At 40.1% G+C, this 53,186-nt stretch carries 40 protein-coding genes (1 of these 40 only partly in view); 23 read left to right on the top strand and 17 right to left on the bottom strand.

What is annotated here, in order from left to right:
• The first annotated feature begins 196 nt into the window (after positions 1-196).
• Entirely contained in the window at positions 197-1,753 is a 1,557-nt protein-coding gene (gene tyrR, locus HUS61_RS04775; protein WP_175082036.1) for a transcriptional regulator TyrR, read from the top strand.
• A 66-nt stretch (positions 1,754-1,819) separates the two neighbouring features.
• On the opposite strand, the gene HUS61_RS04770 is transcribed toward tyrR, so the two are convergent.
• Positions 1,820-2,308, bottom strand: coding sequence for a hypothetical protein (locus tag HUS61_RS04770; protein ID WP_175082037.1), 489 nt, complete (start codon positions 2,306-2,308; stop codon positions 1,820-1,822).
• Between the two features lie 109 nt (positions 2,309-2,417).
• Here HUS61_RS04770 and HUS61_RS04765 point away from each other — a divergent pair, with 109 nt between their 5' ends.
• The gene (locus HUS61_RS04765) at positions 2,418-2,948 is read left to right on the top strand and encodes a thioesterase family protein (protein WP_054561929.1); all 531 of its coding nucleotides are present in this window, start codon (positions 2,418-2,420) and stop codon (positions 2,946-2,948) included.
• Positions 2,949-3,009: 61 nt separating this feature from the next.
• Here the strand turns inward: HUS61_RS04765 and HUS61_RS04760 are convergent, their stop codons facing one another.
• From HUS61_RS04760 to HUS61_RS04720, 9 genes are all read right to left on the bottom strand, one after another.
• On the bottom strand, positions 3,010-4,254 hold the full coding sequence (locus tag HUS61_RS04760) for a DUF642 domain-containing protein (RefSeq protein WP_175082038.1): 1,245 nt from the start codon (positions 4,252-4,254) through the stop codon (positions 3,010-3,012).
• Positions 4,255-4,500: 246 nt separating this feature from the next.
• Positions 4,501-8,577, bottom strand: coding sequence for a poly-gamma-glutamate synthase PgsB (locus HUS61_RS04755; protein ID WP_175082039.1), 4,077 nt, complete (start codon positions 8,575-8,577; stop codon positions 4,501-4,503).
• Positions 8,567-12,841 carry a hypothetical protein gene (locus HUS61_RS04750; RefSeq protein ID WP_175086983.1) on the bottom strand — a complete coding sequence of 1,425 codons (4,275 nt, stop codon included), beginning with the start codon at positions 12,839-12,841 and terminating at the stop codon, positions 8,567-8,569. The genes HUS61_RS04755 and HUS61_RS04750 overlap by 11 nt, the downstream gene beginning before the upstream one ends.
• Positions 12,826-13,569: a hypothetical protein gene (locus tag HUS61_RS04745; protein WP_130166985.1), complete on the bottom strand. Its 744-nt coding sequence runs from the start codon at positions 13,567-13,569 to the stop codon at positions 12,826-12,828. The genes HUS61_RS04750 and HUS61_RS04745 overlap by 16 nt, the downstream gene beginning before the upstream one ends.
• Positions 13,559-15,823, bottom strand: coding sequence for a hypothetical protein (locus HUS61_RS04740; RefSeq protein ID WP_175082041.1), 2,265 nt, complete (start codon positions 15,821-15,823; stop codon positions 13,559-13,561). Before HUS61_RS04740 ends, HUS61_RS04745 begins: the two co-directional genes overlap by 11 nt.
• Positions 15,810-18,923, bottom strand: a complete 3,114-nt coding sequence (locus HUS61_RS04735; RefSeq protein ID WP_175082042.1) for a poly-gamma-glutamate biosynthesis protein PgsC/CapC — start codon at positions 18,921-18,923, stop codon at positions 15,810-15,812. Before HUS61_RS04735 ends, HUS61_RS04740 begins: the two co-directional genes overlap by 14 nt.
• Positions 18,923-20,815: a hypothetical protein gene (locus HUS61_RS04730; RefSeq protein WP_130166988.1), complete on the bottom strand. Its 1,893-nt coding sequence runs from the start codon at positions 20,813-20,815 to the stop codon at positions 18,923-18,925. Before HUS61_RS04730 ends, HUS61_RS04735 begins: the two co-directional genes overlap by 1 nt.
• A gap of 9 nt (positions 20,816-20,824) precedes the next feature.
• Positions 20,825-23,038: a CapA family protein gene (locus HUS61_RS04725; RefSeq protein ID WP_175082043.1), complete on the bottom strand. Its 2,214-nt coding sequence runs from the start codon at positions 23,036-23,038 to the stop codon at positions 20,825-20,827.
• A 333-nt stretch (positions 23,039-23,371) separates the two neighbouring features.
• The gene (locus HUS61_RS04720; protein WP_054561921.1) at positions 23,372-24,025 is read right to left on the bottom strand and encodes an OmpW family protein; all 654 of its coding nucleotides are present in this window, start codon (positions 24,023-24,025) and stop codon (positions 23,372-23,374) included.
• Positions 24,026-24,260: 235 nt separating this feature from the next.
• Between HUS61_RS04720 and HUS61_RS04715 the strand changes: the two genes are divergently transcribed.
• Together HUS61_RS04715 and dapE are read left to right on the top strand one after the other, a co-directional pair.
• Positions 24,261-25,679, top strand: a complete 1,419-nt coding sequence (locus HUS61_RS04715; protein ID WP_130166990.1) for an MATE family efflux transporter — start codon at positions 24,261-24,263, stop codon at positions 25,677-25,679.
• Positions 25,680-25,749: 70 nt separating this feature from the next.
• Positions 25,750-26,928 (top strand): succinyl-diaminopimelate desuccinylase, encoded by a 1,179-nt coding sequence (dapE, locus tag HUS61_RS04710; RefSeq protein ID WP_130166991.1) that lies wholly within the window; start codon positions 25,750-25,752, stop codon positions 26,926-26,928.
• A 50-nt stretch (positions 26,929-26,978) separates the two neighbouring features.
• Here the strand turns inward: dapE and HUS61_RS04705 are convergent, their stop codons facing one another.
• The gene (locus HUS61_RS04705; protein ID WP_130166992.1) at positions 26,979-28,697 is read right to left on the bottom strand and encodes a lysophospholipid acyltransferase family protein; all 1,719 of its coding nucleotides are present in this window, start codon (positions 28,695-28,697) and stop codon (positions 26,979-26,981) included.
• Positions 28,698-28,820: 123 nt separating this feature from the next.
• Here HUS61_RS04705 and HUS61_RS04700 point away from each other — a divergent pair, with 123 nt between their 5' ends.
• Together HUS61_RS04700 and HUS61_RS21605 are read left to right on the top strand one after the other, a co-directional pair.
• Positions 28,821-29,741: a glyoxylate/hydroxypyruvate reductase A gene (locus tag HUS61_RS04700; RefSeq protein WP_175082044.1), complete on the top strand. Its 921-nt coding sequence runs from the start codon at positions 28,821-28,823 to the stop codon at positions 29,739-29,741.
• A gap of 97 nt (positions 29,742-29,838) precedes the next feature.
• Complete coding sequence (locus tag HUS61_RS21605) at positions 29,839-29,973, top strand: hypothetical protein (protein WP_258535966.1); 135 nt, start codon at positions 29,839-29,841, stop codon at positions 29,971-29,973.
• A gap of 62 nt (positions 29,974-30,035) precedes the next feature.
• On the opposite strand, the gene smrA is transcribed toward HUS61_RS21605, so the two are convergent.
• The 3 genes from smrA to HUS61_RS04685 form a co-directional block, all read right to left on the bottom strand.
• Entirely contained in the window at positions 30,036-30,617 is a 582-nt protein-coding gene (gene smrA, locus HUS61_RS04695; RefSeq protein WP_175082045.1) for a DNA endonuclease SmrA, read from the bottom strand.
• 137 nt (positions 30,618-30,754) lie between these two features.
• The gene (locus HUS61_RS04690) at positions 30,755-31,000 is read right to left on the bottom strand and encodes a hypothetical protein (protein ID WP_054551958.1); all 246 of its coding nucleotides are present in this window, start codon (positions 30,998-31,000) and stop codon (positions 30,755-30,757) included.
• A 100-nt stretch (positions 31,001-31,100) separates the two neighbouring features.
• Positions 31,101-31,544, bottom strand: a complete 444-nt coding sequence (locus HUS61_RS04685) for a hypothetical protein (protein WP_175082046.1) — start codon at positions 31,542-31,544, stop codon at positions 31,101-31,103.
• A 150-nt stretch (positions 31,545-31,694) separates the two neighbouring features.
• Here HUS61_RS04685 and HUS61_RS04680 point away from each other — a divergent pair, with 150 nt between their 5' ends.
• The gene (locus HUS61_RS04680) at positions 31,695-32,078 is read left to right on the top strand and encodes a response regulator (RefSeq protein WP_054561914.1); all 384 of its coding nucleotides are present in this window, start codon (positions 31,695-31,697) and stop codon (positions 32,076-32,078) included.
• Between the two features lie 95 nt (positions 32,079-32,173).
• Here HUS61_RS04680 and rpsT read toward each other — a convergent pair whose 3' ends face one another.
• Positions 32,174-32,434 (bottom strand): 30S ribosomal protein S20, encoded by a 261-nt coding sequence (gene rpsT / locus HUS61_RS04675; RefSeq protein ID WP_054561913.1) that lies wholly within the window; start codon positions 32,432-32,434, stop codon positions 32,174-32,176.
• 243 nt (positions 32,435-32,677) lie between these two features.
• Here rpsT and murJ point away from each other — a divergent pair, with 243 nt between their 5' ends.
• The 15 genes from murJ to HUS61_RS04600 all read left to right on the top strand — a co-directional run bounded on the left by murJ (position 32,678) and on the right by HUS61_RS04600 (position 51,765).
• Positions 32,678-34,258 (top strand): murein biosynthesis integral membrane protein MurJ, encoded by a 1,581-nt coding sequence (gene murJ, locus HUS61_RS04670; RefSeq protein WP_282658888.1) that lies wholly within the window; start codon positions 32,678-32,680, stop codon positions 34,256-34,258.
• A 73-nt stretch (positions 34,259-34,331) separates the two neighbouring features.
• A complete protein-coding gene (gene ribF / locus HUS61_RS04665; protein ID WP_062564282.1) occupies positions 34,332-35,258 on the top strand; it encodes a bifunctional riboflavin kinase/FAD synthetase in 927 nt (308 codons plus the stop codon).
• Positions 35,259-35,283: 25 nt separating this feature from the next.
• Positions 35,284-38,109, top strand: coding sequence for an isoleucine--tRNA ligase (ileS, locus tag HUS61_RS04660; protein ID WP_175082047.1), 2,826 nt, complete (start codon positions 35,284-35,286; stop codon positions 38,107-38,109).
• A 9-nt stretch (positions 38,110-38,118) separates the two neighbouring features.
• Positions 38,119-38,619 (top strand): signal peptidase II, encoded by a 501-nt coding sequence (gene lspA / locus HUS61_RS04655; protein ID WP_175082048.1) that lies wholly within the window; start codon positions 38,119-38,121, stop codon positions 38,617-38,619.
• Positions 38,616-39,056 carry an FKBP-type peptidyl-prolyl cis-trans isomerase gene (fkpB, locus tag HUS61_RS04650; protein WP_055020954.1) on the top strand — a complete coding sequence of 147 codons (441 nt, stop codon included), beginning with the start codon at positions 38,616-38,618 and terminating at the stop codon, positions 39,054-39,056. Before lspA ends, fkpB begins: the two co-directional genes overlap by 4 nt.
• Positions 39,056-39,985 carry a 4-hydroxy-3-methylbut-2-enyl diphosphate reductase gene (ispH, locus tag HUS61_RS04645; protein ID WP_062564284.1) on the top strand — a complete coding sequence of 310 codons (930 nt, stop codon included), beginning with the start codon at positions 39,056-39,058 and terminating at the stop codon, positions 39,983-39,985. The genes fkpB and ispH overlap by 1 nt, the downstream gene beginning before the upstream one ends.
• A gap of 38 nt (positions 39,986-40,023) precedes the next feature.
• Positions 40,024-41,049, top strand: a complete 1,026-nt coding sequence (locus HUS61_RS04640; RefSeq protein ID WP_175082049.1) for a sensor histidine kinase — start codon at positions 40,024-40,026, stop codon at positions 41,047-41,049.
• A complete protein-coding gene (locus tag HUS61_RS04635; RefSeq protein WP_181447710.1) occupies positions 41,046-41,756 on the top strand; it encodes a LytTR family DNA-binding domain-containing protein in 711 nt (236 codons plus the stop codon). The genes HUS61_RS04640 and HUS61_RS04635 overlap by 4 nt, the downstream gene beginning before the upstream one ends.
• Positions 41,757-41,937: 181 nt before the next feature.
• Positions 41,938-42,492 carry a type IV pilus modification protein PilV gene (gene pilV / locus HUS61_RS04630; protein WP_062564361.1) on the top strand — a complete coding sequence of 185 codons (555 nt, stop codon included), beginning with the start codon at positions 41,938-41,940 and terminating at the stop codon, positions 42,490-42,492.
• A 1-nt stretch (position 42,493) separates the two neighbouring features.
• The gene (locus HUS61_RS04625) at positions 42,494-43,483 is read left to right on the top strand and encodes a PilW family protein (RefSeq protein WP_062564286.1); all 990 of its coding nucleotides are present in this window, start codon (positions 42,494-42,496) and stop codon (positions 43,481-43,483) included.
• Positions 43,471-43,953 carry a pilus assembly protein PilX gene (locus tag HUS61_RS04620; RefSeq protein WP_175082050.1) on the top strand — a complete coding sequence of 161 codons (483 nt, stop codon included), beginning with the start codon at positions 43,471-43,473 and terminating at the stop codon, positions 43,951-43,953. Before HUS61_RS04625 ends, HUS61_RS04620 begins: the two co-directional genes overlap by 13 nt.
• A gap of 15 nt (positions 43,954-43,968) precedes the next feature.
• On the top strand, positions 43,969-46,995 hold the full coding sequence (locus HUS61_RS04615) for a PilC/PilY family type IV pilus protein (protein ID WP_258535967.1): 3,027 nt from the start codon (positions 43,969-43,971) through the stop codon (positions 46,993-46,995).
• A 447-nt stretch (positions 46,996-47,442) separates the two neighbouring features.
• Positions 47,443-47,955 carry a pilus assembly protein PilX gene (locus tag HUS61_RS04610; protein ID WP_175080204.1) on the top strand — a complete coding sequence of 171 codons (513 nt, stop codon included), beginning with the start codon at positions 47,443-47,445 and terminating at the stop codon, positions 47,953-47,955.
• A gap of 12 nt (positions 47,956-47,967) precedes the next feature.
• On the top strand, positions 47,968-51,186 hold the full coding sequence (locus HUS61_RS04605) for a pilus assembly protein (RefSeq protein ID WP_175082051.1): 3,219 nt from the start codon (positions 47,968-47,970) through the stop codon (positions 51,184-51,186).
• 153 nt (positions 51,187-51,339) lie between these two features.
• Positions 51,340-51,765, top strand: coding sequence for a type IV pilin protein (locus tag HUS61_RS04600; protein ID WP_175082052.1), 426 nt, complete (start codon positions 51,340-51,342; stop codon positions 51,763-51,765).
• A gap of 6 nt (positions 51,766-51,771) precedes the next feature.
• Here the strand turns inward: HUS61_RS04600 and HUS61_RS04595 are convergent, their stop codons facing one another.
• Complete coding sequence (locus HUS61_RS04595) at positions 51,772-52,311, bottom strand: GspH/FimT family protein (protein ID WP_175082053.1); 540 nt, start codon at positions 52,309-52,311, stop codon at positions 51,772-51,774.
• A 72-nt stretch (positions 52,312-52,383) separates the two neighbouring features.
• Positions 52,384-52,932, bottom strand: a complete 549-nt coding sequence (locus HUS61_RS04590) for a GspH/FimT family pseudopilin (protein ID WP_175082054.1) — start codon at positions 52,930-52,932, stop codon at positions 52,384-52,386.
• 138 nt (positions 52,933-53,070) lie between these two features.
• Here HUS61_RS04590 and HUS61_RS04585 point away from each other — a divergent pair, with 138 nt between their 5' ends.
• A protein-coding gene (locus tag HUS61_RS04585) for a P-II family nitrogen regulator (RefSeq protein WP_054551748.1) crosses the window boundary here: on the top strand, positions 53,071-53,186 show its 5' end (the start). The gene runs 223 nt beyond the window's last position; 116 of the gene's 339 nt are visible here — the first part of the coding sequence; the start codon lies at positions 53,071-53,073; its stop codon lies off the right edge, out of view.

The raw sequence follows: 53,186 nt of genomic DNA, 5'->3' as shown, positions 1-53,186 counted from the left end.
GCCAAGGTCGCCGAGAATGAAGATACGGTAATGATGTATATAAAAGGGCAGCCTTACATCCAATTAGATGGTGGAGAATGGACCAAGTACCCGACTAATTAAGTTATTTGTCCAAAATTGTTTACAATAGACTACCCAGCTGCAGGGAGTTAGCGTATTATTCTCATACTATAGGTTCCCGTTTTTTGAGGATGTAATGCGTTTAGATATCCACTGTGCTGACCGAATTGGTATCGCACAAGAGATTCTCAATATCTTGGTTAGTTACCAAGTTGATTTAAAAGGCATCGAGGTAGATTCGGTTAATTGTCGAATGTACGTGAGCTTTCCGCCTATTGAGTTTGAACAATTCCAAAAAATTATGCCATCTATCCGTTTGATAGATGGCGTGAAAGACGTTCGTACAACTGCATTTTTACCTTCTGAGCGAGAGCATAATGAGTTAAATACATTACTGCGTGCATTGCCTGACGGTGTGATATCTATTGACGCTAAAGGCTGGGTGCGTTTATGTAATTATGCTGCGTGTCGCGACCTGCAATTATCTGAAAGCGAAGTGATTGGCGCTAACATCAATAATCTGCTTAAAGGCTTTAATTTTACGCGTTGGTTAGAAGGCAAAGAAGTACTTGGCCAAACAACCCGAGTTGAAGTAGCTGGCGAAGACTTTATTGCCGATATTCTACCTATTTCAGTCCCCCAAGGTGCTGAAGGGGATGTATTAGCCGGTGCCGTTATCAATATCAAATCACAAAGTCGCTTAGGCCAACAAGTCAGTGCGTTCCGTCGTTATGGCCAAGAAAGTTTTGCAACCATACATAACTTTAGTACTGCAATGCGCCGTGTGGTTCGTGAAGCGCGTAAAATGGCACAACTTGAAGCGCCAATCCTGATTACTGGTGAAACCGGTACAGGTAAAGAGCTACTTGCTCGTGCTTGTCATTACGCATCAAACCGCTCAGTAAAACCGTTTATCGCTTTGTCGTGTGCTTCGTTGCCTGATGATGTCGCTGAGTCTGAACTATTTGGTTACGCAGGCTATGAAGAAAACGCGGCACCAAAACGCGGCGTTTTAGAGCAAGCTGATGGTGGCACAGTGTTTTTAGATGAAGTTGGTGAAATGTCGACTCAGCTACAAACTAAGCTACTACGTTTTTTACAAGACGGTACCTTCCGAAAAGTCGGTGATGAAAACGAAGTAAAAGTAAATGTGCGTATTGTTGCCGCAACACAAAAAGATTTACCAGCGATGGTACAAGAGGGAACATTTAGAGAAGATCTTTATTATCGAATTAATGTTTTGACCTTAGAAATAGCCCCATTACGTGATAGAAAAGCAGATATCGGCCCGCTAGCAGAGCACTTTATTCAAAAGTATGCTCAGCAAAATGGTCATTCTGTGCCTGTGATGTCTGAGGATTGTTTACGCTTTTTACAAGATTACCCATGGCCGGGTAACGTGCGCCAATTAGAAAATGCGATTTATCGTGCTGTGTCGTTGTTAGATGATAACGAATTGCGTATTGAGCATCTTCAGTTACCAACGTTTACCCATGATCTAGGCTATCTGGAGTCTGACTTTGAAGGAACCTTAGACCAAGCGGTAAAACGTTTTGAGGCAACTTTACTTCGCAAGCTTTATCCTGCTTATCCAAGCTCTCGTCAACTCGCTAAGCGATTAGGTTTGAGCCACACGGCAGTAGCAAATAAGCTGCGCGATTATGGGATTAACCGCAAAACAGTAAAGGTTTAATTATAAAGCTTAATTAAGCAAAAAAGGCTTAGGTAAAACCTAAGCCTTTTTCTTTTCGATTAAAAACTATTGTTTGGTACCCATATCCTTGGTGACACCATCGATAGCGATATTTTTAATACCCTCATCGTCGAACTTGATCACAATACTGATGTTATTGCGGGCAAAAAAGTAATCACGGTTATCTAGGCTAATTACGTAATCACCTTTTACAGAATCGCTAAATTTGCGCTTTTCGAGTTTTAGGGTGTGCTCAGCAATTTGCCAGTTGAAGCCTTCAATGAAGCCACTGTTAAATTCTTGCACCCATACTTGTTGCTCGTCTTTGCTGAGTGTTATAGCCACTGAATATGATTCTGGCAGAGACATGTCATAGCTTTTATCACCAATAGTGAACTTTTCAGAACCTTGTTGCCAAGCGAAACCAAATTTAAAGGCTTTCTCAATACCCGTTGGATATTTTAAAGTACCGTCACCTGGAAAGTTGAAGTCAGCAAATGCTGAGCTGGTGAAAAAACTTGCAGTGAACAAAGTTACCAAACTAAATAATTTCATTAGGTTATTCTTTTTTTATACTAATATATGCACAGATTAGAGCAGAATATTCGCCTTAGCAATATGCTGTGATACACTTTGTGCACTATCAACTGGTTAGACCTTTGCCGTGAACCTCTATTTTCGACTAATACTGCTGTTTTTTAAAATTAAACGTAATCGTGATTATCAACAATTGTTAGACACGATTGATATTGAATTCAAAGCGTTACCAACCGATTGCGATATCAATTTTCATCTAACTAATTCTCGTTATTTAGCGATGATGGATCTTGCCCGTACTTGGATGACTGAGCGAGTAGGCTTGTTAAAGCACATAATGAAGCGCCGCTGGTTTCCAATCGTTAATGCAACTGCAATTACCTATATTCGCGATATTAAGCCAATGCAAAAGTACACAGTTAGCACTCGCTTGGTTGGCTGGGACCATAAATACTTTTACATTGAGCAAAAGTTTCACTCAGAAAGAGGTTTGCATGCAATTGCTTATGTGCGTGGTGTATTTAAACGTAAAAAAGGTGTTGTGAGCGTTGAAGAGATGCTTGAAGTTGCGGGCTTTAGCGGAGTTGCACCTATTTTGCCAGCAGAAGTGATGCACTGGAAAGAAATGTTAGAGCAAAAGAAGCTCACTAATAAGTGATACCTAAGATTAGCTAAAAAAAATGCCAGCTAAGCTGGCATTTTATGGCTTTAAACACAGTTTACTCTGCTGCGCAAACTGCTTCACTAACAAACGTTAAATCGTTTACGTGTGCCGGACCATCCATTACGAATGTCGCTTCAGCGGTGTTTTGATCTAAGGTGTAGATTTTTGCATTCTCGCCGCTTTCTCTACCTGAAATATAAATTGTACCATCATCAGCAATCGCAATACCTGACGCCCAATTAACACCGTGCTCACCGATTCGGGTTAATTCAAGGTTACCTTCGTCCACTGTGTAAAGTGCTTGACCTGTTAACACGTAAAGTACGTTGTAATCACTTGAATAAGCGATGTCGCCGTCTGCAAATGTATCGCCTTCATACGATAGTTTACCTAATACCGTTTTTTCACCTGTAGTTAGGTCAAAATCATACATGTATGTTTTGCTTGTCGCACGTAAAGACAGACCATCTGCAGTCACTGTTGAGCGATAAATCGGGAATGATGTCGCATCTGCAACTTCAGCTTGCGTATCAGTGGCTAAATCTAGGCTATAGATTTTTGACGCTTTGCTGCTTTTATCAAGTTGCTCCATGAAATAAAGCACACCGTCATTGCTAGCAATATTTGATGCTGTATTGCTCAGGCCAGCAACTACAGTTACAGCGCTTGATTCTGGATTGAAGTGATATACATAGCCTTCAGTTTCAGAGCCAAAGTTATTAATACCGTATAAACCAGTGGTAACAGCGCAAGGCTCAGCAACTTCAGTAACAACTACATTGTCAATAAATGCACCTAATGAATCTGATGTACCGGCACCTGCAAAGCTTAGTAATGAGCTGGCACTGTCAGCTTCAACAGTAAAGCTGTATTTAGTCCAACCTTGAGTGCTGCTATTAACAACTGCTAATGACTCGCCATTCCAAAAAACTTCAGCTTTATTTGTTTGTTCATTGCCAACTACACGCGCAGAGTAATAAAAGCTTAATTCGTACTTTTTACCTGCAGTTGTAGCAAGCGCTTGTGTGATGCTGTAATTAGATCTTGAATCAAGCTCAATGTGCTGCTCACCATCTTGTGCTGGTACAATGCCAAGTTTATTCGTTTGAATTTCAAATCGAGCGTTACTGCTACGAGTCCAACCAGGAATTTCGTAAAATAACTGCCATTGACCATTGTGATCGGTCACTGTATCTGTATTTTCAAATGATCCGTTTTCTACTAAATTTGTGCCAGCCATTGCGATCGTTGATGCAATAGCTAAAGGTAAAATTGCTAGTTTAGTAACCAAGCTTTTCATGACACTCTCCGTTAGGTGATTAACATAAAATTAATATTGAATAGTATAATTTTACTGCTTTAAATGGCTTTTGTTCAATTAAGGAACAAGCCGGATTTGCGGTGATTTTACGTTTAATCGTTTAACTTTATGATTTGTAAAAGCTTGTTTTTTGATCGGAAATTTCTGATTTTTCAAGATTTTTTTATAGCTCAAAAAAACCAAGCCCGTAAGTATTGGGGTTTGGTCTTGGGTCTAACCATAAAGTTAGTCTTGATTTGACTTGTTCGCGAACCATCCAGACTTTTGATTGCGACTAAGTTTACCGAGTAGCTTAATCGCTTTTTCTAAAGTGATACGCTGATCTGCAATATCGCGATAAATTTGGTTTGCGCGCTTTTTCCGTTTTACTGCAGCACCGGCATCTAAAAATGATTCAATTAGTTGATTGAAGTATTTCACAAGTAAGGCTTGTTGTTGCTCCTGCTTTTGGTTTGATTCATCTTCTTCAAGTTTTTCTAACAGGCTAGATATTTCAGCCTGGCAAAACTCATTTTGCGCAAGGTGAGTTTTCTTTAAAGTTGCTAAATGTTGTTTCATATAGTCTATTTCAATGAGATTGAACGAAACAATCATATTTAAGTTTGTAAGTGCGGTACGAAACTCTTTAGCTGAACACTGTTCAGTAAATAAGTGGCGAATTGTTTGATGTATTTTCTGCCACTGTTGCCATGCGTACACGTAGTTTAAACCCGCACCTTTTATGTTTTGCATGCCTACAATAACCTGATGTGTATTTGGCAGAGCTAAATCGGCGGTTGAAATAGTAAGTTCATCGGCAGATAAATTACTATTTTCATGGACTGTTATTTTAGACTTAGTAATAGTTAATAGGCGCTCTTTTATTTCATTTGCATTTTCAGCTATGTTTTCTTGTAAAGCAGCAAGCGCATTTCGTTGAAAGTGGTGGCGGAAATAACTCAAAATAACACCTACTTGTGAGTCTAAAATATCTCCGAGAATTTCTTTTACGCAGGCTTTATTGAGTGTCCCTTCACTCAGCGACATTAATTTATCTGCATTGGTTTGCCCATATGCATAGACAAAGCGGGCATGGAGCTGCTCTGCAGTAAATAAGTTCAGTTGTACCAATAGGCTTTCAAGTTCTTCAATATCATTATTTTCAATGAGCTTATCAATTCGCTCTGTTAATGCATTAATAAAATAACTATAAAAGCCATCTACATTAGTACCTATCACTACAATTCGGTCAAACCTTAAGTCATGGCTCAAAATATTAGCGAATACTTTCGAGCGAGCGACACGATCATTACGGTTATTAATTAATGCAATGACTTGTGTCTTAGGGCAATCATTGAGCTCATAAAGGCTGAGTCTGCGCCAATTCTCAAGCGTTGCTAAGCGCTCATTTGCCGACATACTATTTACAAAAGACTGCTCTATAGAACCTATTGGTGCCCTAGGAAACTGCTGTAATACGCCGATATCAGGAATAATTCGCGCAGAGGTTTCTTTAAATACATAATCTTTGCTGAGGCCAATGTGTTTGGCCATTTTACAAACTAAAGCAATATTTGCAGGATGCTCTTGATATGGATAAAGAGCTCGAATATCTTCGGTAATTTGTAGGCCGTCAGCCCAATGAACCTGAATTAAATTTGAATTCTTTTGCTTCGCATTCGCCTCAAGTATAGGGGCCATGTTTTGCTCGCTGGTGAATACTAAGCTGTTTTCACCAATAAAATGGCTTGTTTCATTAGCAACATCGATACCTGTTGGTCCTAAAATGTCTTCATGATCCGGGTAGGCGTTAGTGATAGTTGAAAAGCTATCTTGCATCCAGTTGCGCAAAATTCTGACATAACGCGGAGTTAACCCCATGCATTCCCATAAAAAAACATCCGCATTTACATTTTTGGCAAAGTGTAAAACGTCACTTTGTTCCCAAATACTGGCTTTATCAAAGGGTCTAAATAGAGGGATTTCGAACTGTTCACCACTGGCTCTGGCATAGATCATGGTCGCTTCACAGCCTGTGGTTTTACTAACAACTTTTAACGTGAGGCTACTAAAAAGTGCGGCTTTTAAACGCTCAGTTCCTGACTTTCCTCGCGTTCCCCAACCACCAATTGAAACCGGAATGTGTGCTCTGTCAGACTTTATTTGACGACTAATTTTCAAATGCCTTGCCCAAAAGTAGGCAATAAAGCTGAGCACAAAGAATATAAGCTGGCCTATGCTATTTTGGTAAATTGAATAAGCATACTCTTTAAAGCTTGACCATAGATTAAACAGAAATGGTGTAATTGCGAGTTTGTTATATAAACTACTGATACTTGTTTCTACCGGGAAGTTTGTATCAAGTACGCTACCATATGGCTGAAAATCAAGTGTAAACCCTTTACTTTTTAATATCTCTAAAAACTGTTTTTGTTCAACTTCTGAGCCATTTCTCAGTTCGTTTAATTTTTCATAGTTAAACGATATCCAGCTATAGCAGTAAAGCCTTTTAAATAGGCTCTTCGGTGGGGTCACTATGAGAATACCATCCGGTGTATAGGTTTTTGCTGGCGTTTTTAGGTTGTCTTGAGAAAGGCTGCTCAAAAGAAAGTCGAGTAATGGCAAGTGTTCACGAGCACTAAATTGCTGTTCATCAAAGCGTGGTTCGCCAGGGACTTCTGTTTGACTAATTTCAGCCACGGTACTACTAGGTACATGCATAAATGCACTTGGTTTTCTTGCATGCATGTGGTTAAAACTCTGGCGTTTATCAGTACTCGGCGTTTTGAATTCATGCCAAAGTCGCCAAAAACGAAAGCCTCGCTTGTAGCCATATTGTACTTGCCATGATTTCTTTCGCGAACTGACATTGTAGGCTTCATAATTTTGCGCTTGATTACTTAATAACCTGCCGAGTAACTGCTCATTCCAATCAGCTAAATCTAGATTTTTGTGGGCGCTCAGGTCAACTTCAAGTTGTGCTACTTGCTGCTGGTGCACAAAGCTGACAAGTTGTTCCCGTACACGGCTGATAATGCGACGAATAGCGAGACTTGGCTCATCTTCTAGGCGCTGATTTAAAAATTCCACAAATGATTTAAATAAACTATTAGCTTGCTGATCTGTATGGCAATCCACTTGCAGGTTAAACATAATGCGAGGACTTAACTCGAGTAATAAGCGCTTTTCAGCAAAGCTAGCCGTTGCTATTAATTGTTGTTGCCAAACTTTGAATCCTTGCTGATGCTCACTGAAACGTGGATCGGCTAATTGCTTAATCAGAGTTAACCTAACAGCCTGTTGAGTCTCATTTTGTAAGCCCTCTAAAATAAGCTGTTGAGAGCATGGCCATGGCAATACAGCACACAGCTCATAGACACTTTGCCTTACTCTTGGGTAGCGATGTTTGGCGAGTAACAATAATAGTTTAATGTTAACCTCACTGAGGTTAAGCTGTTTGCTAAGAATGCCAGCAAAGGCACTGAGTAAAAATAACTGCCTTCGGTCAATTTGCTCATTTTCAGGTAGCTCTAAATCAATATGAGAGCGCATATAGTAGCGTGTGAATGTTGGCCTTAAATTAATTAAAATTTCTAAGATATCGACTTTTGCAGCATGCGGGGTTGTTATTTTTTCAAGAGACTGTAGTAAGTTTTCTACTAATTCGGCATTAAACTCAGGATCATCTACATATTCACTTATTAGCTGCACTTGGTTTGCCAAAGCGCGAAAAATTGAGTTGCGAATGGCTTCATTGTCAGTTTTTTCTAATAACGACAAGAAAAAGCTTTCTAAATTTAGAGTCAGCCATGATTGCGCAATTTCGTCAGCGTGGCTACGTAAATAGCGATTCGCTAAATCCCCAAGTTTACCAATTAAAAATTTCAGTGATTGTTCAAGCTCAGAGGTTTTATCTTGATAGCGATTAATCATCGCACCTTCATCAAACCAGCGCTGAAAAGCTTCTTGATCTTTTTTTAGCTGCAGTCGGTCTGCCCCTAAAGTGTATGCGTAATCAAGAATGTGAAACTCACGTTCTGCTTTTAACTCTGCATGGCTTAAGCGCTCTACAAAACGGCGATGGTCGGTATCAAGTTTAAGCAACTGATTCTGCAAGGTTTCAATCTTGTGAGTTAGGAAAGCAATCGCTTGTAATAAAAGCCAGTCATCTTCATCGTCGTCAGGTTGATTTTTTATTAGCTCCCATTGGCTTAATTCATCAACAAGTTCATGATACTTCTGACGGTATAAGTCTAGCCAAAAACTAGCTATATCAGCAAATAGCAAGGTTTCTAGGCGTTGTTTAAGTTGTTTACTGCTCATAATCACTGTGCTCTAGCAAATGGTTAAGTTGAAGTGCGGGGAAAATAATTTCATCATGAGCAAAAGGTGCAAAGCCGGTGTGCTGGTTATTACCTGATGAAAACTCTAGACTAATATTATGATTGTTCCAGACCCAGTCTTGCTGCCAGCTTAGTTTCAGCCAGCCATTTGTAAAACTGCCTAAATTGACTTGTTTTTGCCACGCAAAGCGAGTGATGTATTGCCATGTGGCTGTAGCTCTATGCTCATCGGCAAAGCGATAGTAGCTATCTAAACCAACTTGAAAAATGTGGCCACGATAATACTGATTCCAGCTTGAGTTGAAACGTAAGTAGTCTAGGCTTATCCAATCATCGTTAGAGCCAGAGGAAACACCAAAGTTAAGGTAGTTATCAACCCAAGGTTGATAACGGTACTGGTAATAACTCAACCAGCCAGATGCATGATTTTCACGGTAGAAGTTGAAAACGCTCGAGTTTAGTTGCTCATCTGCTAAGTAATCATCAAGGTCTGCGCTGCTATAGCGAATGTAAGGCGTTACTTGCCATTGGTGACGGTGCACAGTATCGCGCTGCCAAGACTGACCAATACTGATACTTGCATCTAATGCATACTGTAAGTCAAAACTATCATGGTTTGGCTGCCAACGTGAGTTGATTTGTGTGTCGATATACCATGGGCTGTTTTCATCTTGCCAAGAATGGTAACCATTTAGGGCAAAAATATCAGCCTGGCTATCGCTCATAGAGTAATAGCCCTCTAATTGATACCAGTGGTTATCATCATTGAGGCGTAAGCGGGCACCTATATCTATTTCTTTACGGGCAGGTATATCTTCGGCACTTTGGAAAATTGTTTGTTGATCGTAGCGAATAAATCCCTGCCAATTTAATTCGTCACTATGTAGGTTTATCTGCTCATTGATAATAGAGGGCTTTTCTGGCGCTTGATAAGTGACCAGTTCAGGCAACAGGGTTTTTGCCTGTGAGTAAGGTGAAATTTTATTGCTTTGCTCACTTAGCTGCCAGCTATACAGGCGAACGTATTGTAATTTATCCGCAGTCACTTCAACCTTACCCGCAGGGTGGAAGAAACGTCTTTCTGTTCGCTTAAATTCATTCATCTGTTCTAACTTAATGAGTCTGTCAGCAGGTAATTTGGCCATTAAAGGCGTATCAGGTGTCACTGTGTAAAATAGTAACGTTGTCGGCAACTCTAGGTGTTGCCAGCGACCTGTAACATATTGTTCAGCCTCAATTGTTAGATGCTGCGATAGATACGGGTTCAACCACCTGACAGAAATGATGTTGTTATCCAATTCACGTTTGTTAAATGTGAAAGGAATGCTTTGCTGCTCTGTGACTGACCAGATCTTTTGATCATTTGCTAATTGTAATGACAGGTTAGCAACATTTGCACGAGCCAATTCAGCAGTAGAAAAGTTAAATTTAAAGCGAATTTGTTGCCCTTCAGTTTGTGCTAAATCAATGTGTAATGTGTGGAAAGGGCGCAGCAGTATGCCTTTATTGGAACCTGCCTGCGTATTTAGCAATGTAAAACGATCTGCAAAGCTACTTTGTGCTGTACTTTGCATGTCAAATAATCGCGTACCAGCAAAGTCGAGCAAACTATCTAATGGCTGCCATTGACCATAACTTTCTATTCTGTTTTGTAAAAAGGTCGACTTAGAATCCGCATCTAAGGTTTCTAAGCGCTGAAGAAGTTGTGTGTATTGGTTATTGGTAAGGCGCTTTTTACTAAGTAAATAAAGCCCATTTAATAAAAGTTCGGCTTGTGTAGCGTCTGCAGAGTAGATAAGCGACATAATATCATTTGATGGGGATTTATTTGCGGCGTCAGACACATAATCGAACTGACTAAATAAAGAGTCTGGAATGAAGCTCACATCAAGATAACTCGTATGGTCAGCTGTTATTTTTAGCGCTTCACCAGCTTTAAGGCGAATTACTAGTGTGGCTGCAATTGAGGCCGCTTGTTGGTTTTTAACAAACAAAGTAGTTGCGGGTATATCACTAAAAATAGGCATGAGTTTATGCTGATATTGACTCTCAGCCATAAGCCAAGCAGTTTGATACTCACCGTTCTGCTTGGCTGCTGTGCGAGCCTTAATAACTAAATTAATAGGTGTTTGGGCTGTAAAGTGCCATGGCATTGTTTGTGTGATGATAGTATTTTGATATTTCCCCTGGCTGTTAATAAAGGTTTCTTGCATACCTGCTTTTACTAAATAACGCGCTTCATCAATGAAGGGAGTGGCACTGAGAGTTTGATAGTTAAGCGCTTTAAAGCTTTCAGACACTTTAGTTGGCACAGTTGATGAGTGAGCCAGCCACGCAGCCAAACGATGTTTTTGCTGTTTTACCGCTAAATTAATCAAAACTGGCGGGCACTCATTTATGCTTGTTAAGTTACCTGCACACAGTGCAAATAGTTTAATATCTTGACGTTCTGTTTGATAACTATCAATCAAGGCTTTTGCTGCAAATTGCTTCAGCTCTAATTGCTGTGTACTTTTGTATAGGCCTTCTAAATAACTATTGGCTAAGTGGAACTGTTGCTGTTTACGTAAAATTGCGACTCTAAGTTGCCAAGCTTGTATGGCAATCGTTGTATTCGCATTTTGGGTCAGAGGTTTTAAAAATGCTAAGGCATCGAGAGGGGCGCTACTAGCTAAATCTTTCGCTGTTAATAATGATTGTTCGGCATTAAATGCAGAGACGTTTTTACGTGCTGGCGCGTAGGGCTCGATGGCCGCTAAATAATCAGCATGTTGTTTGTGTAGGTCATCTGCAATCAGTTTTGATATCGCAGGGCTTATATTCTTAGCATTAACTGCTTGTTGATATATCACTTCGTCGCTGGGCAGATCAGCAAGCGTTCTTGCATACAGCGCAAACTCAACTTTATTTGATTGACTACTTAAGCTTTGAATTGTTAATGACTGACTGCTCAGTGGCACAGAGATAAATAATGTTTGAAAGTCATTTGTTGCTTTTAGGTTTACTAACCAACTATTTTCACCTGCAGATAGTTTCAATTGGCTGTCTTTAGTGCTCCTTGCAATTAAGGTTAACCAAGGTGTTGCACGTTTTTCACTTGATATATCAAATAGCTGTGCAGATTGGCTCAAAGTGGCTATAAGGCGGAGCTGTTGATTTATACGTGGATAAAACTGATCGTCTACTAAGCGTTGCTCAACGAGTTCAGTAACCATACTATTTTGAGACTCAACTGCGTTCAAAGTGCGATAACTACCCTTAAGCTGAGATTGCCCAGTCATCATAGATAGCAAGTTGGTACGGCGTTTTAAGGCAAGTGAGTTATTTGCTTTAATTACATCATCACTAAACACTTGCAATGAGTGGTCGCGATAAACCGCCGTAATTGCATCATCAGCGATTTGATACCAGTAGGGTAACAGTAATTTTTCTTGTTCTTTTTCTGCTGCCTTATCATCATAAATTGCGCGGTGACTTTGCTCCAGTTTGATAAATGCATCGGTTTTACTTTTTATCGTTAAGTATTGTCCGGCAGCGATAGCTAGGTACTCAGTATTTTCAAGGCCTAGCGACTGTTCTTTATATTCTAAGGCTTGGCTATTAATGGTATTGATTTTAGCAATCAGTTGTTTGTCGACATACGCATATATAACGCCTTTTTCATCAGGCTGTTGCATATTTTGGCGAACAGATAATTTAAGCTTTTTTGCTGCCGAGAAAAACAAGGTGACTTCGTCATCTTTGCTTAGTTGATAATAACGTTCACTGCCATTGCGGTTTTTAGTTACAACTGAGGGCTTAGCAAGCGACAAGGCTCGTCTAAAGCTATCTACATTTTGTGGTATATGACCAATCATAGCGCTGAACGTGGCACCCTCATCTAGGTGATTTTGGATGGCGACAATTCGGTTATGGCTCACGGCGGGGAGTTGGCATCGCTTCGTATCGCATAATAAGTCGCGATGCACTTGTAGGCGTTGTTGTATGTATTGGGTATTCCCCGCACTAATAATGAATTTATTAAGAAGCTCAGGGTCAATGTCTAGCCAATGCCCTTTAGGAAGCCAAAGATAGCGATGTTGCTTGGCACTAAAGCTCATATCTTGGCTGGTGGTATAGGGCGCGAGCTTTGGCGAAGTTTGCAGCCAAATTGCGGGCTCAAGAACACCTCTATTTGTATCAACAGCGTATGCAGTCTGCATTGAAAGCAGCAGTAAAATAATAGCAATTATGAAATAAGGCATTGGTTAAACAACTTAAATAGCTGGTTATTAGAAACTAATCGCTCACGCAACTGGCGACTTAACTCGATATGGAAAAACTGACTGTTGTTAGGAGCCAGCGATGCAAGAATATTGGTGGTGCCTCCAAGTTCTTTAACATCAAGGCCATAAACCATAGCTGTAATATCTAGCTGTTCATTTAAACAGGCTGTGATTGCAATCGTTCGCTTGCTAGGTATTGCATGACCATTACTTATAATTGCATCAGCTTTTTTACCCTCTGGAGTCTTCCTTTTTTCTTTTGCGTAACCATGGATCTGATAAATCGAAAATGACTCAACATGTTCAGAGTATGCAAGAATAAAGGCATTACTCGCGCTTGGTTTATACTTACCAAAGTCAATAAGTTCTCCATGCTCATCACGGTCGTTGCGGTGTTTAGTGTTGCTTAAAAATACTTGGCAGTGTGCATATAGTGCCTTTGCAATAGTATGTGTGTGTTTGTCATGAAAGCGATGTGGTGCATAAGCAATGCACTTTTCACCTTGCTGTTTATAATGAATTTCACCACCGGAATTTAAAGATTCATTTGCAAATAGAGCACCTTGGTTGGCATTAAAGTGTCTGGGAGTCTGTTGCTGATCAACAAGCCATAACTTTAAGCTCAAGGTAAGCTCATTTAAACTAGGTGTTGCGTAGCATGTAGATACAAAGAGCCAAACTATAATCATCATTATTTTAGTTTTCATGGTTCCACCACCTTACTTTTTGCTCCTGCAAAGGATATTCCTCAAGTATAGAAACCCACACCGTGTCAGTTGTTTGTAGTGTTAGGGAATGTAACTCAGCAATGTCATTAGTGATTGTTTGAGTAACGCTGGGATAGCTTGTTAACTGACTATTTTTTGGGTGAATTAAAAAAGCATCGAGTAATGCCGATTGATTTAGCATTAAGCGTTGTTTAGCGATGCTGTATTCACTGGTCAGCCCTGCTTTGTAGTCGGCATTTTGTGTAAGCGATAACTCTACAGGTTCGCTGCTATTTGAACGAAACACTTTAAATACTAAGCTCATCGGGCGCTGTTGCTTTGTGAAATCAAGTGTCAAAGGGGTATTTTTATCAAGCTGGTAAATGCGTTGCTTTATCCATGGGCGATCTCCATACCAATTTTGGTAAATAGTTTTCGCCTGTGACTGTAATTGTTGTAATGCCTCGACCGATAGCTCAGACACCGCGACTTCTTTGCTGCTTTTGTTAGTTAAGCGATAAACTAAACTATTGTCCTCAGAGTCGTCATAAGGTGAATAGTTATTTTTGTTATATAAGCCAAAGTTAAACACCTGCGGAGGTAACTTCGGCATAAAATAGCGATCAGGACTTAGCACTAAAGCGACATTTGATAATGGCAGCTTTGCAAAGAGCTCTTTAGATTGATAAAAAGTTGTCACTAAATCCGGCTCTTTTGGCGGAGTAAAAGTACGGATATTAGTAAAATGTGCTAGCTGCGTTAACTCATAATGATTTGCAGCTCTTTGTTCATACCAAGCGGCTATATCGTAAAAACCATTGATTGGCTCAGGTAGATATTGATGAGAAATTGTTCGTTGATAATTGAAATCTGCTAACCGAGATTTTAATCGAACGTAGACATCTTTTTCAGCGCTAATTTTCAGATGATGAGCATTATCTGGGGTACGTAAATAGTAACTATTTAGCATACCGACACGCTGTCTTTGAGTTGTATCGGTGATCAATCGGTCGAAGTCTGACACTTCACCTTTTAAAGTCACGGTGTAATCTTCTATTGCTAGGTTACGTTCATCATAAATAACCACGTTAAGCTGACTACTTTGCAATGCACGAACGTCAATATTGAGATTACTATTTGGCTCTATATCAAAATCTACACTGGCAAATTCGTTCACCAAATAGCTGCCTGCATAACTCGTTAAAATTGGTGTGCTTGACGCTGTTCGCCAATTAGTCAGTAATGGTTCTTCACTACAAATGGTGACCAGGCCTGGATCAATAAGCTCTGTTTTATAGCTATTTTTGCTATCGGTTGGAGATACACTAATCGGTATTGGCGCCTTGAACTGATGCTTATCATACCAAGTTAGCGATGGTAATAGCTGCTCTGAGTTAACGGCGAAAATAAGGCTGTCAGTCACATCAAGTGTAATACTGGCACAAAGGCCAAGTTCAGTGTAATAAGCGCCTAAGTCATGCTGCTGCATGCTAAAGTCATATGTAGTGACATTGTAAGGCAGAGTTTCATACAAAATGTCAGATTTAAAGTCGATACCAGGGATCCCTTGAGGTGCAATTTTTTGCCACCAAAATGCCATCGCATTACTAATTTCAGCGCTGGTTAGTGTGTTTTCACCCATAGTTAAATAGTCAGTGGCACGTCTTCGCCTTTCTAGAGGGCGTTTAAGCCAGCTGTTGAGTGGGTCGATATTTTGCTCAGGAGTTTTTGCATGAACACGGACAACCACGCCTTGTAGTGATTTTTCTTCTGGGATCAGCGTTAAATCAAGACTTTTGGCATTTGGATAATGAGTGATTGGCAAATAAAAAGACTGTCCAGAAGCAACGTTTAGTGATTGTTTATTCTCTATTATTTGTTTGATCTGTTGTTCTTCACTATTGTTAACTAGCTTTGAAGCGTGATGGTAAATTTTATCTAAAATCACATTACCTTTATCGTCATAAAGAACGTATTTAATTGCGTAATTGACCGGTAATTCAAGAAACACAGATTGGTCAAACACGGCATTCGAGAGAATTCGTAAAGAATGAGTTCGCTGATTAGAAAATGTAAATCGCAGTGGCTTTTCGCTACTTAACCACTGTACATTAGATCGCGTTTCGGTATTGCTACGTGCATCCACGGGCTCTGCTGAGTCTAGCCACACTAAAAAGCTGCGCCCTGCAAAAAGTATAGCGAAAAGTAATGTCAAAATAAGTAATAGGGCGAATAAGCGTTTAATTAAATACACGCTGACCTCCTCCCATTAGCAGGTTAAATGCTTTTACATCAATCAGTTGATTGTTTGTCGGGTTATAGATCGCAAGGATGTTATTGTTCTGCTTTATCATTAGTGCGAATTTATCAAGGTGTTCCAGCTTGATGGTTTGTAAACTACAAGCGGGGATTTGGAGGCAAAAATCTCGCAATGATGTGAGACGCTGATTAGCGACATAGTTATTTACAAGGGTTTGTAGCTGTTGCTTCTTGTTAACATCCAACGGTTGCCAGTTAAATGGCGATAGAGTGGCAAGGTTTATTACCTTAACCTTAGAGTTACTCGAAATAGCTAATAAACGCTGTAACACACTACTTTGATCCATCGAAAACTGTTGTTTAAAGTCTGAAGCTAGCCACAAGGTTGCCAGCTCACTATTGGCATTAAACTGCTGGTAACCGGATTGCGGAGAGCTACCAATCTCGAGACCGCGAGTGGCTTGTTGCCCCATGACTGTTTGATAATTGACACCTAACGCATTGAGTTCATTATTAATTTGCTTCATTAATGGAATCGCAGTATCGCTTATTTGTGTTGTTGAGAATGCGATTGCATTTGGACGTATCCATGAAGGTGCGCTATGGCTGCGAATTTGAATATTCAAGCTAGGCTGGTTTTGTGTAAATCGTAAGAAGCTTTGGTGAATAATATTGAATAAAGAAGCAACATTATCTGCAGCTAATACATTTGCTTGTGGATGTGCATAAGGGTGCGCTCCTGCAACGAGTAGGTTAGCAGCGTTCGACTTAGCAAATAACTCACTGGCAAAGCTTAACGTATTACTTTCAAATAAAGGTCTAGGGACACTTAAGGTAATTGCTTCGTGCTCGGTCAAATTAAATAGGAATATGCCTTGGCCTTGTTGTAATGCAGCAGGAGTATCTAGCGGGCTCAGCAGTAAATAACGGCCAGTGTTGTTTTTCACAAGCCTTAATTGATAGCTTAAAAGCTGTGCGGTGCCATTAATTTGTTTTAGCTGATTTAGCATATCTTCAGTCAGCGCATCATTACCAATGCGAGCAATCAGCTTGTAAAGTGGCGTTAAGACTTCAAACTCCCAAAGTGCGACCTGACTATTAGAAAGTGGTTGATAGTCAAAACTGCCTTTTTTGCTTATGTGAATCGAATAAATATCAACTATTTGATTAATTTCTTCATTTAATTCATTCAACTGTAGATTACTGTAATTGAAATTATCACGGTATATACTGGCTAAAATATTGGTGTAATTATCACCATCTAAAAACATTTCGAACATTGAACCAGAAAAGCTTGAAGAAGGTAGGCTGCTACTCGTTGCCGTGCCAAAAGAGGTTGTTTCACTGCCGACAAAATCATGTAGCTCGCGCTGACTTACTGAGCTTGGTAATTGGTTATAGATCCAATATTGGCTGTTTGCATGTGTTGTTTTGTCTGAAAACAAAGTAGCAGTATGGCGGTTGGCCTCTCGAATTTGCAATATCTCTGTACCTTCCAATGCAGAGATAAACGCCTGATAAAATGGGCTTTGTTGATTTTCTTTCGCTAAGGTCTTTTGTGGCGTTTTACTTGTACCAAATACCAAAGCTTTACTTTGTAGCTGTTCGAAAATCAGGGCCGCAGAATCACTGGCTAAACTTTCAGTAATTGGAAATGGCACGGTGACTAATAAAGGGGTTTTAGGTTGTTTGTTTAAAACAAACAGTCCGCGTTGCCTATCTTCAATTGTATCAATCAGATAAATATAGTTTTCATCACCTTGCAGTAAAAAGCCAATGCTAGAAAATAAAGGTGAGAGCTCAGCGATATCTTGCTGTTTAATGATTGCCTTATTAAGCTGATAAACAGCATACTTAAACTCAGCAACGGCTTGATTTGCTTTATAACTACTTACACTAACTTTATTACTACGACTAGTATAAAGGTAACTTTTATACTGACTAACTTGCTGATTAAGCGTAATATCATGTTGAATTTCAGTTTCGGGTTTAAGGTTCGGCTTAGATAGTATCGAAGGAATTAGCATAACAATAAAGCCAACGATAATGGCAAGTACACCACCCACTATCGAAGTTTGTAATGTTGCTCTGACGACAAGACCTAAGGCGTTTTTTTGATAAATCTTTAAAGCAAGTAAGGTCGCTAACATATAACCAAACGCGAAAGTATCGGTCACTTTTATGGCAGGGAAATACCAGACCACAATGTAGTTAAGAATTAGTTTATAAATAAAGCCGATAGTGAAGAACAGCATCAATAATCTGGCACCTTCAATATTGGCGTGTCTAAGCCTAGTAAAATGAATAAGTGACCCGCCAACGGCCAAAATAATGGCTGTTTCAGCAAATGAAGTTAGTAATTTACTCGGTTGAGTAAGTTGAAGGGCAAGAAGTGCTGGTAGCATGATACCGTTAAACTCCCAGCCGTACTTAATATTCGCCCGAGAGGCAAGAAAAGCGGTAATAACTAGGATGATATAGGCTTTGGGAGCCGCAATAATCGACGCAGCTACTGCTTCGTACATAATACCCAAGTTAGCAATACTAAAGTTAGTGAAAGGCATGAGCACAAAACGTACGAGAATAAAGGTAATGAGTAACTGAACAAAGGTTACTTTTAAGCCATATTTAAAGCCCCCGTTCCACATTACATTGGCTGTTAAAGCGATAATGATCAGACCAAGAGAGTAGAGCTGTGAAGCATAATCAAAGGTGATATCCCAGCGACTTAATTGGTTTGCAATTAACGGCCAAAACAAGGTATCCATACATACTCGAACTAGGATACTTATCAATATGATGGCAAAAAAACGATCACGACCAAACATTTGGCTATAGCCAAATTTTTCCATCATATAATGTGCGCTGAAACGCATTAAGGCATATACAACAATAGCTTCAATGATAATAACTGCCGCAGAGGTCGGGCTAATTATTAATAAAGGAACGATATAACCGGGTACTACAAGGCCTGTTAATGGAAAGCCGAAGCGCAAGTTAAGTAAGCATACAACTGCAGTGCCTACCCAAACTGTTGTAATAACAGATTGACCAAGGCCACTACCTGCAGGGAAGAGTGCTAACACAAAATCCATTAACCTTGCCCCTCATTACGAGCTACATGGTTATCGATAAATTCAAATAATATACCTGATACTTGAAAAGGCTCACCGGATGCCGCTTGTGAGCTGTCAGTGTGTAGGGCTTTAATATTTAAGGTATAGTCTTGTTCGCCAAACTTAGCTGGTAAGGCTACTTCTGCTTTGTTTAGAGTGATATAACGCAATTTCCCTTTAGCAATTTCAGCGTCTAAATCACAGCTCTTGCAAAGTAGGTCTAGTGCCGTCATTTCAAAAATCGCAAGTTGGTGCTGCTTGGCAAATTGTTCAAGGGATGCGTTTGTTTGAATTACTTGACCAAACAAATTAAATAAAACAGTGGCAGAGCGGGTATGATTAAATACCATTTCTAAGGTTGTTAGCTTTTGTTCCATTTCATTAATAGATTGTTTAACCTGCTCACTAATCGGCTCATGTAGCTTTAAGGTTAGTAATTGATTTAATAAGCTATTGTTACTCGCTTGAGTGGTTTTAAATATATGATAATGGAAAAGCAATTCAGCAACTTGCGCTGCGAATTTATTGACGTTTTTTTCAAACGCTTGCTGATTGAAGTATTTGTTAGGGATAACAGATAGTGCCCAAAAGCCGCGGACGTCACCGGCATAAACCAAGGGCGCCATAAATTCGATTTCACCTTCTTTAATATGTGTAAAGAAGGGGCGGGTAATTTGTACAACCCCTAATGATTTTAACGCTTTGCTGTAAGGAGTGCGCTTGTAATCACGACGCATCTCTTGAATATCATCTAAATTACAATTTATCGCACGAATTTCAACAACACGATGATCATCTTCTTTTCGGGCAAGGAAAATTGATTTTTCTAAGTCTAGCTGCTGGCTAATTAATTGAATGATTGGATCCCACGGCGAGGCTTGCTCAATAAAGCTTTGTGGGATAAAACGGCCCATCATTTTTTGCTGAATATTGTTCACAACAGTGTTCAGCTCGTTATCTTCAGAGATCTTTCGAACAACAATTACCCAAAAAAAGGTGATAAATGTCAATACTGTGTATTGTCCGATTGGGATGAAAAGTTGATTAAATTCTATGAAAAAATAGCCCAATAAGCACCATAGCAGCACGCTATTTAAGGCAATAATAAAAGAATATATGAGCGACAGTTTTTGAAAGCTAAAGAGTAGGACAAAAACAAGCGCAAGCTCAATAAAAATAGTCAGTAAGCTATTTAGTTGTTTTACAGTTGTTTGTTTATCAATACTGTCAGCGAGATAGGCTATCAGTAATAAAGGATCATTTAAGCCGTCGACTTTTGGGGCGTGAATAAAGACATTAAAAGCGGCCGCTTTTTGACCAATTATAATAATCTTATTTTCAAGTTGCTCACTCATTACGTCAACATTTAGCACCCGTTCAGCACTAAATTTTGGCAGCGCAGTGACAGCTAAATCAAAGTCAATAAGTTGAACGTGTTCTGCATCATAATTAAATATTTGCTGCCAAATACTTTTGCATTCAAGCTCATTTGATTGAGGAATGCGCATTTGGTAAGTAGCCCAATTATCAATTTGTGGTACGCAATATTCTCCCTCAGCGTATGGGTAATAGACATTGTCTAGTTTTGGTGCGACTAATGTTTCATTAGCCAGCACTACAATCGCGCGAGGTTGATATTCAACCAATTTTTCAACGAGTTGCTGGTGGTTGTCTGTTAAGCGGTCGCTGGTAATAAGTACAACATTAGTTTGTTGAGTGTGGCTTAGTGACTCTAAATTTTGATAGAAAAAAGCATTGCTCGCCTGAAAGAGGTTGAACATATTACTTAACAAGACCACACAAAATAAGCTTAAAGTAAGCCAAAATGCGCGCAAGTTTTTTAAACGCAACAATTGTTGAACAGCAGACACATCTCCTCCTTAATCAAGTAATGTGAACGTAATTTTTACACTCGTATCATCACTTGCTGAGATTTTTAAAAAGTCAAAACCGTGCATTTTCTCGGTTTGCCATAGTCCATTATCTAAGCTGATAGCATCTTGCCAGCTAATTAGTGCAACATTATCTAAGCGAGAGATTGCTTCACCTGTACTTGGTGCATAATGTCTAAATTGCAGTTTCACACCTCTTGGTGGAAGTTCTTTTGGTCCTAAAGTGAACTCATCTGACGGTAAACTAAAGTCATGGCTAAATGCATGCCATGCTTGGTCACCGCCTTCACTTACATCTATTTTATGTTGTGAAAAAGTAAGATCGTCTATTTCGGTTGTATAACTTAATAGAGCATCAATTTTTCCACCATTTTCTGATTGTAAATAACCATAAAATGAGAAGTCTTTACTCAGAAGTGGATCGCCATTTTCATCTGTTAGTTCCATCACTCGCATTGTATGTCTAAACGGTATTATCGATGGCGTATTATCGAACTCGTCACGACTTGAGCAAAGTGCTTGAATGCCAGCATAAGGTTGGTCTGTACATGGAAAAACGCTGTCACTGGTGTGATCCCAGCGGCTTACTTCAAACGCCTCGCTGTCGTTATCCCAATCTTCAAAATCACCAAACACCATTATGTCGCGGCCAAAGACCATACTACTGAGTTCGCCACTGGTTACTTCGATCTCTGATACGAATGCGGCTGATGAAGGGGCGTATTGTCGCAAGTCAATAATGTCACTATTGCTATTTACCTCAATAGTGACGTCTGTCGTGCTTTTTGTTGCCTGATTTTGACTAAAATAGACTTCACCATAATTATCACGAGGAATTAAAGTGATATTGTCATCAGAAAACTCAGCAAGGCGTCTTAATAAGTAGTGAGTTAAAAAACCGGTTGTAAAGCGTGGTTTATAATCTTCAACAAAAATAGGATAAGCAAAAGCCCGGTTGACGGTTTGCGTTTCTGTGTTTAAATCGACCATCACAGCAACACCGAGTAAGGTATCAAGGCGAGGTTGGTCAAATACGAAATTACCAAGACCGAGTACAGCAGGAATATCGTTACAGACAGCAAAGCCTTGCGCTACATGGGGGTGGTGAGCAATAAGGAGATCTGTATTTTGCTTTGATAATGCCTCAAACCGGCTGCCAATATAGCTTGAAGGAGAATAGGTGTATTCATCACCTCCGTGCATTTGGGCAATGATAAATTGTGAAGAATCCTGTTTTTCTAGTGAAGATTTAACTGTATCCGAGTTGGTTAAATTTGCAGCACCGCCTTTTTCAGTATCAGCAATGTAGCTGTATTCGTGTTCTGTACCTGTGATTGAAGTGGCGGCAAAAAGCACGAGCGTTACATCTTCAAGTGTTTTACTCACTGTGGTCATTGCTTGGGTTTCATCAAGTCCTGCACCGCTATGTAGTAAGCCAGCATTGCTTACTTCAATGAGGGTATCTTCTAAGCCGGATTGCAAGTAATCGTAGATATGGTTATTACCAAGACCAACATAGTCTATGCCTATCTCGGTTAGCCCTTGCAGTGAATCGGGTAGACTAAAAAAGCTAAACTCTTTGGTTGGATGGACGGTTGCTGGATTAGTCGTCACTGGCGATTCTAGGTTAACTGATGCAAAGTCAGCATTTTCAAATAGGGCTGCGACATCAGCAGTAATTGCAATGCTGTCTGGCCCTGCTGTATCTGGATGGATCAAGGCATCAGTTACATCGGGAATAGACGTGCCCATGGTTTTTAAATTGGGATCTAAGTAACGACGGCCAAACATGGTATCGCCAGCAAATAAGAGGCTTTTACTGCTCGATGCTTTAGTTTGGAGTTGAACTGTAGTTGTCGATGAGTCTGGTTGATTAACGACAATACTTGCACGCGGAAAATATCCGGTTTGCTCAATCATAATCGCATGATTGCCATAAGCAAGGTTACTAACACTTATAGTACCATCACTATCAGACTGATAGCTTTGCCCAGCTAAGGTAACACTGATATTGCTTAGAGGTGTTTGACTTTCATCGGTGATCGTAAAAGAAATATTTGCACTACCAGCAAGCAGCTTTTCGCGATCGCTGATTGCGACCTGCGTTTGCTCATCTGGTTTATCTTCGTTCGGGTCTTTTACTTTACATGCAGTGAAATTAAGACACGTAAGCAGAACTAAAGAATTAAAAAATATTTTCAACTAACGCCCCTCGTTATCACGCAATTTACATTCTATACGTCAAAATTATTATGGTTATTTTATAATTGCTGGCTAATAGGGACAACAATTGACCAGCTCTGAAAATTCAGATATTGCATGCGCTTGGGCATCGTCTTGATGATATTTTGTACTGGTGACTTAATAACCAATGATAAAGGTGTAGCTTAAGTTTTAAGTGTAGTTCAAATTTATTGGTTGGCAGAATTTGTCTTAAAATTTAGACAAATAGCAATTTGGTATTAGGAAATGAATGGAAATAAAAAAGGCCAATAAATGGCCTTTTTGTGCGTATGGGCTTTCACAAAATGAAAGTTAGAATTTGTATTTCACACCGAACATAGCAACAACTGGGTCGATTTCTACAGTTGAAGTTAATGCTTTTGCGCCGTCAGCATAAACGGTAGCGTCTGTATCGATGTCGATTAGTGAAACCATGCCATGTAGGCCCCAGTTTTCACTCATCATGTAGTTAAAACCAGCTTGAGCAGCAAAGCCAAATGAGTCATCTAGTTTAACTTCTACATCGTCAGTACCTAGTGTTGCTTTTAGTGCAGCTGAAGGCTCTTCATCAAAGAAAACAGTATAGTTTACGCCTACACCCACAAATGGACGGAACTTATAAGTTGAGTCTAAGAAGTGGTATTGCGCTAAAAGTGTTGGTGGTAAATGTTTGATTTTCGCAATTTTGTTACCTGCTAAACCACCTGCACCTTGAACATCATGACTAAAAGGTGTTGCTGCTACTAATTCAATTACCCAATTGTCATCAAGCGCATAATCTACAGTAATACCTAGCTGAGTATCATCATCTGCACGTAGACCTAACGTTGGTGCTTCATTGATTTTTGAGCTGTCGTTATCAGGGTTTACATTTATTGCACCTACGTTCACGCTTAAGTTTGCGTTTGCAACAGGAGAGAGTGCTAATAGTGAAGTAAGTAATGCAATGCTTAATTTAGTTTTCATGTTGTTCTCCGCGAACTACTTGTCTTATTTGGTTGAGGCTATTATTACTAACTTGAAGCGGACAAAACCTGTTCTAGATCAAAGTTTCAAAAATGTTTGAACTAAGTGAAGCCATTTATTGATTTAGATTAAGTTTTTAAACAGGTACAGCAAAAAAAAGATTGACTCTTATTGACTCTATATTCAGTTGCGGCTGGTAAACTAACAGGGTTATTTGCTTAATTAGGTGTTTTTCATGGCTGATCCGCAGCACTTATTTCTTCATGGCTCGATTTCAAAAGCGTTACTTAAATTAGGTATCCCGATCATCTTAATCAATATTTTGCAGTCTGCTTATCAGTTGACCGATGCATTTTGGGTAGGGCGCTTAGGGGCAGAACAAGTGGCTGCCGTTTCTGTCAGTATGCCAGTTACCTTTTTGGTGATTGCTATTGGCTCTGGTTTGGCAATGGCGGGCGCTATTTTATCCGCTCAATACATGGGAGCTGGTCAGCAAGATAAGGTAAACCATGTTGCTGCACAAACTATGTTAATGGTGACAATTACCGCAACCATACTTGGTTTAATAGGCTATGTGCTTTCTCCTTACTTTTTGACTTTATTAGGTGTTGAAGATCAAGTGTTTGGTGATGCGCTTAAATTTATGCATGTATCTTTTATTGGCGTTGTGTTTGTATTTATTTATGCCATGTTTCAAGCCTTAATGCGTGGCATAGGGCAAACCAAGGTACCGCTTTATATTGTAAGCGCTACTGTATTACTCAATTTTGTGCTCGACCCTTTACTGATTTTTGGTTTTGGTGACTTTGCTGGATTTGGCGTAATGGGGGCTGCACTAGCCACACTAATCACGCAAAGCTTAGCGGCTGCAATCGGGGTATGGGTGTTTTTGCGAGGCCGCCACGGCATCCAACTTAAACTCTCAAGCTTTAAACCAGACTGGCAATATATGAAACAAGCCTTCTTTTTAGGGGCTCCTGGCTCGGTTGAACTTTCTGCGAGAGCCTTTGGCTTAATCATTATGTCGTTTTTGGTTGCCAGCTTTGGTACACACACCATTGCCTCTTATGGTGTTGGTTCTAATATTTTACAAATGGTGATGATCCCTGCAATGGGTCTTTCAATGGCTGTTTCAACCTTGGTTGGTCAAAACATGGGGGCAAGAAATCCACAGCGTGCAGCACAAATAACACGTTTAGCCTCGCTGTGGGGGTTACTAGGCCTAACTTTAGTGGGCGTTGTAGCTTATCTGTTTGCTGAATACTTTGTGGCTTTTTTCATTCCTGATGATGAGTCTGTGATTGCTGGTGGCGCAGAGTTCATTCGCGTTATGTGTTTAACTTGGGGCGGAATAGGCGTGCAGCTTTGTGTGGTTGCTGCATTTAGGGCTTCAGGAAACATGCTTAATGCAATGGTTGTGTCACTACTTTCGCAATGTGTTATTCAATTTCCTGCAGCGTATATTTTGTCTAAGCATACCTCACTTGGACCGCAGGGAATTTGGTATTCCTTTGCTATTACAAATGTGCTTGTGGCGATCATTACTTATCTTTGGTTCGCAGCTGGTCGTTGGCAACGAACACAACTAACCAAAGAAGACAAAGATATTGCCAAGGTAACCCAAGAAACCCTCATCGAAGAAGGAAATCATTAATTTAAGTTTCACACTGCGGTCATAAACTCTCGTTGTAATAACCTAAGCTTTCTAACTGACTAGGGTTATTATGAGTTTGATATCAAATGCAGAGTTAGCAACCCACTTCTCGGTGCAATCAGATGTGGTAGAAACATTACAAACCTTGCTCCGATTTAAATCGGTAACGCCTGCTCAAGCGGGTGCAATTGATTGGCTTGAAGGTAACTTAAGCCAGCTCGGCTTTGACTGTGAAGTATTTGGCTTTAATCATGTTACTAATTTAATTGCTAAAATCACCTTTGGTGAAGGCCCTATCGTTGCTTTTTCTGGCCATATTGATGTGGTCCCTGCTGCAGAAGGTGATTGGCGAGTTGAACCTTTTAGTGGCGAGATAGTCGATGGCAGTGTCTATGGCCGTGGCGCAGCAGATATGAAAGGCGGTGTTGCAGCTATGCTTTGCGCAACAAAACGTTTTTTAGCGCAAAATAGCAATAAACGCGGCACATTTTACTGGTTAATAACCTCAGATGAAGAGGGCGAGGCTGAATACGGCTCCTTATTGATTGCTGAGCGGTTAGCCAAACAAGGTGTTGTACTTGATGGTTGCTTAGTAGGCGAGCCGACGAGTCATTTGCATGTGGGTGATACCATTAAAAATGGCAGAAGGGGAGCATTGTCTGCTCGATTATCTATTCAAGGTAAAGCTGGGCATGTTGCCTATCCAGCAAACACTATAAACGCAGCGCATTTAAGTGCAGAGGTAGTGAAGCGCCTAACGGCAATTAGCTGGCACAAAGATGAAGCTAGTTCGGCTACAACACTGCAAGTGACCGGAATTAATATTGCCAATGTGGTAGATAATCTTGTTCCTGCTCAGTGTGAGCTCACGTTTAACGTACGTTATAGTCATGGCTACAAAAGTAAAGACGTTAAAGAAGAAATTCAGTTTGCATTGGCAGATCTAGCATCGCAGCTAACGCTTGTTTGGGAACGCCCGTGTGAATCATTTTATACCCTGCATCAAGCAAGCAATTGCTTATTGCAGCAGCTTGAACAAGCCGTGCATGAAGTAACTGGCAGCTTCCCTATGCTAAGTACCAGTGGTGGCACATCAGATGGCCGCTTTTTTGCTAATGAGCACACACAAGTGATTGAATGTGGGGTGCGAAACCATACCATTCATCAAGTTAATGAGCATGTTCCTATCGCAGATTTAAAAACTATTGAGCAAATATATTTAGCTGCACTTAGAAATATCTTTAATTAAAAAGAAAAAAGTCGGCGAGCATGCCGACTTTTTTAGCTATTTTATAACGACTATTCGCGTGTCTGTCCTAAGTATCGTTTGGCCTTAGTCGCTTTCACTTTATCTAAGTCGACAAGCACTAAACCATCAATGCAGTTATTAAACTCAGGGTCGATGCTAAAACTTAAAAACTGCACACCTCCTGGCTCGCAAAGCTCTGTGTATTGTTTAAATAGGGTTGGGACTTGCGCGCCGATATTGGCAAGTACATGCTTAAGTTCAACAAAGTCTTCTTTAATATCATCCCCAGCAAATAACTGAGCACATTGTTCTTTTTGTGATTCGGTATGGCGATATTCATTATTGGGGATAGCTAACACTTGTTTTGCACCATAATAATGTTGGTAATAGTGAACAAGTAGCGATTTAGCTTGCTCGGGGAGCGCGTTAGACACGCTGACTGCGCCAAACAAATAGCGGTATTGCGGGTAGCGGCTCACAAATGCGCCAATGCCAAACCACAAATAATCTAGGCTCTTTCTGCCCCAGTATTTGGGTTGCACAAAGCTGCGACCAAGCTCAATGCCCTTTTCAAAATACGGCGCCATATCACCGCTGTAGCTAAATAGACTGTCGGTATATAAACCTTTGCGGCCATGTTTTTCTATAATGTCTTGTGCGCAGGCAAGTCGGTATGCGCCGACTAGTTCAAGTTGCTTAGCATCCCACAGTACAAGGTGTTGATAATCCATGTCGTATTTATCTATATCTCGGCGTTTGCCACTGCCTTCACCGACTGCCCGAAACGCAATTTCACGTAGTCGTCCTAGTTCACGGAAAATTGGTGAGCTACCACAGTATTGGTATAAGTAAATTTTCATACCATCAGAGGTTTCACCTAATAGCTCACACTCTTCGATGGCTTTTTTAAGGTCTTTCGTTGCTTCTGGACTGGCAATAGGGGTTTGTGTTTTTAAGGGCAGAGGCTTTTTAGTGATAAGTCGATACAACTGCTTTCTTATCAGCTGAGCTATTTCTTTGTCTTTTAAATTCTCGATTAAATATGACTCAGGTGGGATGGAAGCGCCAATTTCAAACTCTAATGATTTTTGTCGCTGTTTGAACATCTCTTTGACTAACAACAAACTGGCTAAGGGTTTGTAGATCATTGAGGTGCCGTAGAATAATGGGCTGTTTTTCGCTTTAATGTAAATTGGCAAAATAGGTGCGTTGGCTTTCTTTGCCATACGCAAAAAGCCAGTATTCCATTTACAGTCTTTAATGCCCGTTGGACTTAAGCGTGACACCTCACCTGCAGGAAAGATTAATAACGCACCGTCTGATTTTAAATGCTTTTGGATATTAGCAAGTTCTTTCTTTTTACTTGTACCAGAGAGGTTATCAACGGGAAGGAGTAACGAGTGCATCGGAGTGATTGACATCAGCATGCGGTTTGCAACGACTTTTAAGTCGGGGCGCACACTTGATAAGACTTTTATCAGCGCTAATGCATCAAGAGAGCCGATAGGGTGGTTAGCGACAATAACGACATTACCTTCACTAGGAATATGTTCCATTTGCTTTGGCTTGTAGCGCGTGTCAAAGTCTAGCTCATCAAGTACTTGCTCTACAAACTCAAGTCCTTGTAAATGTGGGTATGCATCACCAAAGGCAACAAACTCTTGCTCATGTAATAAATAACCCAGACCTTTCTTTACTAAGCCTTTTACTTTTGGTGAATTTTCTAACTGTGGTAAATTTGCTTCTATTACTTTATCAACACTGATCATACAAACCTCAAACATAAACGCTTTCAGCGATGAGATTAGGGTAAGAGTTCGCTGTGACAGTTAGGTTGCAGTTGTGTGACTTTTTAAAGAGCGCTTCGAGTACGAGGCAAAATGGAGAAGACAATGATTTTACTTGTAGCTGTAACAGGCCGAGATTGCAGCCAATTAATTGCTCGATTACAAGCGTTATTACCAGAGGTTGACGTGCAGCTTTGGTCTGAATGCACCGACTACGAAGCTGTAGAGTTTGTACTGGCTTGGAATGCCCCTGCTGATTTATGGCCTAAGCTGGTAAATTTAAAAGCAGTTTCTTCATTTGGTGCAGGCGTTGATAGCATCGACTTAACGAAGATAGCGGCGCACGTCCCCGTTGTTAGAATTGTTGATGATAATCTTGCAAATGATATGGCAGAGTACGTGTTGACCCATGTGTTGGCACACAAGCTGAGACTCAAAGAATATTATTTAAAACAATCAGCCAGTACTTGGAAGCCAAAGCGAGCGTATTCACATCAACATGTGGGTATTTTGGGTTATGGTGAACTAGGTAAAGCCTGTGCTAAGCGTTTACTCGCAAATGGCTTTAGAGTGAGTGCTTGGTCTAATAGTGAAAAACACGATGCTGAAGTAAGTACCTATTACACACAGCAGGGATTAGATGACATGCTTGGTCAAATTGATTATCTCGTGTGCTTGTTGCCACTTAACCAACACACTCAGGGTATCATTAACAAATCACTGCTAAGTAAATTGCAAAATCATGCGGTGCTTATTAATGTTGCCAGAGGTAAGCATGTTGTCGATGAAGACTTGCTTGAAGCACTTGATAGTGAGCAATTACGAGGCGCTACCCTTGATGTGTTCAGCGAAGAGCCTTTACCTAAGTCGCATGCTTACTGGTCTCATGAAAAGGTGACCTTAACACCTCACTGTGCTGCATTGTCAGATTTAGAGACTGTGACTTTGCAAATTGCGGGTAATGTCAAAAGATTAATTGAAGGTAAAAATCTAATAAATCAGGTTGATAGAACAAAAGGTTATTGACACATTACAAATTAGTTTAATATACACCTTGTTAACATCTGTAACTTTGCTATTCTGTTGTTGCTCAATAAAAAAACAACAATAAAAAAGAGGCGTTATGAAATCTAATCAAGGTGGAGCTAAATTTAGTCTAGTCGTAGTGTCAGTAATCGTTCTTGGTGTTTCAGCATGGTTTAATCAAGCGAATGCGTCGGAGCAGCCAGCTCAGGCTATTGAAGTTAGCCAATCATAACCAACCAATCATAGTTAATATGTGCAGCATGTTTTTGTGCTGCACTTCAATCACTTATTCTATCAACTTCTTTTTGAATGGATTTCTCTGTTCTCGTGTTTCTTCTCGTCTGACTTTTTAATCATCACATACGTCGCACCGCTACCACCATGATGCTTAAGGGCGCTATGAAAGGCTAAAACCGCTGGAATTTCTTGCAGCCACTTATTGGTATAGCTCTTTAAAATACCCGGCTGTGATTTATTTTTGATACCAATACCATGGCGAATTAGTACGACACGAATATTTCGTTTATGGCAGTCATCAATAAAATTAAAAAGCGTACTGCGCGCTCGTTGAAGAGGCTGGCCATGCAAATCAAGCGTGGCATCGAGTTGATATTTAGCTAAACGCAGATTTTTATATACTTGGCCTTGTACGCCATCTTTTTTAAATGCCAATATGGCATGAGGATCTAATAGCTCAACGAATTCAGTACGTAAGTAGTTTTCATCAATTGCTAAATCACACTCAGCTGCTTTACGTTTTTCTTGTTGCGCTAAAGAAGGGCCCTGTTTCGTAGAATCAAACTGAACAGTGTCATGCTTAAGAGGTTTTACGTCTTCCATTGATGAGAGAAATAAGTCGAAGTCGTTTGATGACATAAGGTACCTCCAAATAATCTATATGGTATCTCAGTTCAATCATTTTGTAAGTAAAAAAAAGCCCAAGCAGAGGGCTGCTTGGGCATAAAAGCTGATAGATGGGATAGCCTATTCTATCAATTTATCTTAGGAGAAGATTAACCTTGATTGATATTCAATTGGCCAAATGTGTAGACCTTGAATAAATAAAATGTGTTGATCAACACCAAGCTCATATTTGAGATAACGCTTGATGACATCAGATCTAAACTAAACGATAAAAATAATAAACTACACGCGCTAATCGCTGCAAAACGCAGTAATGTAAGCTGGTTAATAAAAAATGCACCTAGTCCTAGTGCAAGTAACGTTAAGTTTAAAAGCCAATCTAGCTCGTTTAGCATGGTCGTATCTGATCGTGTCTGTGTTGAAAAAGGAGCGCCATTATGGTGATCTTTTACACAGCTTTCAACCAAGTAATTTTAAATTTTCGGATTAGATTTTTTAATCCATTATTAGCTTTTTCATGGCAGCAAAAAAACCACTTTGCTCTGTCACGCGATACTTCTGGCAAGTATCTGGTTTGCGCTTATCCTGGCACAGGTAAATAATGTTGCGGCTTAGGTCTGCACGGGGGCTGAGGGTTGAATCAAATAAGTTTGCACCATAACCAAAAACCCCTGGCCAAAATACACTTTGCGAGACCATACCTAGCTTTTCATAAGTGATTAACACAGGTTTGGGCGTAATTAGCAGAATTAATACAACTGCTGCGAGCGCATACCAGCGTGTTTTGCTTTTTTTAAGCTCAATTTCAGGTGCACTTTGCTGCGCAGCTTGTGCGCGTGCTTGTTGTTGGGGGACTGGTCTTTGGCGCTTTGCTTGTGTTGGTTTTTTTCGTTCGGGGGTTTTACCAAGCAAAGATTGTTTTTTTATTTTATTAGACATAAAGCTTATCTGGCCTTTTTAATATAGGTCTCTATAATGAGATTATAACGAAGTTTTTGATATAATAGTCAAATTCAAATCACTTATAGCTTAAATGCGTTACACTCTTAAGTGCAATGAGTGTTTATCTTCATAGTTAAGAGGAATAGTATGGATACGCAGCTTTCAATTCTTATTGTGGACGACGTAGGCACGGTTCGCAGTTTTTTAAATCAAACATTAATGCACCTAGGTATCGACAATGTGCGTGAGGCTTCTACGGCCGCGCAGTGTTTAAGCGCATGTAAAGAAAAAGAATTCAATATTATCTTTTTAGATATTGAATTACCCGATGGGGATGGTAAAGAGATTATCTCGCAAATCAACGAAATCTCGCCTGAAGCAAACGTTGTAATGGTTTCGGCTCATTCAACAGTAGAAAACGTTAAAGAAGCGATTGAGAAGGGCGCTAAAGGCTTTGTGGTTAAACCTTTCACACCTAAGAAAATTGCCGCAATGTTGAAAAAGTTCTACCCAGAGCTCGAAATTGTCTAGCTAATTAATTATTGGGCATTTAGAAAGTGCCTAATTAAATTACAGGTAAAAAAAAACCGGCAAAAGCCGGTTTTTTCATATTCATCAAAAACAAATTATAGCGCTTTGATTTTAGCTGCTAAACGGCTCTTATGACGAGCTGCTTTGTTCTTGTGGATTAGACCTTTAGTTGCGTAACGGTCTAGGATAGGTGTTGCAACAGCGAATGCCGCTTGTGCAGCTTCTTTGTCGCCCGCTTCAATAGCAGTAACTACTTTTTTGAAGTAAGTACGCATCATTGAACGACGGCTTGCGTTATGTTGACGATTTTTTTCGCTCGTAATAGCGCGTTTTTTTGCAGACTTGATGTTAGCCAAGGTTTGCTCCTAACAATCTTAAAATAAGCTTAATTTAAAGGCCGTGGAATATGCCTGTTTTTATCATGAATGTCAACGAAATTTTGACATCTCAAGAAAAACTGCTCCTTATAACGAACATCAATTTGCCGCTTTAGCAGTTAATATCGCTATTGTAACAAAGGGTCGGGTTCGAGCCTAGTGCTTTAAGGATATTTTAGGCATAATCGCCCATCTTAGAAGTTTTTTTATAATGGGTTTAAGGTGGCAAAAGGATTATTTCGTTCTGGGATGATTGTTAGTGCAATGACGATGATCTCGCGTATTTTAGGGTTAGTACGAGATGCTGTTGTGGCAAATCTGCTAGGTGCCAGTGCTGCTGCGGATGTGTTTTTATTTGCCAATCGAATTCCTAACTTTTTAAGACGTTTGTTTGCCGAAGGAGCCTTTGCCCAAGCTTTTGTGCCGGTTTTATCTGAGATAAAAGAGCAACAAGGCGATGATAAAGTCAGGCTGTTTGTGGCTCAAGCAGCTGGTACCCTAGGTACTATTTTATTAATCGTTACCTTGTTTGGGGTGGTTGCCTCTCCAGTCATAGCTGCTTTATTTGGCACTGGCTGGTTTATCGACTGGTGGCAAGGAGGCGAAAATGCCGAAAAGTTCGTACTTGCTAGTGCACTGTTAAAACTGACTTTCCCTTATTTATTTTTCGTGAGTTTGGTTGCTCTAAGTGGTGCGGTTATGAACGTATATAATCGCTTTGCTGTTGCGGCATTTACCCCTGTGCTGTTGAATGTATCAATTATCACGTGTGCTGTTTTTCTGCACGATAAATTTTCGGTGGGGGCATACGCGCTTGCCATCGGCGTGTTTGTAGGGGGCTTAGTACAGTTATTGTTCCAGTTGCCATTTTTGTATCGTGCCCGCATGTTGAGCCGCCCTAAATGGGGCTGGCAAGATGAAAACGTTAAGAAAGTCCGAAAACTCATGCTACCAGCCTTGTTTGGCGTGTCTATCAGTCAAATAAACCTGTTACTCGACACCATGATCGCCTCGATGTTGATGACTGGCTCTATCGCGTGGCTTTACTACTCAGATCGTTTAATTGAGTTTCCTCTTGGCTTATTTGGTATCGGTATAGCAACGGTCATACTGCCCGCATTGTCTAAGCTACATAGCACCAAAAGCACAAAAGATTTCCAACTAACCCTCGACTGGGGGGTGAGATTTGTTATTTTCTTAGGCTTGCCGGCCATGTTTGGTTTAATGGTGATAAGCCCGCTCATTATTACGGTTTTATTTGATCATGGTGCGTTTCAAAATGGTGAAATTGATCATGTAAAGGCGGTAAGTTACGGTGTGATGGCCTACTCAGTGGGACTGGTTAGCTTTATGTTAATCAAGGTGTTAGCTCCAGGTTTTTATTCACGTCAAGATACTAAAACTCCGGTAAAAATAGGCATTAAAACACTGGTGTTAAATATGGTGTTTAACATTATGTTGGCTCCATTTATTGGCTATTTGGGTTTAGCATTAGCAACTGCGATGTCGGCCAGTTGTAATGCCTATTTGTTGTATCATCAATTACGTAAAGAAGGCGTTTATCAGTTTTCTGCGATGAGTCTGGGCTTCACCTTTAAGTGTTTGTTTTCAAGTTTATTAATGGCTGCTTCAGTATGGTATGTTGGCCAGCAATTTACGTGGAAAACATGGCACTTTACTGAGCAAGTGTTGCTGTTGAGTGGGTTATTAGTGCTGGCGGTTTTTGTTTACTTTGCGGCCTTATTTATTTTAGGTGTGCGACTAAATACGATAAAAAGTGTTGCAACTACTGAATCAAACTAAAAAAAAGATTATAATCGGCCCTTCAAGCCCGATATCAATGTTTTGGGCTCGCTGATAAAGGCAAAAAGGTGGCATGGAGTTAATTAGAGGTATTCACAATATTCGCGCGCAGCATTATGGCTGTGTGTTGACCATTGGTAATTTTGATGGCGTGCACTTAGGTCATGCAGAAGTGATTAAAGGCTTGTTGCAAGACGCAGAAAAGCATCAATTGCCAAGTACCGTGATGTTATTTGAGCCTCAGCCACAAGAGTTTTTTGCTAAAGATAATGCACCCGCGCGTTTAACGCGACTACGTGATAAGCTCAGTTTGCTTGCTAAATTAGGCGTAGAGCGAGTGATTTGCATTAGCTTCAATCAGCAATTTGCCAACATGGAAGCAGAACAGTTTGTCAGCCAAGTACTGGTTGAAAAGCTAGGCGTTAAAGCATTAACTGTTGGTGATGACTTTTGTTTTGGCAAACGTCGTCGTGGCGATTTTGCGTTACTGAAAACCATGGGCGCTGAGCTGAACATGGATGTGAAAAGTACTGCAAGTTTTCGCAGACTCAATGATAGAGTCAGTAGTACCCTTATTCGCCATGCGCTTGCTGCAGGGCAATTAGAAGATGCAAAAACCATGTTAGGTCATGGTTATGCGATTTCTGGACGTGTAATTCATGGCTGGGCGAAAGGTCGTGAATTAGGGTTCAGAACTGCCAACATAGCACTAAAACGCCAAGTATGCCCTGTAAATGGGGTATTTGCGGTACGAGCTAAAGTTGGTGATAAAGAATTATATGGGGTTGCAAATATTGGCAACAAACCCACATTTAATGGAACACGCGCATTGTTAGAAGTCCATCTTTTCGACTTTGCGCAAGACATTTACGGACAATTTATGCACGTGGAGCTAATTAAAAAGCTTCGCGATGAGAAAAAATTCGAGACATTAACACAACTGACGGCGCAGATTGCAGATGATGTAACCGCCGCTAAGCAGTGTTTTGGTTTAAATTAGGTAGCCGATACGGAAAGTAGGATTAATGAGCGACTACAAACATACTTTGAATTTACCGGAAACAGCGTTTCCAATGCGCGGCAATTTGGCACAACGTGAACCAAAGATGCTTAAGACATGGTATGAAGACGATCTTTACGGTCAAATTCGCAGCGCTAAAAAAGGTAAAAAAACCTTCATTTTGCATGACGGTCCTCCGTATGCAAACGGTGATATCCATTTAGGCCACTCGGTAAACAAAATTCTTAAAGATATTATTGTTAAGTCAAAAACTTTGTCTGACTTCGACGCACCTTACGTACCAGGTTGGGACTGTCACGGTTTACCAATTGAATTAATGGTTGAAAAGAAAGTAGGCAAGCCAGGCGTTAAGGTGTCTGCTGCGGAGTTCCGTGAAAAATGTCGCGCATACGCAAAAAAACAAGTCGAAGGTCAAAAAACAGACTTTAAACGTCTTGGTGTATTTGGTGACTGGGACAAGCCTTACTTAACAATGAACTTTGACTTTGAAGCGAATGCAATTCGCGTACTTGGTAGCATCATTAAAAATGGTCACCTACACAAAGGTGCTAAGCCTGTTCACTGGTGTACAGATTGTGGTTCAGCACTTGCTGAAGCGGAAGTTGAATACCAAGATAAACAGTCTCCAGCAATCGATGTGCGTTTTCAGTTTGCTGATCAAGATGCTGTAATCAATGCGTTTGAACTTGCTGAAGGCCATGAAGGTACAGGTGCAGTTAGTACAGTGATCTGGACAACAACACCTTGGACATTACCAGCAAACCGTGCAGTAGCGGTTCACGAAAAACTTGAATATGCTCTTGTTCAAATTGATGATGAAGGTGCACAGCAACGTCTAATTTTAGGTTCTGAGCTAGTTAAAGATGCTATGGACCGTTACGGCTTCAAGCATTACCACGTACTCGGTTATGTAAAAGGTGCTGCACTTGAGAACTTACAGGTTGCTCACCCATTCTATGACTTCACAGTGCCTGTGATTGTTGCTGATCACGTAACGACTGATTCTGGTACTGGTGTTGTTCATACTGCACCTGGTCACGGTCAAGAGGATTTCGCGGCAGGTCTTGCTTATGGTTTAGAAGTGGCTAACCCAGTTGGTGCTAACGGTGTTTACTTACCTGACACACCAATGTTTGCAGGTCAGCACGTATTTAAAGCGAATGCGAGCGTTATTGACGTATTAACTGAAAACAATGCGTTATTGCATCATCATGCACTTACGCACAGCTACCCACATTGCTGGCGTCATAAAACTCCTATTATCTTCCGTGCTACGCCACAGTGGTTCGTAAGTATGGACCAAGCTAACCTTCGTCAAGATTCATTAAGCGAAATCAAAAAGACTGAGTGGTTACCTGAGTGGGGCGAGAGCCGCATTGCAAACATGGTTGAAGGCCGTCCTGATTGGTGTATTTCACGTCAACGTACATGGGGTGTGCCAATTGCATTATTCGTTGATAAAGACACTGGTGCGCTTCATCCGAATACCGAAGAGCTAATTGAAGAAGCTGCGAAGCTGGTTGAAAAATCAGGTATTCAAGCTTGGTATGACTTAGATCCAGCAACCTTACTTGGCGATGACGCTGAGCAATACATGAAAGTACAAGATACGCTAGATGTATGGTTTGACTCAGGTGTGACTCACGCATGTGTGGTTGATGCACGTGAAGATTTAACCGGTCCTGCTGATCTTTACTTAGAAGGTTCTGATCAACACCGTGGTTGGTTTATGTCGTCAATGATGACATCGGTTGCTATTAATGGTCATGCGCCATATAAGCAAGTGCTAACACATGGTTTCACGGTTGATGAAAATGGCCGCAAGATGTCTAAATCATTAGGCAACGTAATTTCGCCACAAAACGTGATGAACAAACTAGGTGCTGACATCTTACGTTTATGGGTTGCATCAACTGATTTTACAGCTGAAATGACTGTATCTGATGAAATCTTTAAGCGTTCAGCAGACCGTTACCGTCGTATTCGTAACACTAGCCGTTACTTACTTGCGAACTTAAATGGATTTGATCCAAAAACGGATCAAGTTGCTATTGAAGACATGGTTGAGCTTGACCGTTGGATTGTGGGTCGTGCAGCTGAGCTTCAAGATGAGATTTTAGCGGCTTATGACAAGTACCAAATGCTGCTTGTAACGCAAAAATTAATGAACTTCTGTACAGGTGAGCTTGGTTCTTTCTACCTAGACGTAATCAAAGATCGTCAATATACAGCGAAAAGTGACAGCCACGCACGTCGTTCATGTCAAACTGCACTTTATCACATTGCCGAAGCAATGACGCGTTGGATGGCACCGATCTTAAGCTTCACCGCGCAAGAAATTTGGGAAGCATTACCAGGTGAACGTGACAAGTTTGTATTCACTTCAGTATGGTACGATGGCTTGCAAGCCTCTTCACAAGGTAAATTCAGCAACGATGATTGGTTAACAATCCTTAACGTGCGTGATGAAGTAAACCGTGTACTAGAAGCAGCTCGTAAAGAAGAAGTTATTGGTGCAACTCTACAAGCAAACGTAAACATTTATGCAGGTGAAGAGCTAAGCGCGAAATTAGCTGCATTAGGTGATGAACTGCGCTTTGTACTATTAACGTCAGGCGTAACCGTTGAAACTGTAACAGCACAGCCAGAAGATACGCAAGCTACAGAAATTGATGGCTTATACATTAAAGTTGCTGCAACAACCGCTGAAAAATGTGAGCGTTGTTGGCACTACTGTGATGATGTAGGTGCTGATCCTGCTCACCCTGAGATCTGTGGCCGTTGTGTAAGCAATGTTGATGGCGATGGTGAACAGCGTCAGTTCGCATAGGAGTTGTTTGTGAGCAAACTAGCCGGAAAAAGTGGCTTGGTTTGGTTATGGCTTAGTCTACTACTTTTGGTAGTAGACTATGCGACAAAATCACTTGTCGTTAGTACCATGGCCTACGAAGACTCGATTGATATTCTGCCATTTTTTAATTTCACTTATGTACATAATTATGGTGCAGCCTTCAGCTTTTTAAGTGATTCAGGTGGCTGGCAGCGTTGGTTCTTTAGTCTAATTGCAGTGTCGATTAGTGTACTTTTAGTGTGGTGGTTGAAACGCTTGCCAGCGTCTAACAAAGTATTATGTTCTGCTTATGCGTTAGTATTAGCCGGTGCAATTGGCAACTTATACGACCGCATCGCTTATGGCTATGTCATTGACTTCCTGCATGTATATTACGAAAACTGGCACTTTCCTGTTTTCAATATTGCCGATTGTGCGATTTGTATCGGTGCCGCATTACTTTTATTTGATGCCTTCACAGGCGAAAGTCCTAAGGAGCAACAAGCATGAGCCAAGCTGTAATTGGTGAAAACTCTGAAGTGATCTTTCATTTCTCAATTAAGTTAGAAGATGGCTCTGCAGCCGACTCAACTAAAGTACATAATAAACCTGCAAAATTGCGAATGGGTGATGGCAGCCTGACAGCAAATTTTGAAAAGTGTTTACTTGGTTTAGCTGCTGGTGACAGTAAGTCATTTGCATTAGAGCCAGAAGATGCATTTGGTCAGCCAAATCCAGATAACATTTATTATGTTGATCGCAGTAAGTTTGGTGCAGATACTCCAGCTGAAGTAGGTAATATTATTGCCTTTACTCAACCTGATGGCACTGAGCTTCCGGGTCTTGTTCGTGAAGTTCAAGGTGACTCAGTCACGATTGACTTCAACCACCCTCTTGCAGGGCAGCGCTTAACCTTTGAAGTTGATATTTTAGAGGTAACAGGTTAATGGACATTTTATTAGCGAATCCACGTGGCTTTTGCGCAGGTGTAGACCGTGCAATTAGCATTGTGGAGCGTGCACTGGATATCTTTGAAAAGCCAATTTATGTGCGCCATGAAGTCGTTCACAACCGATATGTTGTTGATGGCTTAAAAAATCGCGGTGCTGTGTTTGTTGAAGAGCTAGATCAGGTTCCTGACGATAGCATTGTTATCTTCAGTGCGCATGGTGTATCGCAAGCTGTTCGTAGTGAAGCAAAACGTCGCGACCTTAAAGTGTTCGATGCCACTTGCCCACTGGTAACAAAGGTGCATATGGAAGTAACACGCGCAAGTCGTAAAGGTACTGAGTGCGTGTTAATTGGTCACCATGGTCATCCTGAAGTAGAAGGCACAATGGGGCAGTACGACAACGAAGCGGGTGGTATTTACTTAGTAGAAACCCCTGAAGATGTTGCTGGCCTAACGGTTAAAAACCCTGAAAACCTGTTTTACTGTAGCCAAACGACGTTATCTGTAGATGATACGGCAGATGTAATTGATGCACTTCGTACTAAGTTTCCGGCAATTGATGGCCCGCGTAAAGATGACATTTGTTATGCTACGCAGAACCGTCAAGATGCAGTCCGTGACTTAGCAGATAAAGTGGATGTGCTGCTTGTAGTAGGGGCTAAAAATAGCTCTAACTCAAATCGTTTACGAGAACTTGCTGACAAAATGGGCACCACTGCTTATTTAATTGATGATGCGAGTAATGTTGAAGCGGATTGGTTCAACAGTGTCAATGCAGTGGGTGTGACTGCAGGTGCATCTGCACCAGAAGTTTTAGTTCAACAAGTAATTGCTCGTCTAAAAGAATTGGGTGGCAATCAAGTTGTTGAAAATCCTGGTGAAGAAGAGAACATAGTATTTGCCGTTCCTGTTGAGCTACGCTAATCTAAGCAAATAGTAGTCAACAGTTAAAAGAGGAGCCCATGAGCAAACAGCCAAATTCAAACGGCTTGCTGATTGCGGCTCTTTTTCAATCTCGTGGTGTCCTTGCCACACTGATCGTCAGCCAAGTCATTGCTATTTTACTCGCCTTCTCACCCATGAGTTTAGGTGATGTTTGGTTACGCCTTGCTATATTTAGCTGCTTTTTACATCTAATCTTCCTTTCTAGCTTGTCGTTACTGTATGTGTGCCGAGCCTTACTTACAGAGCTGTCACATTCAAAGCAGTTATTCATTCTGATATCCACTTTACTGGCATTAACGTCTGTTTTTAGTTGGCTGTTTTTGTCAGTGTTTTCAGATGTGTTCGCTATGGAGTCGAGGGCTAACTTTATTGTCAGCAATTTACTGATCATATTTTTGGTAACGGCGCTATTCAGCCAATTTTTGCTTATTCATAATCAAAAAGAGCAGCAAACTAAAGCGTTAGCGCAGGCTGAGCTTGATGCTTTACAAGCAAGAATACGCCCTCACTTTTTGTTTAATAGTTTGAACACTGCTGCTGAGCTGACACATTATGATGCTGACGCGGCTGAACAAGCAATTTTAGCGCTGGCGGCGCTGTCACAGGCCGCTATGCGCAGTGGTAAAGCCATAAAGCTTGTTGACGAAATTACTTTGTGCCAACAGTATGTAGCCCTTGAGCGTTGGCGCTATGACGAACGCCTAGCATTAAGCTGGCAATTACCTGACGAGTTGCCAGACATTGATATTCCGTGTTTAACAATACAGCCAATTATTGAAAATGCGGTATTTTATGGCGTCGAGCCCGCAGAGCTGGGCAATATTTCTGTTGAAATGCATCAATCGGATAAAGCTTATACCTTTATCATAACGAATCCTGTAGCTGCAGAAGTGAATAACTCACGAACAGGAAATGGGATGGCACTGGATAATATCCGCCAACGTTTGGCGCTTTTCTATCAACAAAAAGCACAGCTGACGACCACAATTCGTGATGATGTATTTAGAGTGAAGCTGGTAATACCAAAGCAGAGGGATGCATGATAAAAGTTTTGATTGCTGATGATGAACCACTAGCAAGGGCACGTATAAAACGTTTATTAGCTGCAAATGAGGGTTGCACTATTGTTGGTGAAGCAAGTAATGGTGAGCAAGCAATTGAACTTTGTAAGCAGCTCCAGCCCGATTTAGTAATGCTTGATATTAATATGCCTAAGCAGTCTGGCCTTGAAGTGGCCGCAGAGCTAAAACAGTTTTCGATCCCGCCTGCAGTTATGTTTTTAACGGCCCATTCAGAGCACGCATTAACTGCATTTGAGCTCGCTGTTGATGGCTATTTAGTTAAACCTGTTTCTGAGCAGGCATTAACCAAAGCAATGACGCAACTGAGTAAATTAAACCGTACTCAAGTAACTGCCCCCGAAAATAACTACATTAGTTATCAACTTGCAGGTGTAATACGACGAGTTAATGTAGATGATGTGGTTTGCTGTATCGCAGAGCAAAAATATACTCGAGTAGTGTTTTTTGGAGGTGAGGCACTTGTTGAGCAAAGTTTAAAGCAACTAGAGCAAACCTATCCGCTGCAGCTACTTAGAGTTCACCGTAATACACTTGTGAATAAGCAACATATTGTTAGCCTTAATAGCCCATCTTCAGGTGGGCATACAGTTACGATGAAGCAGTATGAAGAGCCTTTGGCAGTTAGTCGTCGAGAGCTTAAAAATGTTAAAGCTGTAATGGGTAAATAATAACAATCTTCATTGCAGCATCTTATCTTCAATAATTACTTTCTTTAGTAGTCATTATCTAACTTTGAGCAAAGTTTAAGTACCGTTTATCGCGCATTTTGACCGCTCGTCCATATACAGATTGTTATTTATTTGTGCCGTAATATTCTTACGGTATGTAAAAGTATCTATGAACTTCATCATGATTAAACATTCTGAGCAGCAAGGCTTTACGCTTATTGAAGTGCTTATTGCCTTTGTTATTTTAAGCTTTGGTTTATTAGGCGCTGTGGCCCTGCAAGCAAAAGCGAAGCAGGCAAGCTTTGATTCTATGCAGCGTGCAGCTGCTGTAGCACTTGGTAATGACATTATCCAGCGTATGCGAGCGAACGACTCACCTGGCTTTGCAGCGTTATATAATGGCACTTTCGATAGTGATACAGCTCTAAATACGAGTTTGAGTTGCTATAACTCAGCATGTAGTGCTCAGCAATTGGCAGAATTAGATAAACAACAGTGGGTGCGTGCAATTCAGGCTCGTGAAAACACCGGCGCTTTAGACGATGCAACTGTGTGCATTAGTAGTACTCCCGTTGCTGCAGGCAATGCCAGCGAATTCAATATTGAGGTTGTGATTAGTTGGCAAGGACGTCAAGAACTTAGTGCTAATAAAGATACAGCTGCAATTGATTGTGGTTCTAAAGGCGATAAGCGACGTTTGATTGTTCTACAAAGCTATATTTATTTAAGGTCTTGATATGAAAAAGCATAATGGATTTACTCTCGTCGAGATGATGGTTGCTTTATTCATCGGAGGTGTGGTGCTCGGCGGGGTGATGTTTACCTATATAAGCATGAAATCAACAACTCGTGACACGATGACAATTGGTGAGCTACAAGAAACTGGTAGACTGGCTATGAATATCATGCAACGTGATATTGAACAGATTGGTTTTTGGGGCACGTTTTATGAAGACTCATTTTCGGATGCAAATACAAACAGTTTAGGAAATCCCGGTAATGATTGTTCAGAAGGCCTTAATAATGGCAGCTTTCCAGATACAGCTGCAACCAGTAACTTTCGCTCCGTTTATGCAGTGCAAACAACCGGTAACTCAGCCCTTGGATGTATAAACAATGTTGAGAAAAATACAGATGTACTGCAAATTAAGTTTTTAGAAGGCTTACAAATTCAACCTGTCGATACTAGCGATAACTATTACTATTTTATTGCCGAGCAAGAGCTTGCTGAATTTCAGCGCGGCCCAATCGCGGCAGCAGCTGTAAATGGTAATGCTACGATTTGGCGTTATCGACATCATGTTTATTACATAGCAAAGCAAACCTACACCATTAATGACCAAAGAGTGTCTGTTCCTTTACTTAGACGTAAACGCTTAACTCCTTCTGGGGGCATGACAACTGAAACGGTTATGGAAGGGGTAGAAAATATGCACTTTGTGTTTGGTCTTGATACTACAAATAACAGTCGTGTTGATACATATAAAAGTATCAGCCAGATGACCAACACTGATTGGGAAAATCGCCGTGGTATTTTGACAGTGCAAGTATTCTTACTTGTGAGATCGCTTTTACCAGATTCAAACCTTAAGTTGAAAAATCAAACTTATACATTGGGTGAAGACGCAAATAGCCGCGTTCTTACATTTGATGATAACTACCGACGCGCACTATTTACGACCACTATCCGCTTGAACAATGTTGGGGCAAACTTATGGCGCATTTAACTATGATGCATAAGCAACAAGGTGTTGTATTAATCGTTGCTTTGATCATGGTTATTGCGATAACCGGTATTGCTGTGACTTTGATGAGCAGCAGTAGTGTAGATATTAAAATCACAAATGCCGCTCAAGAGAGAGAAGCGGCAGAGAATGAATTAATTGGTGATGTACAAAACGTCATTGCTAATGAAGCAAAAAAATTAGGTAACAGCCGGTTTTTCTTTAGTAGAGGGCAAGTTCCTAAAACAGGCCTCGATCTAGGTAATACAAATGACACATCTAATACCATGTTTAACAAAAATGAAGGCCCTATGGCTTTAAGGTGCCCAAGACGTTTTGATGATACTGCAGGCTTAAGATGCAATATGGTTGAGATTAATTCAGTGATTGAATATGGCTCTAAAAGTAAGCATAACCTCACTATTACAACAGGGATTGCTCAAGAAATGCTGAGCTTAAATAGTGGAAATTAATGGAGTAAGGCGAGTATGAAAATGAAGTTAAACAGCCTATTTTTTATTTTTGCATGTGTATTTTGCAAAAACCTTTATGCTGAAGATATAGATCTATATGTAAATTATGACGTAGCGGAAGACGAAAAATTACGGGTCTTACTTGTTTTTGATACATCAAATAGCATGGCATTCTCTATAGAAACGGGCAAAGCCTGTAGAGATAAAGGAAAACTAATACTATGCCCTGAAGGAAGTCGTTTAGAAGTCGCACAGGAGGCGATGATTAAATTAATCAATGACAATACTGATATTGAGTTTGGTTTAATGCGGCTTATTAAAGGTACTGGTGGTTATATTGTCCATGGGATTGGAACAAATCATAATGCGATTAAAAATACTCTCAGAAATTGGGACATCACTGATCTAGAATTAGGAACCCCATTAGTTGAAACTATTACTGAAACATGGCGATACTTAATAGGAGATGACCTTTTTTTCGCGAATCTGGTTGAACCAGCTAAAAGAGATAGTTCAACAGAATCAAATGGTAAGTATATTTCTCCTTTCAAGCAGAACTCAGGTGATCCAGTACGATGCGATAATAGCGTAAATATTATATTGATGACAGACGGTGAACCTTACTATGATGTCGGTCAGGATAAATATATAGAAAACTTATATAAAAGTATTTATGGCACTTCACCTAAAAAAGTGGGTAATAGTCATTTACCCTCAATGGCAACAATTCTTCATGGTAAAGAGAAAGAAAATAGGGATATATACCCTGAAACAAGTGTTGTAGATGGCGCAAATGTTTACACGATTGGTTTTGGTAAAGGCTTAGTTAAAAACGCAGGAGACATTTTACAGGCGACTGCTGATAATGGTGGGGGTAGTTATATTTTCGCAGAGTCTGCAAAAGCGCTAAGTGATGCATTTGATGATGTTCTTACCGATATCAGAGAGGTCAACTCAACTTTTTCTTCGCCATCGGTAGCATCAAATAATTCAGATAAATTATCACATCGTGATGCAGTTTATTTTCCTATGTTTTTACCTTCAAACGATGCTCGGTGGCGAGGGAATCTTAAAAAGCTAAAAGTATCTGGTGGTGTCGTAGTTGATGCCAACCTTGCCTCCGCCCTTGGTAATGACGGGGCGATTTTATCAACAGCAAAAACGTATTGGCAATCCAACAGCAATCTCATTGCTGATGGTGGATATGTTGAGAAAGGCGGTGTAAATGCTTATCTAGCTGAACAATCGAGTATTCCAAATAAAGGCCGGAAAGTGATCACAAACTTATCTGGTGGTCGAATGCTCAACTTTACGGCTTACAGAGTCATAATCCATTATGGAAATCGATTTAAGGCTGCAGTTGATTTTGATTCAGACCCCGATGAAGTCTTTGATCTTATAAACTGGTCTCGTGGACTTGATGTTGATGATGAAGATCAGGACGGCTCAACGGACGATTCTCGCCATGATATTTTTGGTGATGTACTGCACTCTAAGCCTGTTACGATTGATTATGGCTACAATGATGTTCGTATTCTTATTGGTACTAATGCGGGCTATTTACATATGTTTAGGGACAGAAACGATGTATTAAGTGAAAGCTGGGCATTTATGCCTGCGGAACTGTACTCAATTATTAAGCCATTACGCGATAAAAAGTTACACACAAAAGTGTATGGAGTGGATGGCCCTATAACCGTTTATTTTGATGATAAAAACGAAGACGGCATCGTTAATAATGATGACAGGGTATGGGCATTTTTCGGATTACGTCGAGGTGGTAGTAGCTATTACGGTTTAGATATAACTAACCCTAATTCACCTTCTTTGATGTGGGGAGGGCCATTAAAAAGTGGTGATGGAAAATTTTTAGAATTAGCACAAACATGGTCTAAACCTCAAATTACATTTATCAACCTTAAAGGCTATGAAGATAGACCGCTATTGGTTTTTGGTGCTGGCTACGACACGAATAAAGATAATTCAATCTCAACAGATTCTAAAGGGCGAGGCTTATACATTGTTGATGCAGAAACTGGAAAACAAGTTTGGGCGTTAACAAACTCAGAAGGTGGCTTTAAAGGGCAGCACAGTATAGCGTCAGACATACATTTACTCGATTCTGATTACGATGGTTACACTGACAGATTGTATGCAAGTGATACTGGTGGTGGGATCTGGAGAGTTGACTTAGCAACAAACAACAAAAAAAATTGGACGCACTTTCAACTTGCAAAATTAGGCAATAATAACCGCCGCTTTTTTTATGAGCCATATGTTTCAAGGACTCTGTTCAGTAAAGTAACAGAAACAACACTTGATGGTGAAACAACTTACTCAAGAATTGATACCCCATTTGATGCTGTACTTATAGGTAGTGGTGATCGCACAGATCCATTGAATTTAAAAGTCGCTGATAAGCTCTATATGATTCGAGATGTAAACACCGTAACTCGAAGTTTTGAAGAAGATGAAATTCCAAGTTTAATTTGGCAATCAGATTTAATGAATGTAAATAGTGACCCATTTGCCAAAGTTACTGACAGTTTGAAAGACTTTGTTGAATTAGAAGCTGATTTAGCTGAAAAAGATGGTTGGTTTTATAATTTAGGGTGGGGTGAAAAGGCAACTTCTAAGGCTACCGTGTTAGGGGGCGTTGCTTATTTTACTACATATAAACCAGATACCAGTTCTTCATCGGATTCACAGTGCTCAATTGCAGAAGGGCAAGGTTATCTTTATGCATTTCATCTTCACTATGGGACCAAAGTGTATGATTGGTTAAGAACCCCAACAGCGGCAGAGTTACCAGATACACCAACCATGTATGTTGAAGATGGTGAAGTGTATATATTTCCATTACCAAATAAAGACCCAAATTGTACTGAAAACTGTGAGAAAATTGAAGCTAAAGTAGTTAATGGGCCTACCCCTAGCGTTGATGAAAATGGCAATGTTCAGCTTTATGATGAGGAACCACTTAAATTAGAAGTTCATCAAAGTTATATTTATAAGCAAGAAAGAAATGATAATAGCTTATGATTAAACTGTTTGTTGCTTAATTTTTATATTTAATTTTTCTTTATTAAAACTGTGTTTTCAACCCGGAATTTTTTCTGGGTTGAATGCTTTTTATAATCACTTTTTCATTGCTAATTATCTAACTTTATAATCTATCACAGCAACTTTGTACTGAAAGGTTTACACTTAACTTGTTGTAATATCGCTCTTTTTTTAATTTAGCTTTAGGCAGTTTGTAACATTTTAAATTGATTGGAATTTTCTTTTTTTACCTTTCTATATTTTCTTGAATTAAATCTTTAAATTTTTTAATAAATAACTGGAATGATATTGTGTATTTATTATAATACTAATTAGTTAGCATTAATAGGTTGTGTTTTTGGAATTTAAAAACACTTTTTACCTGATTTTTCTGACTTAGATACTACTAGGCTAAATGTAGATGAAATATCAACACGAAGGTTTGCTATGAAAAACTTTTCAATTAATCGAAATAGAAAATACAGTGTTCCTAATATACGCAAACAACAAGGCATAGTGCTTATTATTGCTTTGATTATGGTCGTTGCTGTGACAGGTATAGCTGTGACTTTAATGAATAGCAGCAGTGTAGATATAAAAATTACAAATTCAGCTCAAGAGCGTGAGACTGCTGAAAATAGCTTAATTGGTACTGTGCAAAAAGTTATCGCAAATGAAGCAGCAGCAGGTGGCAATAGTGCTTTTTTAATGAAGGCATCTGAAATACCTGAGGGCGGTTTTGGTATGGATGATATGGATGGCGCATCTAATACTATGACAAATCTAAATAATGGTGCGCTAGATTTACCATGCCCACGTAAATTTAACTTTACCGCCGGTGTGTCATGTAACATGGTCCAAGTAGATACCACTATTACTTATGGCACTAAGAGTAAACATACCTTAACGATCAGCACAGGCGTTGCCCAAGAAATGGCTAGCCTCAATACCGGTGGTTAGTGGAGAAAAGTGATGAATTTAGAAAAAATAACTCAACGTATACTGCTAACTTCTTTAGCAGTGTTTAGTTTTTTGGGTCACGCTGAAGATATTGAATTATATGTCAATCACAATGCCAATCTAGATGAAAAACCTCGGGTTCTTATTGTTTTTGATACCTCAGGTAGTATGGCTTTTTCAACTAGTTCAGGTAACAGTTGTGGCTTCTCAAATGGTTTATACATTCCATGTTCAGATAGCCGTTTAGGCGTTGCGCAAGATGCTATTACTAAACTGGTTGATGGTAACGATGATATTGATTTTGGTTTAATGCGTTTTAACAGTACTAATGGTGGCTATGTACTTGCAGGCATTGGTTCAGATATATCAGCCTTAAAGACCACAATTGCAGGGCTGCCAGCCGATGGCGGTACACCACTGACCGAAACACTCTGGGAAGCATATCTTTATATAACAGGGCAAAGTCTCTTCTACGGCGAAAAAGTTAATGCCGCACTACGTGATACGTCCATCGAGAAGACCGAAACAAGTACATATATGGAGGAGGTATGTGAATGGCGCTATAACAGGGGGTGGAGGTATGTTTGTTGGGATGAGCCTCGCATTGCTTATAACAGCTCATATATTTCACCGTTTGATAATTCAGAAGAAGTAAAGCGCTGTGATAACTCAGTTAACATTATCTATATGACAGACGGTGACCCATCAGCTGGCTCTGATAATGAACAAGACTCTAATATTAGCGCGTTACACAAGTCGTATTTTGGTAGTTATTTAAGTGATAGCGATAAAATTGCCGGAGTGTATTTACACAAGCTCGCAAAAGTTATTCACGGTACTGATGATGTTGAAGTTGATTTAAGGCCAACGACGACAGACATTCACGAAACAGGTCGTGTCTATACCATAGGTTTTGGCTCTGGCATGAGTGATAATGGTAAGCGCTTACTATCAGAAACAGCAGCTGAAGGTGGCGGTAAGTACCTACATGCCAATACTGCAGAGCAACTTTCTGAAGCCCTTAAAAATACGATTACTCAAATTCGAGAAGTGAACGATACTTTCACGGCACCATCTATAGCAAGTAACAACGTTGACCAAACACGCAGCCGCGAATCAATCTATTATGCGATGTTTTATCCTAAAACAGGGGCTCGTTGGCGCGGAAATCTGAAAAAGCTAAAAGTATCTGGCGATCAAATTATCGATAAAGATGGTAAATCTGCCTTAAATGAAGATGGTTTAATCGATAAAGACGCTAAAACTTTTTGGCTGCCTAGCGGTGAAAGCGCTGATGGTAATTCAGTTGAGCTAGGTGGTGTAAATCTGTATTTGTCTAACTCTTCTAGCGTGCCGAATGAAGGGCGTAAAGTACTAACAAATGTAAATGGTCGCATGCTTAACTTTACCCGCTATCGTGTTGTATTCCATTATGGAACTATAGACAAGGCTGCTGTTGATTTCGAAGCTGATCCGGATGAAGTTGAAGACCTTATTAATTGGTCAAGAGGCCTAGATATTGATGATGAAGACAAAGATGGATCGACAACGGATTCACGTAAAGACATCTTTGGTGATCCACTTCATTCAAAACCTGTAACAATTGATTATGGTAATGATGATATCCGAGTTTTAATAGGCACTAATGCCGGTTACTTGCACATGTTCCAAGATAAAAATGATGTGCTAAGTGAAAGCTGGGCGTTTATCCCTAGAAGCTTGTATAAAATAATAAAGCCACTTCGTGATAACCAAGCAGATACCAAGGTTTATGGTGTTGACGGGCCAATCTCTGTATTTTTTGATGATAAAAATAGTGATGGCATCGTAAATGGATCAGACCGTGTTTGGGCATTCTTTGGTCTAAGGCGCGGTGGTAATTACTACTACGGACTCGACATAACTAACCCAGACTCGCCAAGTTTACTGTGGGATCAACCAATTGTAGGTGGCACAGGTGACTTTAAAGAATTAGGGCAAACTTGGTCTAAACCTACAGTGACGTATGTGAATCTAGATGGTTATAAAGACAGGCCCGTGCTTATTTTTGGTGCGGGTTACGATACAAACAAAGACAATGTTATTCGTACAGATGATACCCATGGACGTGGTATTTTTATTGTTGACGCGCAAACGGGCAAAAAAGTTTGGGCATTAACGCCGAGTGAGAATGGCTTTTTAGGTAAGCATAGTATTGCGTCAGATATTAGTATCTTAGATTCTGACTATGATGGTTATATTGACAGGCTATATGCAACAGACACAGGCGGTGATGTGTGGCGTGTTGATATGCCTTCTGATAGTCCCACAGATTCAGAAAACCCATGGACACATTTTAAATTAGCAAGCTTAGGCAGTGCACTTTCAACCCAAGATCGCCGCTTTTTCTATAAGCCTTTGATTGCAAGAACTATGTTCAGCAAAGTATCAGAAACATCTGTTAATGGTGAAACAGTAACTACACGAATTGATACGCCATTTGATGCTGTGCTAATAGGTAGTGGCAACCGCTCTAAACCAACGGGTACTGTTACCAATGATCAACTGTTTATGATCCGTGATATCAATACGGTAACTCAGCCATTCCTTGGTAGTGATGTACCCGCAGCAATTACACAAGCAGACTTGATGAATATGGATTCTGATCCATTTGGAAATGCACTGGACGACGTTGATAAATTTACTGACTTAGAAATTGAGTTAGGTGAGTATCACGGTTGGTATTACAATTTAGCTTCTGCAGGTGAAAAATCCCTTGCAGCAAGTACAGTTATCGGTGGTGTCGCTTATTTCACAACCTACACACCAGCTTCATCTACAGAAACAGCGAATCAGTGTTCACTAACTGGTGGTTCAGGAAGTTTATACGCTTTCCACTTACATTACGGTACAAAAGTGTATGACAGCTTGAAATTCACTACCTCGAATGATGTTCCTGATACTCCTCAACTTTATTTTGGTGTAGGTGACAGCTGTGTTGATGGTAATAGCGATGGTTATTGTGATGACAACACAGATGAAAAGGTTAAAGAGCAAAGCCAGTTTTTAACCATTGGTCCAGGTATAAAAGGTGAGCAAAATCCAATGAAAGTACAGGAGATCCAAGGCCCAGGTTTAGTTATTGAAGATGGTAAAATTAAACTTGTTAGTGATGCGGTGCCTATTGGTTTTGGCTTTAAAACACAACAAACTTTCATTTATAAGCAAGAGCGAAACGATAATAGCCAATAAAGCAACTAAGTGAATGCTCTGCCTTACATGTTTAGGCAGAGCATATGGTAGCTATTTAAGTACCCGCCTTAATTGCATAATTATTGTCAGCCATCTAAGATAAGAAAAAATAGAGGTAATTCCTCTAAAAACAGTTATATAGGTTTTAAAAAAATGAACTTTATAAGAACAAAGAGTCATAATGGTTTTACGCTAATCGAGCTGATGATTACTGTAGCTATCTTAGGGATTATCGCGAGTATTGCTATTCCTAGCTATTTTGAGCATGTAAAACGTACCGCTCGAACTGAGGCAATTACTGCGTTATTAGATGCAGCTAATAAACAAGAGCAATACTTTGTCGATAACCGAGAATATACAAGCACAATTGCTGATTTAGGTGTTTCTACGACAACAGAAAGTAACTTTTATACCATTAGTGTTAAAGTAGATAATGATGCAGGTACATTTACATTTAAGGCAACACCTAAATCTGGCCCACCATTACAAGATGCTGAATGTGAAACATTGTCTATTTCTGATACAGGTTTAAAAACGTCAACAGGTTCTGCTGACTCAAGCACCTGTTGGGGTAAATAAGTTTTATTAATTATCAGTTTGGCATCTATCTGTATCAATTAATCTAACTCGGCCTATCGGGCTGACTCTAATTGCAAGCCCTTTGAGGCTTGCTTTACTATATTCTGGGCAGTAGATAAAAGTACCATTGCCTAATCCCATCGGCATACCCGCTGGACTAAACGTAACTGCACGACGCTGGTACGTCAGCATGTCAAACTTACTTATAGCTTCGATTTCCATTAGTTTAGTATCACCACTTTCAAATACACCTAGCACGCCTCTGTCTACAAAAACGGTTAACGATTTGTGCCATATAGCTTTGTTGCATCTGTTGTGTTTTAAGGCGCAGAAGGTGACATAGGCATCATTTGTTTGCGCTTTTAGGCGAGTAAACTGCAGCGCTCTTTTCACCGTTTGCATGTTGCTTTCTAAACGGTTTGTTGCCAGAAGTGGCTTATATTCAAATAAAGCGATATGCAGCAGGAGTGATAAAATTGATAGCACTACGAGGCTTTCAATTAACGTCGCTCCATTGAGGCTGCGCAGAGTTGTAAATGCCTTCATCCTTGAAGACTCCAAAATTGCGACTGTTTATTTAACTATAATTCGAGAGTGTGGGCTGTCAATTTACCAAGCTTAATTACAGACATCTGTCGTAGTACCAATATATAAAGCAGTCCCTGAGGTAGATACTTCTAGTTGTTTGTTATTATCGTCATTAGCTTTTGAAGGGCAGTAAGTGAATTTTCCAGGGTTTGACGTGAGCATCCCGCTGGTATCAAAAATAATTGAATTATCACCAGTGAAATTTAACTGACTGTTCTCAGGAATTTCTTCCATGACTCTTAAAATGATATCGCCATCGTCCGGGTTGTAAACACCATTTTGGTTTGAATCAAAAAATACAAATACGCTGCCGTTATTCCAATTGTCAAAGCATTGATTGGTTGAATTATTTTCGATATTGCCTGTATTACCACTACAAACAACAATAATTGCATCACTACTTGTTGCTTTTGCGCGAGCAAAACTAAGTGTGCGTTTTAACTCTAATAAATAGCTCTCAGCTCGATCATTTTCAAGCATCTCTGAGCTATCCCATAGTGCTATTAGAGCAACAATACCCACAATGGCAAGCGTGACCATCAGCTCTAATAATGTAAAACCCCGTTGTAATGATTTCATTGTTGTCTCTATTTTGAATCACTTTGTTTAATAATATCATGATTGCTGATTTAATCACCGTAATTCATAGCTTTGTTTGCCATCAGCAATGGGATTGTCTAAAATCGAGGCAATCGAGAAATAATAAGTAACCCGAAAATGAAAAAAATCGAAGCAATTATTAAACCATTTAAGCTTGATGATGTACGCGAAGCATTATCAGATGTGGGCATCACAGGTATGACGGTAAGCGAAGTAAAAGGTTTTGGCCGTCA

Source organism: Pseudoalteromonas sp. 0802 (genome assembly GCF_013350085.1).
Lineage (GTDB): Bacteria > Pseudomonadota > Gammaproteobacteria > Enterobacterales > Alteromonadaceae > Pseudoalteromonas.
Note: the sequence above shows the minus strand (reverse complement) of the source record. Positions and strands in the feature narration are given on the sequence as shown.

What these genes read in the sequence shown, in the direction of transcription:
- HUS61_RS04705 (WP_130166992.1), bottom strand. Translation starts at nt 28,697, where the DNA reads ATGATCAGTGTTGATAAAGTAATAGAAGCAAATTTACCACAGTTAGAA.
- HUS61_RS04760 (WP_175082038.1), bottom strand. Translation starts at nt 4,254, where the DNA reads ATGAAAAGCTTGGTTACTAAACTAGCAATTTTACCTTTAGCTATTGCA.
- dapE (WP_130166991.1), top strand. Translation starts at nt 25,750, where the DNA reads ATGAGTTTGATATCAAATGCAGAGTTAGCAACCCACTTCTCGGTGCAA.
- HUS61_RS04625 (WP_062564286.1), top strand. Translation starts at nt 42,494, where the DNA reads ATGAAAAAGCATAATGGATTTACTCTCGTCGAGATGATGGTTGCTTTA.
- HUS61_RS04745 (WP_130166985.1), bottom strand. Translation starts at nt 13,569, where the DNA reads ATGAAAACTAAAATAATGATGATTATAGTTTGGCTCTTTGTATCTACA.
- HUS61_RS04755 (WP_175082039.1), bottom strand. Translation starts at nt 8,577, where the DNA reads ATGAGCAGTAAACAACTTAAACAACGCCTAGAAACCTTGCTATTTGCT.
- HUS61_RS04720 (WP_054561921.1), bottom strand. Translation starts at nt 24,025, where the DNA reads ATGAAAACTAAATTAAGCATTGCATTACTTACTTCACTATTAGCACTC.
- HUS61_RS04770 (WP_175082037.1), bottom strand. Translation starts at nt 2,308, where the DNA reads ATGAAATTATTTAGTTTGGTAACTTTGTTCACTGCAAGTTTTTTCACC.
- HUS61_RS04620 (WP_175082050.1), top strand. Translation starts at nt 43,471, where the DNA reads ATGGCGCATTTAACTATGATGCATAAGCAACAAGGTGTTGTATTAATC.
- HUS61_RS04590 (WP_175082054.1), bottom strand. Translation starts at nt 52,932, where the DNA reads ATGAAATCATTACAACGGGGTTTTACATTATTAGAGCTGATGGTCACG.
- ispH (WP_062564284.1), top strand. Translation starts at nt 39,056, where the DNA reads ATGGACATTTTATTAGCGAATCCACGTGGCTTTTGCGCAGGTGTAGAC.
- HUS61_RS04640 (WP_175082049.1), top strand. Translation starts at nt 40,024, where the DNA reads ATGAGCAAACAGCCAAATTCAAACGGCTTGCTGATTGCGGCTCTTTTT.
- tyrR (WP_175082036.1), top strand. Translation starts at nt 197, where the DNA reads ATGCGTTTAGATATCCACTGTGCTGACCGAATTGGTATCGCACAAGAG.
- pilV (WP_062564361.1), top strand. Translation starts at nt 41,938, where the DNA reads ATGATTAAACATTCTGAGCAGCAAGGCTTTACGCTTATTGAAGTGCTT.
- HUS61_RS04600 (WP_175082052.1), top strand. Translation starts at nt 51,340, where the DNA reads ATGAACTTTATAAGAACAAAGAGTCATAATGGTTTTACGCTAATCGAG.
- HUS61_RS04700 (WP_175082044.1), top strand. Translation starts at nt 28,821, where the DNA reads ATGATTTTACTTGTAGCTGTAACAGGCCGAGATTGCAGCCAATTAATT.
- HUS61_RS04685 (WP_175082046.1), bottom strand. Translation starts at nt 31,544, where the DNA reads ATGTCTAATAAAATAAAAAAACAATCTTTGCTTGGTAAAACCCCCGAA.
- HUS61_RS04635 (WP_181447710.1), top strand. Translation starts at nt 41,046, where the DNA reads ATGATAAAAGTTTTGATTGCTGATGATGAACCACTAGCAAGGGCACGT.
- HUS61_RS04715 (WP_130166990.1), top strand. Translation starts at nt 24,261, where the DNA reads ATGGCTGATCCGCAGCACTTATTTCTTCATGGCTCGATTTCAAAAGCG.
- HUS61_RS04610 (WP_175080204.1), top strand. Translation starts at nt 47,443, where the DNA reads ATGAAAAACTTTTCAATTAATCGAAATAGAAAATACAGTGTTCCTAAT.
- HUS61_RS04735 (WP_175082042.1), bottom strand. Translation starts at nt 18,923, where the DNA reads ATGGATTTTGTGTTAGCACTCTTCCCTGCAGGTAGTGGCCTTGGTCAA.
- HUS61_RS04615 (WP_258535967.1), top strand. Translation starts at nt 43,969, where the DNA reads ATGAAAATGAAGTTAAACAGCCTATTTTTTATTTTTGCATGTGTATTT.
- HUS61_RS04605 (WP_175082051.1), top strand. Translation starts at nt 47,968, where the DNA reads ATGAATTTAGAAAAAATAACTCAACGTATACTGCTAACTTCTTTAGCA.
- ileS (WP_175082047.1), top strand. Translation starts at nt 35,284, where the DNA reads ATGAGCGACTACAAACATACTTTGAATTTACCGGAAACAGCGTTTCCA.
- smrA (WP_175082045.1), bottom strand. Translation starts at nt 30,617, where the DNA reads ATGTCATCAAACGACTTCGACTTATTTCTCTCATCAATGGAAGACGTA.
- HUS61_RS04595 (WP_175082053.1), bottom strand. Translation starts at nt 52,311, where the DNA reads ATGAAGGCATTTACAACTCTGCGCAGCCTCAATGGAGCGACGTTAATT.
- HUS61_RS04750 (WP_175086983.1), bottom strand. Translation starts at nt 12,841, where the DNA reads ATGCCTTATTTCATAATTGCTATTATTTTACTGCTGCTTTCAATGCAG.
- fkpB (WP_055020954.1), top strand. Translation starts at nt 38,616, where the DNA reads ATGAGCCAAGCTGTAATTGGTGAAAACTCTGAAGTGATCTTTCATTTC.
- HUS61_RS04680 (WP_054561914.1), top strand. Translation starts at nt 31,695, where the DNA reads ATGGATACGCAGCTTTCAATTCTTATTGTGGACGACGTAGGCACGGTT.
- HUS61_RS21605 (WP_258535966.1), top strand. Translation starts at nt 29,839, where the DNA reads ATGAAATCTAATCAAGGTGGAGCTAAATTTAGTCTAGTCGTAGTGTCA.
- ribF (WP_062564282.1), top strand. Translation starts at nt 34,332, where the DNA reads ATGGAGTTAATTAGAGGTATTCACAATATTCGCGCGCAGCATTATGGC.
- HUS61_RS04690 (WP_054551958.1), bottom strand. Translation starts at nt 31,000, where the DNA reads ATGCTAAACGAGCTAGATTGGCTTTTAAACTTAACGTTACTTGCACTA.